Origin of the sequence: Pseudomonas sp. SCA2728.1_7, from assembly GCF_018138145.1 — a bacterium.
GTDB classification, from domain to species: Bacteria; Pseudomonadota; Gammaproteobacteria; order Pseudomonadales; family Pseudomonadaceae; genus Aquipseudomonas; species Aquipseudomonas koreensis_A.
The window spans coordinates 171,861-228,041 of record NZ_CP073104.1 but is presented as its reverse complement, the minus strand read 5'-3'; the positions used below and the strand labels follow the sequence as shown (position 1 = coordinate 228,041).

The following is a 56,181-nucleotide window of genomic DNA, read 5'->3' as shown; positions in this document are numbered from 1 at the left end:
TGCTTTCAGTCACAGGCCAACTTTCATTAGAATCGGGCCATGCGAGAAATCTCCAGTCATCCCTATCAGAACACCCCGCGCGACGCCGTCGTGACCGCCATTGATTACGCGGACGGCACGCTGTTCCCGCTGCACGATCACCAGCGCGGCCAATTCGCCTACGCGGCCAGCGGTGTCATCACCGTGTTTACCGATGACGGTAACTGGGTCGTGCCGCCGCAGCGCGGCATCTGGGTACCCGCGCAACTGCGCCACTCCATGCAAATGCGCGGGACTGTCACGCTGCACAACACCTATATCCGCAAACAAGCGGCGCAGCGCCTCGGACTGCCGGGGCAATGTCAGGTGCTGGAGGTGTCGCCGTTGTTGCGCCATTTGCTGTTGAAAGCCATCGATGTCCCCGCGCGCTATTCCACTCAAGGGCATGACGGCCATTTGATGGGCTTGCTGCTGCATGAAATCGCCAGCATGCCCGTGCTTTCGCTCAATGCGCCGTTACCGGCAGAACCTAGACTGGCAATGGTGTGCCGCGCGTTTCTGCAGCAGCCTTCGCTGGAGGTCGGTATCGACGACATGGCGCAACGGGCGGGCATGAGCCGACGCACCTTCACCCGACACTTTCGGCTGCACACCGGGATCAGCTATATCGAATGGCGGCAGCAAGCCTGTCTGCTGGCGGCGATTGTCATGCTGGGCAAAGGTCAGTCGGTCACACAGGTCGCCATGGACTTGGGCTACAGCAGCTCCAGTGCGTTTGCGACGGTGTTCAAGCAAGTGTTGGGGGAAGTGCCGAGTCGCTACTTTTAGCGGCGTCCGTTTTACACGTCAGCCACGCGCCCCAGAACAGACTGCTGAAAAACCGCGTCGCCTCGCCAAATCCGGCCTCGCGCAACAGCGCCTGAACTGCCGCCTCGGAATGCGGCGGATCGGCGCCTTGCAGAATCTTGCCCAGCTTGGCCTTCACCTCCTCCGCACTGGCACCCTGCTGGCGCCAACGCTGCCCCCACGCCTGCAGCAATAATGGTTGGCTGGCGTAGGCGTAATGATTGCCCGCGACAATCAGCGGCGCGCCCGGCTTGAGACGTGCCTGAATCGTTTGCAGGATCTGGCGTTTGGCATCGTCACCGTGCAGATGGTGGAGCACGCCGATCAACGTCGCCGCATCGAATGACGCATCGGCGGGCAAGTCCTCGACATGCCCGAGATGAACCTGCGTCCGATGCAGCAAGTCGTTGGCCTCCAAATGCTGCACGGCGGCTTCAAGCATCGGCGCGGAAGGATCGACCGCGATGAAACGCCACTGCGGTTCCAGCGCCGCCATCGCAATGATTTCCTGCGCCGTACCGCCGGCGCCGACCACCAGTATGTTGGCCGGGCGCGAACCGAGACTGGCGGCCAACATGCAGGCCGCCAGATCGTGACAGGCGTCGTAGCCGGCCAGGGCGATGCGGCTTTGCCGGGCGTATTCGCTGGCGCGCAAGGTGTCGAATTTTTCTGCTGATGTTGGGTTCACGACGAGACTCCTTTCTGTTTCAGAAGAAACTACGCCGAGACTTCATATAAGAAAAATTCATTAATTTTATGCCCTGCATTCCTTACGGGAATGCGGGGGTGTAAACGGTGTGATGTCAATGCTGAGCGATCAATGCCTGCAGCCCATTGTGACCCTCAACGATCAGGCTTTGGATCAGTGCCTGATAGTGCTCAGCGGTATTCAGCTCTTGAGGATCGAAACTTGCCGACCAACTGATGAGCGTTTTGTTCTGCCCCTTCAAAGCGAACAACTTCACGCTGGCCACGTAGTTATCCAGCGGTAAAGGTGCCTCTTCAAAGCGGTAGGACAGCGATAATGCTGAGTCATCAAGCGCCAACAAGCGTTCTCTGACAACCGCGCCATCGGTCAGCGTGAGGGTGCGAATACAACCCACCCTCTGCGCTGCGCCGCGTTCGATCTGGCTGCTCACGATCGAAGGATGCCAGTTCTGAATCTGGCCAAACTGCTTCAACACGTTCCAGACCTGTTGTGCATCGCCGTCCAGGACAGCGTCAAACTCAACCATCGGCATGGCATAAATCCTCTTGTGTTGATCCCCGGCAGCGAACTGCCGGGAGCGGTCGGTATTCAGACCTCGAACTGGTGATACACCTTGGCGATGACCTTCCAGGCACCGTCGATTTTGATCAGGGTCAGGTAGTCGTTGTAGTCGGCGCCAATTGCATCCGTTTCCATGTCCACACGCACCACTGCAGTGGTCGGGGTGATCGCCAGCACGTCGAGTCGCGTGCTGATTTCGGGGGCTGCGCCGTTCTTCTCGACAAAGTCGAACAGGTTCTTGATCGGGCCGCCGAGCAGTTCGCCGTTGGTGAAACCGTACATCACTGCCTCTTTATGGAAGGCTTGAGCGACGCCTTGCGCGCTGCCAATGCGCAGGCCTTCGACGTATTGATTGGCGGTCGCGATGACAGCGTTGTATTCAGCCGTCGGCACGGCTTTGATGTTCTTGGACATGGTTGTTTCCTATCGTTGGGGGTGAGTGACAAGGGCTGCCGGGAGCCGGGGTTGGCACTCGGCTGCGGGAGTAGCCGACGTTCACCAATCCTGGCGCGTCGGCGAAATGATCAGGTCGTTGACGGTGACGTTTTCCGGCTGGTTGAGCGCGTAGATCACGGCACGGGCGATATCGTCAGGCGCAATGGCGATGCGGTTCAGTTCCTGGGCGGCCTTGCGCCCTTCTGGATCACTGACCTTGTCCGCCCAGCCGGTATTGATAACGCCGGGGCTGACCGTGTTGACGCGGATGCCGTGCTGCACGCCCAGCTCCTTGCGCATGGACTCGGTCATGGCCTGCACGAAGAATTTGGTGGCGCTGTAAACACCCGCCGCCGGCCCGACCTGATGACCGGCCACCGAGTCCATGTTGAGGATCTGCCCGGACTTCTGCTCGAGCATCATTGGCAGCACGGCTGCTGTGGCATTGAGATAGCCCTTGATGTTGACGTCGATCATCTTGTCCCAATCCGCCACGGCCAGATCGACCCAGTTGGAGAACAGCATCAGCCCGGCGTTGTTCACCAGAATGTCGACAGCGCCATAGGTGTCCTGCGCGAATCTGGCGAGCGCCCGGGTTTGATCCGGCCGGGTCACATCAGTGGTAAATGCACACACGTCATGACCGGCATCACGCAACTCGGCGACGAACGTATTCAGACCGTGTTCATCCAGCGCGGCGGCAACGACGCGAACGCCGTGTGCTGCCAGCGCACGAGTGGTTGCCGCTCCGATGCCGGAAGATGCGCCGGTGACGATGGCGACTTTGTTGTGCAGATAGTTCATGTTCCATTCCTCATTGCAGTGAATGCGATTGCGTCCGGGCAGTCATTCAGGCGTTAGCGGTGGGCCAATCGATGTAGCCTTTGGCGCCTCCGCCGTAGTAACTCTCACGCGGCGCAATGGTCAGTTCGAGACCGTGCCGCAGACGTTCCACCAGATCGGGGTTGGCAATAAACAGGCGACCAAACGCCACCGCGTCGATGCGGCCCTGCGCCCGACGCTCGAGCGCCATCGCCAGGTCATAGTTGTTGTTGCCAATGAACGGGCCTTCGAACTGCGCACTCAGTGCGTCCAGGTCCACGCCCGCGGGCACGGTTCGAGATGTGGCGGTGGCGCCTTCGACGAAATGCAGGTAGGCCAGATTGAATCGATTGAGTTGCTGGATCAGGTAGCCGTAAGTCGCCATGACGTTGCTGTCGGGCGGCGTATTGCCGGCATCGGGGGTTACGGGCGACAGTCGGATACCGACGCGGTCGCTGCCCCAGATGGACACCACCGCTTCGGTGACCTCCAGCGTCAGCCGCGCACGGTTTTCGATGGAGCCGCCGTACTGATCGGTGCGCTGATTGGTCGAATCGCGCAGAAACTGGTCGAGCAGATAACTGTTGGCAGAATGCACTTCCACACCGTCGAAACCGGCGCGCCTGGCGTTCTCGGCAGCCAGTTTGTACTGCTCGATGATTCCCGGAATTTCCGAGGTCTCAAGCGCACGCGGCATCGACACTTCGACGAAACCTTTCTCGGTGTACGTGCTGCCCTCAGCCTTGATCGCCGAAGGCGCGACCGGTGCCTGGCCATTGGGCTGCAACTCGACACTGGAAAAACGCCCGACATGCCACAACTGGCTGACGATTTTTCCGCCCGCGGCGTGTACGGCATCGGTGACTTTCTTCCACCCGGCGACCTGCTCTTGCGACCAGATTCCCGGGGTCATCGCATAGCCGCGTCCCTGAGCGGAAATGTTCGTCGCTTCGGCGATGATCAAGCCTGCACTGGCGCGCTGGGCGTAATAGGTCGCATGCATTTCATTCGGCACGCCATCTTCGGCCATCCGGCTGCGGGTCACCGGTGCCATGACAATCCGATTGGCTAACTGCAGCGCGCCCATGGCCATGGGCGAAAAAAGGTCGGTATCAACAGCGTTATCAATCATAAGAACTCCAAATCAATAGACCGGTCGTCTAGTAAAAAGACCCAAAAAAACGCCCCTGTGCCAGCGGGCGTGCACTCGTCAAAAGTGCGATTGCAAAAGCGAATGTCCGCAAAAAACTCACACTTCGGCTGCGGTACGAGCACGTGAGGGTTCAAGCGCAGCCCTTTCCCACTTGGCAATCACCAGCGGTGCGATGGCATTGCCCAATACATTCAGCGTGGTCGTGCCGCTGTCGATGATCCTGAAAATACCCGCGATCAATGCCACACCCTCTAAAGGAAGACCGGCTGAAGCCAACGTTGCGGAGAGGATGATGATGGCAAACCCGGGCACACCCGCCGCGCCTTTCGAGGTCAGCACCATCGTCACTACCAGCAGGATCTGCTGCGACAGGGACAGGTCGATGCCATAGAGTTGCGCCACGAAAATCGTCGCCACGCCGAGGAAAATCGAGGCACCGTCCAGATTGAATGCATAACCCACCGGCACCACGAAACTGACGATCCGACGCGGTACGCCGTAGCTCTCCAATCGGCTCATCAACTGCGGCATGACGGCGGCCGATGCGGCACTCGAGAACGCCAGAATCAATTCACCGCGGAAGTAGCGGATCAATTTGAAAATGTTCTCGCCAATCAAGTAGCAAATGCCACCGAGTATCACCAAGGCAAAAACAATCAGCGCCAGGTAAACCACACCAATCAACTTGAGCAGCGGCAACAGCGAGGCAAACCCAAACGTCGCGACCGTTGCGCCAATCATGCCGAAGACCCCAATCGGCGCGTAGGCCATGACCATTGAGACAACCTTGAACATCGCGTCGGAAATGCTCTGGACCAGCGCAATGGCCGGTGCACTTTTCTCTCTCGGCAGCGCATTCAGGGCGAGGCCGAACAGCACGGCAAAGAACAGCACCGAGAGCAATTTCGCTTCCGACATCGCCAGCAGAACATTGTCCGGCACGATGTTCTGCAGGATCACCAGTGCGCCTTTTGACGGCTCCATGTTGATTGACGCCGTGCCGTGGGACAGGCCGGAAATATCGGTGCCGGTACCCGGCTCGAAGATATTTGCGAAACACAGGCCGACCACAATCGCCAGCGCGGTAATCGCAAAGAAATACCCCAGCGACTTGATGCCCATGCGGCCAAACGACTTGTTATCGCCACCGCCGGCAATGCCCAGAATCATGCAACAGAACACAATGGGTACAACGACCATCTTCATCATCTTGATAAAGATGTCACCGAGGGGTTTGAGGATCTCCGCACTCACCCACGTTTGATACTGCGGATGGGTATTGAAATACCAACCGACGAGCACGCCAAGCAACAGCCCGGCAACGATTTGCCACACCAAGGGAATACGTTTCATGTCTAGCCTTTTTGTTGGAATGAAAGGTCTGCGTTATGGGCAGTTGCTAGAGTCATGAGCTTCCAGCTCACTTGAGACCGAATGGCACAACCGGGTTGTGCCATGACGTTTGTCACTTGGCGAAGAGCTGGCTCATATCCTTGAAAGCCTTGAATTCCAGAGCGTTGCCGCATGGATCAAAGAGAAACATGGTGGCTTGCTCGCCAACCTGCCCCTGAAAGCGAATGTACGGTTCGATCACAAACTCGGTGCCAAAGGACTTCAGGCGTTCGGCCAAGGCTTCCCACTGCTGCCATCCCAAAATGATGCCGAAGTGCGGAACCGGAACGTCGTGACCGTCGACCGGGTTGCTGTGAACACTTTCCTGGGACGCAGTTTTCGGGTGTTCGTGAATGACCAGTTGGTGGCCATAAAAATCGAAGTCGACCCACTGAGTACTGGAGCGCCCTTCTTCAAGACCGAAGACTTCACCGTAAAAGGTGCGCGCTGCAGCCAGATCGTAAACGGGGATAGCGAGGTGGAAAGGCGAGAGGCTCATCAGAACTCCGATCATATTGTTGTGGGTTGGCGAACATTCCTGCCGTCATCGGCGCCTTGGGTTCAGCCGCTGCCGGGGGATGGGAAACATCCTAGGACGGAAAACCAAACATAAAAATCAATATATATTTCTTAGAAACACAATTAATATTTGTGAATGATCAAAGAACTGAAGACACTTATCGCCGTCGCGCGCGAAGGTACTTTCGCTGCAGCAGGCAACAAAATCGGCCTCACGCAGGCCGCCGTCAGCGCACAGATCCAGCGCCTGGAAGCTGAACTCGGCTTCGAGCTTTTCGACAGAAAAGGGCGCTCGGCACACCTCAACAAAATGGGCCAGCAGATCCTCCTGCAGGCGCAAGAACTGCTCAGGCTCTACGACAGCCTCGGCTCGACGACGGTGGGATTGCCGCCCAGCGTGCTGGTCAACATTGGCGCAATTGCCTCGGTGCAGCGCTCTTACTTGCCTGACGCGCTGGCAAAGTTTCACCAGCACTGCCCGCAGTGCCGATCCCGGGTAGTGCCGGGTTTGTCGATGGAACTGGTCAACCTGGTGGATGCTGGCGAGATCGACATGGCCGTGATCATCCGCCCGCCCTTCTCACTGCAAAGTGATCTGCGCTGGACAACCTTGGCGCTGGAGCCTTACCGATTGATCGTGCCCCGAGACGTGCCCGGAGATGACTGGACCCGGTTGCTTTCCAGCCAGCCATTCATTCGATATGACCGGTCCTCTTTCGGCGGCAGGCAGGTCGACCGCTTTTTGCGGCAGATGCATTTCAACCTGCACGAAGTCTGCGAACTGGATGAACTGGAGGCGATCATCAAGCTGGTCGAGAACGGCGTGGGCGTGGCGTTGGTGCCGCAGACGGCGCCCGATTTTGCATGGCCCGACGGTGTAAGGGTACTCGACCTCGGCCAGCACACCTTCCATCGAGATATAGGGTTGGTGCACCGATCTCGCCAGACCTTCACCGAACCTGTGCGGATGTTGGCCGAGCTGATCAGTGCTCAGGTGAGTCCCGGCGCTATCCCCGATGCGTTCAAAAAGAACAACCATTAACCGCATCAATAACAACCATTGATTCAATGAAGTTCTCTTATCAGGCTCGCGGCGTAAGATCGGCTCCAGACCTAACCACTACCCCACGGAGCACACACTCATGAAACGCCAAGCCCTTTTCAGCATCGCTTTCTCACTGTTCGCCCTGAATGCTTTTGCCGCTGAACCTGCCACCCAGACTGATCCGCTGTTCAGCGACGCAGTAGCCGCCGCGACCCAGACTGATCCGCTGTTCAGTGATGCCGTAGCCGCCGCAACCGAGACCGATCCGCTGTTCAGTGATGCCGTAGCCGCCGCAACCGAGACCGATCCGCTGTTCAGTGATGCCGTAGCCGCCGCAACCGAGACCGATCCGCTGTTCAGCGATGCCGTAGCCGAAGGTGGTTCGGACCGCTTGATTGAACGCCGCGACGTCTGAATGCAGCGCTTCAGCGCAGTCACCGAAGAAAGGCCCGACCTCATCCGTCGGGCTTTTTTCGTTTGGCAGCGCTGCGCACCTGCCCTGCTCTGCCGGAAAGTTTTCCTCCTCGATCGGCTCGATCACCTAACCTCATAGACTGTGTGATCCATTCGAGCCGCCTCACCCATGTGCAACACATTGAAGTCGTTGTTTTTTGTCGTGTTCATGCTGCTTGTTGGCGGTAGCCCGACGCTATTGGCTGCCGACTTGCCGGCGCCGGTAACCACCGCCGCCGCGCCGTTGCCGGTGATTTCGCAAAGCGATCTGCAGGCGCTGCAACAACGCCTCGACGGGCTCAAGCAACAGATTTCCGCCGCGAACAACTACAACCAGCTCGAAGGCCCGCAGGATCGGGTGCAGGCATTCATTCTGGATGTCGATCGGTTGTCGGCGGCGTTGTTGCCGCAGCAGGCGCAACTGGCCGTGCAGCTAGGGGTGCTGGGGGCCGCGCCGGACGCTGATCTGGCGGCGGAGCAGGCAGACATCGTCGCGCAACGGGCATCGCTGGCCGAGCAGAAGAGCAAGGTCGACGGCACGCTGAAGAGCCTGGCGGCGTTGAAGCAGAGCGCGGCGGATCTGATTACGCAGATCGCCGGCATCCGTCGCACACTGCTGGAAAGTGAGCTGACGCTGGGCACTGACAGCGTGCTGAGCCCGAGTTTCTGGTCGCCGCTGGTGAGTCCGACCGAGGATGATCGTCAGCGTCTGCGCTTTTTCGTCGCCCAGGTGCGCGACACCTGGGCCACCGTGTGGGCGCCGGGAGAGCGGTTCTACACCAGTGTGTTGGTGTTAGTGGCGCTGATCATCTGGACATTTGGACGCCGGTTGGCCGAACGCGGTCTGACCTGGGTGTGCATTCACCGCGTGCCCGAGGGACGTCTGCGCCGCAGTGCGCTGGCGTTCGCCTCGGCGCTGGCGACCATCGCCACCACCGGCATTGCCTTGCAGTTGCTCTTCTACGCCTGCACCCGCCATCAACCCTTGCCACCCGTGCTGGAAACCTTCTCCGAAGAGTTCGAGAAGGTGGTGTATGCCTGCGTGCTGCTCACCGGGTTGAGCCGCGCGCTGCTGTCGACCGAACATCCCTCGTGGCGCCTGCCGGCAATTGCCGATCAGGTGGCGCTGGCGCTCAGGCCCTACCCGCGCATCTTGTCCTGCACGTTATTGGTGCTGGTGACGCTGGTGCAGGTCAGCAATGCCACCGGCATGAGCAGCCAGATCGTGATCGCCGGGCGCGGGGTCATTTCCATCGTTGTGCTGGCGATCGTGACGGTCCTGCTGTTGCGCGTCGGCAAGGTGCGCAAGGCCTTGGTCGCAGCCAATGATGCGGCGGCGGCGAACAGCACGTTCGCCGGGGTGATCTACACCCTGGCCAGCGTCTCGATGTTCGTCTCGGCGATTGCCCTGCTCGCCGGCTATGTATCGCTGGCGCGGTTCATCAGTTATGAGCTGGTGTGGGCGTACATTGTCCTGTCAGGTTTTTACCTGCTGATCCAGTTGATCAAGGACGTCTGCGAGCACGTTTTTTCACCCAGACATGCGAGCGGCAAGGCGCTCAAACAGCTACTGGGTATCGGTGACCGGCGACTCGATCAGATCTCGATTCTGCTGTCCGGTTTCAGCCGTGCCGCGTTGTTGCTGCTGGCGGTCATCGCCCTGTTTGTCGGCGGCATCGGCACCACGCTCGGGCAACTGGCGAGCAACATCATGGCGATCCTCGGCGGCGCCGGACTGCGCAAGCTGAACATCGTCCCCGGCCATCTGCTCAATGCCGTACTGGCGCTGATGATCGGCATCTGGCTGATCCGCGCCCTGCGTCGTTGGCTCGACAACGAGTTCCTGCCCAAGACCGACATGGACCCGGGCATGTGTGCGTCGCTGAGCACACTGTTTTCCAACATCGGTTACGCCTTCGTGATTCTGCTGACGCTGTCGTCGCTGGGCGTGCAGTGGACCAATCTGGCGTGGATCGTCAGTGCGTTGTCGGTGGGCATCGGTTTCGGTCTGCAGGAGATCGTGAAGAACTTCGTCTCCGGCCTGATTCTGCTGACTGAACGCCCGGTGAAGGTCGGCGATTTGATCAGCATCAGTGGCGTAGAAGGCGATATCCGTCGCATCAACGTGCGCGCCACGGAAATCCAGCTCAGTGACCGCTCGATCGTCATCGTCCCGAACTCGCAATTGATTTCGCAGAACCTGCGCAACGTGACGCTGGGCGGTACCGCGCAAGGCGTGGCGTCGCTGGAGTTGGTGTTCCCGCTGGACATTGATCCTGAAGAGGTCAAAGACCTGTTGCTCAACACTTACCGGGAGAACGAAACCATCCTCGATAAACCGGCACCGTTCGTGCGCTTCAGCAACTTGTCGCCGGACGGCATTACCTTGACGGTGACCGGTTACGTGGGCAGCCCGCGGATTGTCGGGGTCACCAAAAGTGATTTGCTGTTTGAAATTCTCAAGCGGCTGGGTGCGGCAGAGATTGCGTTGGCGAAACCACCGGAGAGTGGGTAATGAATCGGTGAGGCTCTGGCATGGAATATTTTCGCTGTCTGAAAAATCGCTTTCGCGAGCAGGCTCGCTCCCACATTTTTTGCGCGGTGAAGGGTTATTCCCGAAGCGCCTAAATGCCTGCTTTTTAGGTCTTTATTGGTGGTCAGACAGCAACCTTATACTCGAGCGGTTTACTCATCGTTCAATAAGGATGTTCCATGCCTCAACGTCTTTTACTGGCGGCCTTGTTCTTGGCCGTCGCCGGTTGTGCCAATCCTCCTCCTGCGTCCGTTCACACCCATGATCCTGCCAGTTCGACCTTGCAAGGCGATGCCTCGCGGCCGGCGCAGGCGCAGTGGATTCGCACCGAGTTGTACTTCTCCGTGGGGTCGATTGATGGCAAGGAAGGCGCGGTCAGCCCCACGCGCTGGCGTGAGTTTCTTGATCAGGAGGTTACGTCGCGGTTTCCTGATGGCTTCAGTGTGCTTGATGCTTATGGGCAATGGCGGGATAAAGGCGCAAAAGAGCCTGAACGCTTGAGCACCAAGGTGATTGTGATCCTGCATGAGAACAGTGCGAAGAATGCGGGCAACATCGAAGCGATTCGTTTGGCTTACAAGCGTATTACGGGGGATTTGTCGGTGCTGCGGTTGTCGCAGCCGGCGGAGGTGTCCTTCTAGAATCAGAAGCCCCTCACCCTAACCCTCTCCCAGAGGGAGAGGGGACTGATTGGGGGATATTGGAGAAGTACGCCGACCTGAACGTACCTCACTGAATCCACAACCGACCTCGATCAGTATTTGCTTCAAGCCATAATCGATTCGGTCTTTCAGGTCGATGTATCCCCCAAGACACCTCGGTCGGCCCCCTCTCCCTCCGGGAGAGGGCTGGGGTGAGGGTTCGCTTTTAAACGGCTCAACCCGGCCAAAAGCACAGCCCCCACCAACAACACCGCAATCCCCAAAAACGCCCCAAACCCCACCATCGTCACGCTGGAATACAGCATGTACAGGCACAACCCGAAAAACAGCAGCGGCAACAGCGGATACAACGGCACCTTCACCGGCCGCGACACCTCGGGAAAACGCCACCGCAGAATAATCAGCGCCACGCTGCTCAAACTCAGAAACAGCCAGTACACCGGGGTCAGGTACTCGACCATTGTGTTGAAACCGCTCTGGGTAAAACTGCCGAACAGCACCAGCAACAACGCCACCGCACCTTCCGCCAGCAACGCTTTGCGCGGCACACCATGCCGGTCATCCCATTCGCCGAATCTGCGCAGCTGAGGTATATCGCGCGCGGCGGCGTAGGTGGTGCGCGCGCCGACCAGAAGGGTCGAGTTGATGGTCGCAATCGCGGCGATGCCGACCATCAGCAAAATCAGCATCACACCCGGCGCACCGAATGCACGGTTCAACAACTCAACCGCCGGCGCATTGCTGGCCGCTAATCCAGCGAACCCCAGACCCTGAACGAACGCCCAATTGAGCGCCAGATAGATCGCCATCAACACGCTCAGCGCACCGAGCATGGCGATGAAGATCCCGCGCCGGCCATCACGCACTTCCGCCGATAACGTCGCCGCATCGCTCCAGCCGCCGAACGCCAGAAAGACGAAAATCATCGCCGCCGAAAATCCGGCCATACCGGTGTTTTCCGCGACGGGCGAGAGATTCGGCGCAGGCGCTTCGATACCTTGCCAGGCCAAAAAAACGCCGGCACTGGCGATGCTCAAAAAACCCAGCGCCAGCAACCCCACCAACAAGGTCTGGGTGAGAAAACCAATGTGCTTGCCGGTGAGATTAAGCAACACCAACGCGGCAATCACCGCCCCGGCAAACAACCCCGAGCCGTACTGCCCCAACGGCACCACCGCATTGAGGTAATCGGCAAACATGAACGCCGACAACGCTATCCAGCCGGTGTGCATCACCGAAAACCGCGACCAGGCGAACAGGAATCCCATGCGCTCGCCATACGCCGTGCGCAGAAAGTGATAGTCGCCGCCCGGGTGCGGAAACGCCGTGGCCATCTCGGCAAAACACAGCGCGCCGATCATTGATGCGACGCCACCCAGCACCCACACCAGGTAGAAATATTCCGGCCCGACGTTGAGGGCGACGGTCGGCGCGGTTTTCAGGATGTCGGTGGTGATCACCATGCCCAGCGTGATCAGCAACGCCTGAAACACCGGCAGATGCCGCCCCGGTCCCGCGTCAGAAACCATAGGTGGCGCGGGCGTAGTAGTAGGCGCCGTTGGTGCCGATTGGCGAGAGCACGTCGTACGGCAGGTTGCCGCCGTAGTTGATCGCCGAGCCAGAACGTTCCGGGTAGTTGTCGGTGAGGTTGTTGCCGCCCACGGCAATGTTGAATTTCGGAGTGAATTTGTAGGCCACCTCGGCGTCCAGCTGCCACACGGCGCCGTAGGTTTGCTCCGGTTGCGAATCGCCGAAGTCGAACACCCGGGTGGTCTCGCCCTGGCGCGTCAATCTTCCAAGCAGGCCCCAGTGTTCGCTGGCCCAGTTAGCGGAAAAGATGAAGCGATCCTTCGGCGCCGCGTCGGTCAGGGTGTTGGTTTCCTCGACACCAACGAGGGCGTCATTACCAATGCCCAGCGCCGTCAGTTGCGACGGTGTGCCTTTGGTGCTGGTGACTTTGGTGTGGTTGTAGGTGTACGCGGTGGTCAGGCCCAGTTGCCCTTCGTAGAACGGCTGGTGGTAGTTGAGCACCAGTTCGGCGCCGTCGGTGCTGGTGTCGGCGGCGTTGGTGAAGAAGTTGACGTCGTGCACGCCAGCAACGCCGAAGTTGTCATTGATGTAGGTTTCCAGAGCATCGCTGCCAATGCGTTGCGACAGGGTGATGCGGTCTTTGACGTCGATGCGGAACACGTCCAGGGAGGCATCGAAGCGTTCGTTCAACTGAAAGGTCAGGCCGAGGCTGAAGTTTTTCGAGGTTTCCGGATCGAGCTTCTCGGCGCCGAGTGCACGGGCGATCGGATCGTTGACCGAGAGCACGCGGATGTCAGTCAGCGTACCGCCATCGCCGAAGTTGCTGGTGGTGTTCTGGAAGCCGCTTTGGGCCAGAGACGGCGCGCGGAAGTTGTTCGAGACCGCACCGCGCAAGGCCCATTGCTCAGTGAGTTTGTAGCGACCGCTGAGTTTGCCGGTGAGTTTGCTGCCGGCATCGTCGTAATGCTCCCAGCGGGTGGCGGCGTCGACGAAGAAGCGGTCGGTGAGATCACCGGACAACTCGGCGTAAGTACCGAACACGTTGCGATCCAGATCCGACTCTTCGCTCGGGCGCAGGCCATTGGCGCCGTCCGCCCCGGAGCCGATATACGAAGCCTCGTCACCGGCATAGGTCAGGTAGTTTTCATAGCGGTATTCGCCGCCCACCGCGAGTACGAACGAGCGCTCGCCGAGACGCAGTTCGCGGCTGAAGTCGAGGTTGCTGGTGGTCTGGCGCAGCTCGTAATCGCCAGTGTCGAACTTCGTCGGTGAGTCTTCGCCGAGGCTGACGTTCAGCGTGCGCCGGGTCGAGCCCTCGAAGCGGTTGCGACCGTGGGTGACGCTGCTGTCAAAGTCCCACTCGTCACCGATCAGGCCTTTGAAACCGGCGGTGGCGGAGATGTCTTTATTGTCGCCGAGCGATTGCGGCAAGTAGCCGTTGGGGTAGAACTGCGGCTGTTCGTACGGGTAACGATAGAACTCGGCGCCGGTGGTGTGACGCTGGTTATAGGTGCCGAAGCTGTAGGCCTTGCCGCCGGCCAGCGGCAGTTCACTGTTGAACCAGAGGTTGACGTCGCGCGCGACGCCGTCGCCCATCACATAGTTGCGCTGACCGGGGCTGTCGGCAAAACCGTCGAAACCGGCGCGGTTGGTCGGGTTGCGATCCTTGTATTCGGTGCCGCCACGGATAAACCCGCCCTCCTCACCCAGGCGCGTGCCGATCTTCGCCGTGGTCACGCTGTTCTGGCCGTCGGTGGTGGTCTTGCCGATGGCGTCCTGATGGGTGTGATAAGCGCCATAACTGGTCGACACTTCGCCGCCCTCGGGCGCGTCGTCGAGGATGATGTTGATCACCCCGGCAATCGCGTCTGAACCGTACTGCGCACCGGCGCCGTCACGCAGCACTTCAATACGTTTGATCGCGCTGAGCGGGATCGAGTTGAAGTCGACCGGCGCGGTACCGCGGCCAATCTTCGAGGAATCGTTGACCACCGCCGAAGTGTGGCGACGCTTGCCGTTGACCAGCACCAGCACCTGATCCGGACTCATGCCGCGCAATTGCGCCGCGCGCACATGGTCGGCGCCACCGGAGTTGGATTGGCGCGGCAGGCTGAAGGACGGCAACAGCGTCTGCAACGCCGCGCCCAATTCACCATCAGCGGCGCCGGCGGATTTCAGGTCTTCGGCGGTGAGCACGTCGACCGGCACCGGCGAATCCAGCACGGTGCGCGAAGTACCCCGGGTGCCGGTGACCAGCACGGTACCGAGGCGGGAGTCGCTGTCGGCGCTGGCGGAAGTTTCTTCGGCGTTGGCCGGAAGTTGCCAGATGGCGCACGCGACAGCGGCCGCCAGTAATGAACGGGAACGGTAATGCATGTAACAGCTCCTTGAATCGCAGTTAATACCCGGCCGTTACCGACAATAAAGTTCGGCAAGCAATGCGCGGCAATGTCTGCTGTAGTTTTGGATTTCCGGAAGAGAGTGAAGGCTTTTTTACGGTGAGTTGCAGTTTCCCCAGCGTGAGACGTTTCCCCTTGAAGGCCGATGCTAGACGAGCTGCCACGGGTCGTAAAAGAACCAATAACGCTTAGGTTAGATCGCTCTAAAAAGTTGTTCTTAGTTCAACAGAAGTGTTGCTGAGCCAACACTTAAACCAACTAAAAACAATTTTTAGACTGAAATACGGTTCCCTGTAGGAGTGAGCCTGCTCGCGATAGCGGTATATCAGTAAGAAAGTTGTCAACTGACACACCGCTATCGCGAGCAGGCTCACTCCTACAGTTTTGATCTGCGTCGGGCACTACTTAGTCGAACTCTTTTTCCAGCCAGGCATCCTCGGCAATATCCAGCTCATCACCACTGAATCGCTGTTCGGCAAACGGATCGGCGTGCAGATGAAAGCCGTTCTGCTCCCAGAACCCCGGTTGTTCCTGATCGACAAATTCCAGCCCGCGCAACCATTTGGCGCTCTTCCAGAAATACCGCCCCGCCACCACCAGCCGCAGTGGCCAGCCATGTTGCGCGCTCAGCGGCTGGCCGGCGTAGTGGGTGGCCAACAGACTGTCGGGGTGCAACAGATCATCGAGTCGCAAGTTGGTCTGGTAATCGTAATCGGCATGGGCCATGACGAACGCCGATGTCGGTTGGATATCGAACGCCTGCAACAAATCCCGCAGATGCACCCCGCTCCACTCGGTGTCGAATTTCGACCAGCGTGTCACGCAATGGATGTCGCAGCGCAATTGCCGTTGTGGCAATGCCTGCAGATCGGCGTAACGTAATTCGATGGGCTGTGCGAGCGTGCCGAACAGGCGCAGCGACCAGTTGGCGAGGTCGTAATCCGGGATTTCGCCTTCGTGCAGGATCGGAAATCGCTCCGTCAGTACCTGGCCTGGGGGGAGTCGTTTACCGAACAACGGATCCGCTGCCGGGGAACGGCTTTTGCGTAAGCGCGAGGCTTTGTTGTGCATAGTCACTCCATTTTCAAGGGTGCCCCCAATTCCCTGTAGGAGTGAGCCTGCTCGCGATAGCGCTGGGTCAGGCGCCAAAGATGTCGACAGACCTGACGCCATCGCGAGCAGGCTCACTCCTACAGGGGATCGTGGTCGGTAGCAGGATCTAGTTGGCCACTGGAATCCACGGCGCCCGTGCGACATTCGCGGTATCACCGAAGTTGGGGAGCTTCTGCGCCAGATCTCGAACATTCTTCACATCCAGATCCAGCAACTGTTGACGGGTAATCAGCGTCGGCGGCACCAGCACCTGATGCCCCGGATTTTCCCCGGCAATCAACATCGCCAGGCTGCGCACACTGATCGCCCCGGCCACTTGCGGATTGACCGCTGCCGTCGCCGCCCAGGCGCTGTCCGGCTCCTTCATGATCTGAATATCGGCGGTGGAAATATCGGCGCTGTAGATCTTCACCTTGCTCGCCAGCCCCGCTTCGTCGACGGCGATTTTTGCGCCTTTGGCGAACTCATCGAACGGCGCAAAAATCACGCTGATGCCTGGATTCGCGCGAAGTACGGCGCTGGCCTGATCCGCCACTGAGTTGGCAATCGGCGGATTCAGCGTGCCAAAGCGGGCCTTCTCGACGATCCCCGGATTGGCTTTCTTGACCTGACTCCAGATCTCGTCGCGGCGCTCCATCGGCGTAAAACCGCTGATGTACACGTAGCCGGCATCGAACTTCGTGCCGTTGTCCTTGACGGCCTGATCCAGCGCCAGACGTGCCAGCGCATGGTGATCCTGCTCGACCTGGGTCACTTGCGGGGTGTTCAGATCGACATCGAAAGCGACGACCTTGATGCCTTTGGCGATCGCCCGATCGATCGGTGCTTTCAGGGTTTCGGCCAAACCGAGCTGGACGATGATGCCGTCGACGCCGAGATCGACCACTTGATCGATCATCTCGCCCTGACTCGCCGCTTGCTGCCGGGCATCGAAAACCCGCAGGTTGGCACCCAGCGCTTCGGTCTGCTTTTCGACGCCACGCAAATAAGCCTCGGGAAAGTCCCCGGAGAACAAGTAACCCACCAGCGCGATCTGCACCTGACCTTTGTCGAACGGTGCGGGTGCGCCGGGCAAGGCTTTGGCCTGCGCGCTCAGAGCCACCGCCGAAAGCAGCGCACCGGCGAGGCAGTGACGGGCGAATTGTGTGATTGAACCGTGCATACAACTTCCTTGCATAAAGCGGCTCAACGCGCCCGATGCGCGAGGCCGAACGTGAACATCAGGGCCAGCACCAGCACCAGTCCCTTGACGAAATCCTGCGCGTAATACGGCGCGTTGAGCATGGTCAGGCCGTTGAGCAGCGCTGCCACCAGCAGCGCACCGACCAGCGTGCCAAAGGCGTTGGGCTTCTTCGCGCCGAGTACGGCAAAACCGATCAGCGCCGCGCCGAGAGCATCCAGCACCAGACCGTTGCCCGAACTGACGTCGCCGCGGCCCAAGCGCGCCGCGAGCAACAATCCACCCAGCGATGCAAGCAACGCCGAGAGCACGTAAGCCAATAACTTGAAGCGCTGCACCGGTGCACCGGCCAAGCGCGCCGCTTGCTCGTTGCCGCCGATGGCATAGAACAGCCGACCAATGCGCGTGCGTTCGAGAAACAGCCACACCGCCACCGCTACCACCGCCGTGATCAACACCGGAATCGGTACCACCTCCCACAACCGCCCACGCCCCAGCGCCAGAAACGCAGCACTGAAGGTACCTTCGGTTTCCTCACCGCTGGGCAAGGTCATGCCCACTGCAATCGAACGTCCGCCCGTGGGAATCAGTTGCACACCGATCACCAGAAACATGCTGCCCAGCGTCGCAAGAATGTCCGGCACCCGCAGTTTGACGATCAGCCAACCGTTGAGCAGGCCGACCAGCGCACCGCCCGCCAGACTGATCAACACCGCCGGCACCGCGCCCCAGCCGAGCACGACCATCACGTAACTGGCGATCATCAGGCTCATCGCCGCCACCGCGCCAATCGACAGATCGAGACCGCCGACCGCCATGGTCAGCGTCACGCCCAACGCCAGCAGCGCAACAATCGACACCGATTGCAGGATGCTGAACAGGTTGCCGACACGCAGGAATGCCGGCTCGGCCACACTGAAAAACACCACGATCAGCGCCAGCAGCCATAACAGGCCATAGCGGATCAACCCGTGCAGCAGACGTTCGGCGCGTGCCGGCTCGGTCGATAACAGTGAACTTGAATCAGGCACTCGCTCTGCTCCTTGGCGTGGCTTGAGGGGAATGTTCGGTCACGTCGCTGCCGGCCAGTGCAGCGACCAGATCAGCACGATTGAGGCCGGCGCGCGGGTACTCGGCGACCACCGCGTGATCGCGCACCAGCAGAATGCGGTCGGCAATTTCCAGGACTTCATCGACGTCTGCGCAAATCACCAGCGTCGCTCGGCCCTTGGCGCTGTCGCGCAGCAGTTGGCCGATGTCGCGGCGGGCGCGCACGTCGACGCCTTGAAAGGGTTCATCGAGGATCAACACCCGCCCTTCGCCGAGCAGCCAGCGGCCGAGCACGACTTTCTGTTGATTGCCGCCTGACAGTGCGCTCATCGGCACATCGATACCGGCAGTCTTGATCCCCAGCGCCGCCACTTGTGCCTCGACCGCTGCCGCTTCGGCGCGGTTGCGGATGAAACCGCCGCGGGTGAAGCGCTCGAGAAACGGCAAAGTCAGGGTGCGACGCAAAGAGAAATCCGGTACCAACGATTGACTGGCGCGATCTTCGGCCGCGAAGAAAACCCCGCTTTGAATGGCCTGGCGCGGTGAGTTCGCGTGCCACTCAGCGCCATCCAGTTGCACGCTGCCCGACAACGCTTTACGCAAGCCGAACAGCACCTCGGCGATTTCACTTTTGCCAGCACCCAACAGCCCGGTCAGCACCACCACTTCGTTCTCGTGCAGGCTCAGATCGAACGCGGCGGAGCGCGGCAGAATTTGCATGGCGTTGAGTTTCAACACCTCGCGCCCGGCCACGCGCGGCTGATAAACATGCTCGGCCAGCGCCTGCCCGAGCATGGCGCTCACCGCTTCGGGTAATTGCCGCGCCGTGAACTCGCCCGCGAACTGGCCATCACGCAGGACAATGGCGCGATCCGCCACGCGTTGCAGGTCGGAGAGTCGATGGGAGATGTACAGAATCGCCACGCCGCGACTGCGCAAGGTGTCGATCAAACCAAACAAGCGCTGCGCTTCGGCATCGGAAAGTGCTGCTGTCGGCTCATCCAGAATCAGCAGGCGCGGCTGCAACGCCAAGGCTCGAGCGAGCACCACCAGTTGCCGTTCGGCCTGACCGAGATGCTCGATCGGCTGCTCCAGCGGCAAGGTCAAACCCAGCCCGGCGGCGATGCTCGCGGCGCGCTCCAGCAGGCGTTGGCGATTGAGCCAGAAGTCCGCGTCCGGCTTGCACAGCTCATCGAGCAGCAGGTTCTCCGCAACGCTCAAACCGGGTGCGATGCCTTCGTTGATCTGCTGATGTACCGCGACAATGCCAAAGCGCCGCGCCGACAGCGGCGAACTGAAATGCCGTGGCGCACCCTCCAGCCAGATCTCGCCAGCGTCGGCGCTCTGGCTGCCCGCGAGGATCTTCACCAGAGTCGACTTGCCCGCGCCATTGGCACCGAGCAGCGCCACCACTTCGGCGGGATAGATGTCCAGGCTGACCTGATCCAGCGCCCGGCTCGCGCCAAACAATTTGCTCACTTCACGTACACGAATCAGCGGTTCGCGGACTACGGCGACCGGCACACTCATACAAATCCTTAGCGGCGATGCGCCAGCGAACGAACCAACCGATCGCCCAGGCTTTGCACGCCCTGAACGAGGATCACCAACACCACCACCGTGGCAACCATCACTTCATTGTTGAAACGCTGATAGCCGTAACGGATCGCCAGATCACCGAGCCCGCCACCGCCGATGACCCCGGCCATCGAGGAAAAACCGATCAGCATCACCAGCGTCAAGGTGACCCCGGCCAGCAACGCCGGCAGCGCTTCGGGCAACAGCACTTTGAAGATCACGTGACCGATGTCGCCGCCCATGGCGAGGATCGCTTCGATGCGACCCTTGTCGACTTCGTCCAGAGCGTTTTCGACGATGCGCGCGAAGAATGGAAACGCACCGATGGTGATCGGCACCACGGCGGCGGTGCTGCCCAGCGTTGTGCCGACCACCAGCCGTGTCAGCGGGATCAGGGCAATCAGCATCACCACGAATGGCAGTGAACGGCCGAGGTTGACCACGCCACCCAGCACGGCATTCAAGCGCGGCATCGGCAGCAGTCCATCGCGGCGACTGATGAACAGCAACACGCCCAACGGCAAGCCGATCAGCAGCGTGAACAGCCCTGCGAGCAGGACCATGTACAGGGTTTCACCGGTGGCGTTGAACAGCAGTTGCAGGATTTCATCCCAATTGACCGTGCGGTTCATGAGTGCGCCGCCCGTACGCCGTATTGTTTTAGAAAACTCAGGCCCGGCTCAGCGTGGCCCAGCGGCAAGCCGCAGGTCGGTCGCAGCGAAGCACCCAGTTGCGATTGCGCATCGGCCAACAGCCTTGGTACCGGCCCGGCTTCGACCAGACGTCCGTTGGCCATGAACGCAGCGTGATCGCAGATCGACTTGACCACCTCCAGTTCATGGGTGATCAGCACGATGGTGACGCCCAGTTGCCGATTGATGTCACGCAGCAGTTCAAGGATCGACGCGGTGGTTTCCGGGTCGAGTGCGCTGGTGGCCTCGTCCGACAGCAGATAGGCGGGTTCCGCAGCCAGGGCGCGGGCAATGCCGACACGCTGTTTCTGGCCGCCGGACAATTGCGAGGGAAAGGCCTGCGCCTTGTCACTCAAACCGACCAGTTCCAACAGCTCGCGAACCCGCACATGGCGCCACGGCTTGCCCACCTTGGCGATCTCCAGCGGCACCGCGATATTGTCGAAAACGGTGCGCGAATGCAGCAGGTTGAAGCCCTGGAAGATCATGCCGATGCGCTGACGCTGCTGGCGCAGTTCGCTGACCGACAGCGTTGTCAGGTCGACGCCATCGAGCAGAATGCGTCCACTGTCCGGTCGTTCGAGCAGGTTGAGGCAGCGCAGCAGCGTCGATTTGCCCGCCCCGCTACGCCCGAGAATCCCGTAGACCGCGCCGTCGGGAATGCTCAACGAGACCTGATCGAGTGCCGGTTGCGCGGCCGAAGGATAGGTCTTGCTCAACTGCTCGACGGCGATCATGGCTTGCCGCCCGCCACCGGAATCACCGAACCGGCGAAGTTGTCGGTGATGTATTTGGCGACCTCTGGCGAGGTCAGGTCCTTGGCCAGTTGCGCGATACGCGGGTCGTGTTCCAGCTTGGGCGTGGTCACCAGAATATTGGCGTAAGGATTGTGCTCGGCTTTCTCCAGACCCAAGGCATCCTTGGCCGGCACCAGGCCTGCGTCGAGCGCGTAGTTGCCGTTGATCACGGCCAGATCGACGTCGTCCAGCGAGCGCGGAATCTGCGGCGATTCGATCTCGAGAATCTTCAGCTGTTTCGGGTTCTCGGCGATGTCCTTGGGCGTTGCCTGATCGGCCGCCGGATCGTTGAAGCCGGGTTTGAGCTTGATCAGACCGTTGTCCTGCAACAGGTACAGCGCGCGGCTCAGGTTGGTGACGTTGTTGGGCACGGCGACGCTGCCTTTTACCGGCACGTCGGCGAAGCTTTTGTGCCGGTGCGAGTAGATGCCCAAGGGTTCGATATGCACCGTGGCCGCCACCGCCAGTTTCTCGCCGAGGGCCTTTTCCTGGGATTTCAGGTACGGCAGGTGCTGGAAGTAATTGGCGTCGACATCACCGTGCACCAACAGCTCGTTGGAGTTCACGCCGTTGGGGATCTCGATGACTTTGAGATTGAGTTGCGGATCGATTTTCTGGATGTACGCCAGAATCTGCGCGTGGGGCACCGGGTCGGCAGCCACGCGCAGCGGCTCCAGCGCCTGCGCACCGAACGACGTCACCAGCGCGCCGAGCACGGCCAGGGTCAAACCTGCTTTGTTGATCATGTGCGGAGTCCTTGAGCGGTGGTTGAGTCAGGCGGATTTACGAACGGGCGGTGGCGGCAGCAACGCATCGGCGTAGAAGCGCTGCGCGACATCCGGATGCGAGCGCAAACGACCCTTGAGGTAGTTCCAGCCGACATCGCGAAACAGCGGATTGAGCGGATCACTCGCCGGCCCGCGCGCCTCGCGCAACAGTGCGGTGGGCAGCGGATACAGCGGCACCACGGCATCCAGTTGCGCACCGAGGAAGAACGCGACAGACAGGCGTTCACTGCCCGCCGGAGGCGAAACCACCCGGTGCACCGTGGCCCGCAGGTAACCGTTGCTGGCCAGTTCGAGCAGTTCACCGATGTTCACCACCAGGGTGTTTTCACGCGGCAACGCATCGATCCAGCGCCCCTCTTCGATCTCGACCTGCAGCCCGGCCTGCTGGTCTTGCAGGAGGAAGCTGAGGAAACCGGAATCCTTGTGCGCGCCGACACCTTGATGGCTCGACTCGCTGGACTGGCCGGGATAGCGCATCAACTTGATGTGTTCGTTGGGCTTGTCGCCGTAGAGCTGATCAAACGCATCGGCGCGCAGCGACAACGCCTGCGCGAACGCACGCAGCAGGCGCAACGACATGCGCGTCATCGCCTCTTGCCATTCGAGCAGCAACGGTTTCAGTTCCGGCAGTGCCGCCGGCCATTGGTTGGGGCCTTGCAGCCGCGCCCAGAACGGGCTGTCCGCGTCTAATGGCAGTGCCTCGCGCTCGGCGCCCAGATCAAACTGCTCGCGCAGATCGGGCTGACCACGGGTGATCTCCGAGGCGGCACGGTTGTAACCGCGAAAGTGCGGTGAATTGATCATGCCGACGGCGGTTTTTTCGCTGTCGGGCAAGGCGAAGAATTGCCGGGCGTGGGCCTGCACCTGCTTGAGCAAGTCGCTGTCGATACCGTGGCCGGTCAGGTAAAAGAAGCCGACGTCGCGCGCGGCGTGGCGCAGGTCTTCAAGAAATTCGTAACGCTGCTGCGCCGTGCCTTCGAACAGCGAAAGATCCAGCGTCGGTAATGCGGTGATGTCGAGGGTATGCGGCATGATTCACTCCCGTGTGAATCAAACCTGAAAAACCTGTGATCGATTCAGCGTGTGCCGTCATGGCAATCGGGGGTCTATCGGTTTGATGCGTTTTGATTCGTCGTTGTGACAAAACTAAACGATCTTAAAAATGCAGAGCCAATATCTTTTTCGCATTACCTTAGGCCTGATTTCCCCTCACCCCAGCCCTCTCCCGGAGGTAGAGGGAGCCGACCGAGGTGTATATCGCGATACATCGACCTGAACGACCGAGTCGATTATGGATTCGGCACAAACTGTTCAGGTCGGCGTAGCACTAAATATCGCCTCGGTCAGTACCCTCCCAACCCTCTCCCGGAGGGAGCCGACCGAGTTGTCTAGCGTTATGCATCGACCTGAACGACCGGGTTGGATTCGGTACAAAACGTTCAGGTCGGTGTAGCACTCAAGATCCCCCCGGTCGGTCCCCTCTCCCTCTGGGAGAGGGTTAGGGTGAGGGAACCAGACGACTCGGTATCACGCGTCCTGCAACGCACGCGGCCGTTGGCTGCGTTGTTCGGCACTGGCGTCCGGCGCCTGCTGCAACTGGAAGTCGAACTTCAGCTCGGCATAACGCCCCGACACCGCGTCCTCACGGAACACCACCTCCCCGACCAAGCCTTCACGGGTCGCATAGGCGAAGTCATCCCACAAATACTGATCGCCCGACAGATTGATCTGCGTGGTCAGATGCCGATGCCCCGGTGCGTTGATGAAGAAATGCACATGCGCCGGGCGCTGGCCATGGCGGCCGAGCTGGTTCAGGCATTCCTGGGTCGGCCCTTGCGGGTCGCAGCCGTAGCCGGACGGCACGATACTGCGAGCGCGGTAACGGCCCTCGGCGTCGGTAATGATGCGTCGACGCAAGTTGTATTCGGACTGGCTCGAGTCGAAAAACGAATAGGTACCCTTGGTGTTGGCGTGCCACAGATCAACCGTGGCACCGGCCAATGGCTGGCCATGCAGATCGAACACCTGGCCTTCGAGGAGCATCACCGTGGCGATGCCCTCCTCGCTGCCGTCATCCATCCGGCACTCGCCTTCGCACAGGGGCGCGCCGGCCACGTACAGCGGGCCTTCGATGGTGCGTGGCGTGCCGCCGGTCAAGCCGATCTGTGCATCCTTGGCATCCTGTAGCAGGTCGAGAAAATGTTCCAGACCGAGGCCGGCAACCAGCAGTCCTGCCTCCGAGCGCGCACCGAGTCGGTTGAGATAGTCGACCGCTTTCCAGAACTCGTCCTCGCTGATGTCGAGGTCTTCGATGATTTTCGCGCTGTCCTGCAAGATGCGCAGGACGATGGTTTTCAGCCGGGAGTTGCCGTCGTCGTTGGCAAAACCGGCGGCTTCTCTGAAGAATTCCTGCAGTTCGGCAGTGTGGGCAATTTTCACGGTCATGGTGGTTACCTCATCTTGTTGTTTTGTCGACGCAGTTCTTGAGTTCCAGCACCGTCCCTTGTAGGAGTGAGCCTGCTCGCGATAGCGGTCTGCCAGTTGCCATCGATGCTGAATGAAACACCGCTATCGCGAGCAGGCTCACTCCTACAGGGACCGGGTTGGGTCAGCGGTCGTCGCTGTGGATCGACGACGGATGCCGGCAGAGGCCATCGACCTCAATGTCCATGTAGGGAAACAGCGGCAAAAGCATCAGCGTGTCGTGCAGGGCCTCGACGCTCGGCACATCAAACACGCTGTAATTGGCGTAATGCCCGGCGATGCGCCACAGGTGCCGCCAGACGCCTTCGCGTTGCAGCCGTTGGGCCAGTTCCTTTTCGTCCGTCTTGAGCCGGGAGGCCAGTGACGGGTCCATGTCGACGGGCAATTTCACGGTCATTTTTACGTGGAACAGCATGGTGACTCTCCTGATTCAGTGGCGACGAAAACGCGCCAGACGCTCTTCGTCCAGCGTCAGGCCAAGGCCCGGAGTTCGCGGGATGTGCAGGTGGAAATCGCGGTACTGCGGCGTTTCAGTGACGATGTCTTCGGTCAGCAACAACGGGCCAAACAGTTCGGTGTCCCAGGTCAGCTGCTTGAGCGTGAGGAAGGCGTGCGCCGAGGCCAGCGTGCCGACGGAGCCTTCGAGCATCGTGCCGCCGTACAGCGCGATGCCGGCGGCCTCGGCGATCTGCGCGGTTCTGAGCACGGCACGCGGGCCGCCGTTCTTGGCGATTTTCAGGGCGAACACACTGGCAGCGCCGTCGGCGGCAAGGCTGAAAGCATCCTCGACGCTTTCGATCGATTCATCGGCCATGATCGGTGCCGGGCTGCGCTGGTTGAGGCGAATCTGCCCTGAGCGGTTGACCCGCGAGATCGGCTGTTCAATCAGGTCGATGCCGTTGTCACCCAGTACCTGACAGCCGCGAATCGCCTGGGATTCGTCCCAATACTGGTTAACGTCAACCCGCACACTGGCGCGCTCGCCCAAGGCTTTTTTGATTGCCAGCACATGCTTGAGATCCTGCTCCAGCGGGTTGGCGCCGATCTTCAATTTGAAGATGCGATGGCGACGCGCTTCCAGCATCTGCTCGGCTTCAGCGATGTCGCGGGCGGTGTCGCCGCTGGCCAAGGTCCATGCCACTTCGAGGCTGTCCCGTACGCGGCCGCCGAGCAGTTCGCTGACCGGCAGACCGAGGCGTTTGCCTTGCGCATCGAGCAGTGCGCTTTCGATGCCGGACTTGGCGAAAGTATTGCCCTTGGCAATTTTGTCGAGCCGCTGCATCGCCGCGTTGATGTTGTTGGCGTCCATACCCACCAGCGCCGGGGCCAGATGTGCGTCGATATTGGCTTTGATGCTTTCCGGGCTTTCATAACCGTAAGCGAGACCGCCGATGGTGGTGGCTTCGCCGATGCCTTCAATACCATCGCTGCAACGTAGGCGCAGGATTACCAGGGTCTGCCTCTGCATCGTGTGCATCGCCAGTTTGTGCGGGCGAATGGTCGGCAGGTCGACGATGATCGCCGTCAGGTTTTCAATCAGAATTCGCTGCATTTCAATGTCCCTTGAAAAGTAATCAACCGAGGTCGCCGCCACCGACCGGCAAAGTCACGCCGGTGATGTAAGAGGCATCGTCAGAAGCCAGAAAGAGGATCGCGCCGACCTGTTCGTCGAGGCTGCCGTAGCGCTTCATCAGGCTGCTGTCGAGGGTTTGCGCGACGATTTCCTGATACCAGGCCTGCTCCTGCGCCGACGGTTCGACGGCATTGCGCGGGATCCTCCGGGGCGGTGCTTCGGTACCGCCCGGTGCGGTGGCATTGACGCGAATACCGCGCTCGGCGTTTTCGAATGCCAAGCAAGCCGTGAGTGCGTTGATGCCGCCCTTCGCCGCGCCGTACGGCACGCGATTGACGCTGCGGGTAGCAATCGATGAAACGTTGACGATAGCGCCACGACCTTGCTTGAGCATGTACGGCAGCGCGGCGTGGCAACACCACAGCGTCGGGAACAGCGAGCGGCGCACTTCAGCCTCGATCTGTTCGACTTCGTAATGCTCGAAGGGCTTGGCCCAGATCGTGCCGCCGACGTTATTGATCAGGATGTCGAGTCGGCCGAAAGTGTTGATCGCCTCGACCATGACCCGCGCACAATGGGCGTATTGCTCAAGGTCGGCGGTCAGCGCGAGAACGCCCTCGCCTTGCAGCTCGTGAACCAGCTCGGAGCGGTCGACGGCGACGACTTGCGCGCCTTCGCGCAACAGGCGTTCGCACACACGGCGGCCGATACCCTGCGCCGCGCCGGTGACCAGCGCGACCTTGTTGGAGAATCTGTTGTTCATGACAACCTCGAAAAAGGATTTCAGGCAGCCGCAGCGGCAAATTTTTCGTAGTAGAAATTCGCCGGGGTGATGCCCTGCTCGCGGATGTATTGGCTGACCGCATCAACCATCGGCGGCGGCCCGCACAGGTACACGTCGACGTCGCCTTCATTGAGGTGGCGCGGCTCGATGTGCTGGGTGACGTAGCCCTTGAGCGGATGCGCGCTCTGAGGATTGGCCACGCACGCGCCGAAGCTGAAATTGGCGATACGTGCGGCAAAGGACTCGAGACGATCGAGTTCGACCAGATCGAAATCGTTGGTCACGCCGTAGATCAGATGCACGGGATGATCACTGCCCTGCTCGGCGATCTTTTCCAGCATCGCGGTGAACGGTGCCAGGCCGGTGCCGCCCGCCAACAACAGCAGCGGCCGCTTGATCTCGCGCAGATAGAAGCTGCCCAACGGTCCGGCCAGGTTCACACTGTCGCCGGCCTTGGCCAGCCCGGTGAGGAAGCTGCTCATCAGGCCACCGGGCACGTTGCGGATCAGGAAACTGACTTCGCCGTCCTTCTGCAATGAGCTGAAGGAATAAGCGCGGGTCTGTTCGCTGCCGGGCACTTGCAGATTGACGTACTGGCCCGGCAGAAACGCCAATTTGCTCAGCGCCTCGCCCTTGACCGACAAGGCAATGGTGCTCTCGGACAACTGCCGGACAGCGCTGATCGATGCCTGGAAGCTCGCTTGTTCGGTCTTGCACACCTGCGAGCCTGCTGGCACTCGCACCACACAATCGCTTTCAGCGCGCATCTGGCAGGTCAGCACATAACCTTGTGCGAGTTCGTCGACGCTCAAGGCGTCTTCGATGAAGTTGTCGCCCATGTCGTAACGCCCGGCCTCGGCGAAACATTTGCAGGTGCCGCAGGCGCCATCGCGGCAGTCCAGCGGGATGTTGATACCTTGGCGATACGCCGCATCGGCGACGGTTTCATGGCCACCAGCCTCGATGAAACGGGTGACGCCGTCTTCAAAATTAAGCGCGATCTGGAAATTCATGGTGCACCTCGCCGTGTCGACTAGATGTGGTAGATGTCGATGACCTGACGGACGTAATCGTTTTTCAGCACGACTTTCTTGGCCTTGATCTGCGGCTGTTCGCCACGCAGATCGAGGGTGTAGAAACTGCTGCCGAAGTAGCTGTCGGTGACCTGATAGCGAAAGCTCAGGGTGTGCCAGTTGAAGCGCACCAGACACTGGTCTGCGCTCTGCTCGACGATTTCGATGTTGCTCAGGTTGTGCGAGGTGCGGGTGTCGGGGATGGTCGCGCTGGAGCGCTCGGTCTTGATCCGGAAGATGCGGTCTTCGAGGCCGCCACGGTTGCCGTACCAGATCAGCGAGATTTCGCTTTGCGGGTCTTCGGTGAGCGTGTCGTTGTCGTCCCAGGCCGGCATCCAGAAAGTGGCGTCGGCGGCGTACAGTTCCAGCCATTGATCCCACTGGCCGTCATCGAGATAACGCGCCTCGCGGTAGAGAAAATCGCGCACGCTGTCGTAGAGGTTGCTCATCACACGGCCTCCACGGGGATCAGTTTTGGTTCGGTGGCAGCGGCTTTGAGCATGGTTTCCTGCCAGTACTTGTGTTGCAGCACGAACAAGCCTTCGTCCTCGGTGCGCATGCCGGAGAGCAGCGGTTTGAGGTCGATTTCTTCGGCCGCGGCATCGGCGCCTTCAACCCAGTGGGTCGCGCCCCGGGACATATCATTCCAGCCGCGCCCGGAGCCATAACCGGTCTGGCATGAGCGGAACTCTTCCAGATCATCCGGCGTGGCCATACCGCTGACGTTGAAGAAGTCTTCGTACTGCCGAATGCGTTTGGCGCGGGCCTCGGCGCTCTCGCCTTTGGGGGCGATGCAGTAAATGGTGATTTCGGTCTTGTCGACCGAGATCGGCCGGGCGATGCGGATCTGTGAGCTGAACTGATCCATCAAGTACACGTTGGGGTACAGGCACAGGTTGCGCGAGTTTTCGATCATCCAGTCGGCGCGGGCCTGGCCGAAATCACGGGCCAGTTCATCGCGGCGCTCGTAGGCCGGGCGGTCTTCAGGGTTGGCCCAGCGGGTCCAGAGCAGCAGATGGCCGTGATCGAACGAGTAGAAACCGCCGCCTTTCTTCGCCCAACTGCCGGCGCTCATGGTCTTGATCGCCTCACCTGCTTCGCGCTGTTGACGCTGGTTCTGGGTGGCAGCGTAGTTCCAGTGCACCGAACTGACGTGGTAGCCATCGGCGCCATTTTCAGCGGTGAGTTTCCAGTTGCCTTCGTAGATATACGAGCTGGAGCCGCGCAACACTTCCAGGCCTTCTGGCGACTGGTCGACGATCATGTCGATGATTTTTGCCGACTCGCCCAGATGTTCAGCAAGTGATTTCACATCGGCATTCAGGCTGCCGAACAGAAAGCCGCGATAGGACTCGAAACGCGCGACTTTGCTCAGGTCATGGGAGCCTTCGCAGTTGAAACCTTGCGGGTAGCCGGCTTCGCTCGGGTCTTTGACCTTGAGCAGTTTGCCGCTGTTGTTGAACGTCCAGCCGTGAAACGGGCAGGTGTAGCTGGAACGGTTGCCGGACTTGTGCCGGCACAACATGGCGCCGCGATGGCTGCAGGCATTGAGGAACGCGTTGAGCACACCGTCCTTGTTGCGCGCGATGAAGATCGGCTGGCGCCCCATAGTGGTGGTGAGAAAATCGTTGTTGTTGGGCAGCTGGCTTTCGTGGGCAAGGTAAATCCAGTTGCCTTCGAAGATGTGCGCCATTTCCAGTTCGAACAGCCGCGGATCAGTGAACATCTCCCGCTTGCAGCGGTAGGCGCCCTTCTCCTTGTCTTCTTCAAGCATGGCATTGAGGTAGTCGATTCCCAGGGACATGGCCGGGGCCTCCATTGTTATTGTTCAGGCCAGGTCAGATTAGGGAGGCGAAGCACAGGGCAATAGCCGAATCCTGCAGATCGCTATCCGTTTTGTGCAGGACGCCGCGGTAGATGATTCGGCGTGTTTCGAAGGGGGGATCAGGGGCGGCGTTTGAAGGTCTGTGACGGCAGTTGGCCGAACTGTTGGCGATAGCTTTCGGAGAAACGGCCGAGGTGCAGAAAGCCGTAGTCCAGGGCCAGTTCGGTGAGATTGCGTACCGGGCAGCTCGGATCGCTGAGGCAGGCGTGGATGCGCGCAAGCTTGCGTTGGCGGATGTATTGCATCGGCGTAACGCCCAGTTGGCGTTCAAACAAGGTGTACAGCGAGCGCGGGCTCATGCTCGCCTGTGCGGCCAGATGTTCGGCGGGCAAATCCAGTTTAAGGTTGCGTTCGATGTAATCGAGAATGCGCTCGAAGCTGACGCTCGGCGCATTCAGGCACTCACGGCTGACGTTGGTGCTCATCAGCGAGATCAGTTTGCTGCCGATGATCTGCGCGTAATGCTCCTGCACCCGCAGCAACGGGTCGCTGGCCTCGGCTTCCTGACAGATCATCGCAAGCAGGTTGGTGAAACCTTCCAGCTCATCGAGCCGATAGTGATTGCGCAGGAAACGGATACCGCTGGAGGGGTGCTGCCAGCGCTGCTCGTCGCACACCGATTCGAGCACGCTGACCGGCACCTTGAGGATGAATTTCTCGCAGTCTTCCGAGTACGTCAGATCGACCGGATCATCCGGGTTGATCAACAGCAACTCGCCAGGCACCAGATGCTGTTCGCGCTCGTGCCCGCGCCACAGGCAATTGCCTTGCAGCAGAACCTGCAAGTGATAAACGGTCTCCAGCGCAACGGAGGTTACGCGCACGCTGCCGCCATAACTGATGCGGGCCAGGTCGAGATCGGCGAGTTTGCGGTGGTTGAGGCTGGCTTGTGGGTGGGTGGTCCTGGACAGGCCGATGAAGTGCTGGCCGACGTGCTGATTGACGTAGTCGGAGACGGCATAAGGGTCAGCGTGACGGAACACGCTGCTGCGATCGCTCAGCAGATGGCTGTCCATGGGGCGTTGCTCGTTGTTGTCGTTATTTTTGGGATCACGGGGATTCAGGCATCACGAGCCACAGTACGCCGGAGTGTCAGAGTGGGCAATTGGACGAAGGTTTGGGTGCTCGATAATCGAACGCTTTTTGCGGACTACAGAGTGGTTTGAACAACGCCTACACTTGCCGAAGAAATGCCCTACACGTCAAAAAAACCCGACACAGAAAAATCCTACTTATGACAGTTTTATAAAACAAAAAAAACCCGTTTCAGTCGAAACTGAAACGGGCTTCTCCCACCTCAACGGCCGTTACTTCAGGTCGTCAAAGTGGTCTCGCAGGAACTCGTAAAAGCGAAAGGCTTTAAACAATCTCCATACAAGGCTCAGCGTACGCAGCAAAAGCTTCATACGTTTTGGCCTCCAGGGCTGGGGGCCAAACCTCCGGCAAACTTACCGGATCATGCTTGCCTTCAGCCTGCACGTTAAAGCAGCTAGTGAGGCGGCCGGTTGAAATCCCTCCGAAACATCATTCCGGCACGGGTGCAAAACCGTGTCAAAGGGCATGAAACCGTTTAGTCACCAGCCTGGCCTCACCGCTACTCGAACAAGTGAGCGCCCGCATCATAACCTTCATTCAAAGGTTTTCAGGAAAAGTAATTTTCTGTTTTGTTAATCATTATTTCTGCCAGCTTTTTCTGCAAATGAAATAGCGCAAACAACCAGCTTCATACAAACTTTAACCTTGCAAGGGGGCACAAAGACTCCTACCATGAGCGAACGTTAAAGCAGCTAGTGAAGCAACAAACCTCGGTCGCAAACCAAGGTTTACAAAAGAACCGCCCCGCAAAGGCGGTTTTTTTTCGTCTGCCCTTTCACTGCATCCGCCGATGAAAATCAGATCACAACACCCGTGCCCACGTCTGACTCAGCAGATCCTTGCCAAAGCTGTGAACCGCTTCTTCCTCCACCAGTTCAAACCCGGCCTGCTGATAAATCTTGCGTGCAGCCGTCAGGTTGCTGGTCGTCCACAGGGTCATTTTCTGGTAGCCAATCTGCCGGGCAAAGCGCAGGCACTCTTCGACCAGACGACTGCCAATGCCCAAGCCCCGCGCGCTGGCATCGACGTAGAGCATGCGCAGTTTGGCGGTCGTTTCATCCTGGCGGACGATGAACACGGAGCCGATGACCTTGCCGTCCTTTTCCGCAATCCAGCAGCGCTCGCTCGTCGGGTCGTAATCACGCAGGTACTTGGCGACCACCTCGGCCACCAGCGTTTCGAACTCCGAATTCCAGCCGTATTCGCGGCTATACAGCGCGGCTTGTTGTTGCATCACCGTACCCATGTCGCCGGGCTGCGGATCGCGTAATACGTAGGTTGAGTCTTTGTTGCCTTGCAGCAGTGTCTGGATCAGCGTCATGGCGCCGATCAGTTGTTTCTGCTGCGGTTCAGACAATCGCTCGAGCATGGCGACGATCTGTTCGCGGGAGGCCTTTTCCAGCGGAATCAGGATTTCACGGCCCAAATCGGTTAAGTGCAATTGTGCAGCGCGGGCATCCGTGGGCGACGGCACTTTCTGGATCAAGCCGCGCTTTTCGAAACCGCTGATGATGCGGCTCATGTAGCCGGCGTCCAGGCCGAGCATCTGGCGCAGGTCGGCACTGGTCAGGTCACCGCGCGAGGCCAATTCATACAAGATGCGCAGCTCAGTCAGCGAGTAGTCGCTTTGCAGCAGATGCTCCTGCAATACGCCGATCTGATGGGTGTAGAAGCGGTTGAAGCCGCGTACAACGTCGGCTTGCTGGAGGAGATGGCTGCTGGACATGGCAAATGCTCAGTTAATTGCTTAAAGCAACTATATATTTGCCTCAAGCAACCATGTCAACAGAAAGCTATTTGCACTTGGCCAAGACCACCTGACAGGTGTTCGGCGTGCCCCCGGAGCGCCCGGCATAACGGATGCAGTTGTTCATCGATTTCTGCCGGGCCATGTTCAAACTGGAGCCCCAGGCCAGACCGCCCTCGCCGACCGACGGCAAGGCTTTGGCGTAGCAGGCATCGCCAACACCGGATGGTGGATAGTGTTTTCGGCTGGAGCAGCCTGCGCCAAGCGTCAGGCTAAGACCGATCAGGGTGAGCATGCCCCAGAACGAGCATCGGTTAATCATCGCATTCCACCTGCCGGCAAAGGGGTCGAGACCTACAGAGTCTAGCCCCCTCACATGCACAAATCTTCTAAACGCCCTTCACCATTGCGCGGTATTTTATGGAGCCGCACCTTTCAATGGCGAACACTGGAGCCTTCGTGGATAAACGCAACTGGATCGAACTGTCCCAGGATGTCGACACCGGGATTGAATCGATTCGCGCTCACTTTGAGGGCCATGCCTACGATCCGCACTGGCATGACAGTTTCCTCGTCGGCGTCACCGAGCAAGGTGTGCAGCAGTTCAATTGTCGCCGTGTGCGCCATCGCAGTACGCCGGGCAACGTGTTCTTGCTGGAGCCGGGGGAAATCCACGATGGGCAAGCGCCGACCGAGGAAGGTTTTACCTATTCGATGCTCTACCTCGATCCACATTGGCTGGAGCGTGAACTGCACGCGCTGTTCGAAGACGCACCGTCCGACAGCCAGCCCGGTTTTGCCGACACGCTGAGCCAGGACCCGCGTCTGGCCACAGCGATTAGTCAAGCCTTCCATGCGTTGCATGACGGTGATCTGCGTATCGTCCGGCAAACCGCCATCGACGGATTGCTGAGCTCGCTCACGCGCCATCTCGACTGGCGCAAGCGCCAGGCTTTCGATCCGCGTCTGCCATTGGTGGCGCAACTGGCGCGGGATTATCTGCACGCGCATACCTATGAAGATATCGGTCTCGATGATCTCGCGCGGGTCTGCGCAGTGGACCGCTTTCGCCTCAGCCGCGCCTTCAAGTCTGCTTTTGGCCTGGCGCCGCACGCGTACCTGATCCAGTTGCGTCTGGCCAAGGCGCGGCAGTTGCTGGCCCGGGGTGAAACGCCGGCGCAGGTCGCCAGCGTGCTCGGTTTTGCTGACCAGAGTCACCTCGGGCGCTGGTTCCGCCGCGCCTACCAACTCACTCCCGCCGACTACCGCAAGCGCTGCTCAAACCTTCCAGACTGACGCACGTCAACTGGCGATCATGGATGCCTGTTTTCATTTTCAGGGAATCCGGATCATGGCGTCATTACTGCCCTTTCTGCTGTTTGCTTTCGTTGCCTCGATCACGCCGGGGCCGACCAATATTCTGGTGTTGAGCCACAGTTCGCGCCAAGGCCTGCTCGCCACGTTGCCGATCATTTTTGGCGCCTGCGCGGCGGCGGCGCTGATTGTGTTGGTGGTCGGCCTCGGTGCCGGCGAAACCTTGCTGCGCTACCCGCGTGTGCAGCAAGCCATGGCCTGGGTCGGTGTGCTCTGGTTGAGCTGGCTGGCGTGGCAGATCTTCCGCAGCACGCCGCCATCGCTGGACCCTACGGATACGCAGGAAGAAGGTTTCAGCGTGCTGGGCGCCGCCATGCTGCAACTGGTCAATCCCAAGGTATGGATGATGGCTGTAGCGGTGGTCAGCGTGTTTGTCGGCGGTGGCGACCAGACCTTGCGGCTGCTGGTGTTGTCGCTGGCGTTTCTGTTGGTGTCGCTGCCGTGCATGACGTTCTGGGCGTTACTGGGTGTGGGCAGCGCGCGGTTGATGGGATCGCCGAAAGCGTTCAAGCGGATGAACGCGACGCTGGCGTTGTTGCTGCTGCTCTCGACATGGCTGAGCGTATTGGCCTGACAACGCTGTCCTTGCAGGAGCAGCCTGCGGCAGCTCCTGCATTGATGTCGCGATATTGTCGTGCAGCATTACTCATCGTTCTGGCTGGTGTCCCAACCGCGATCCCGATAGCTGGTTTTATCGTGCTCTGGAAAATCGGTCGTCCATACTCCCCAATCCATGTATGCGAAGTACTTGGTCATCGCTTCAAAATAGCTGTCGGCAGTGACTTCCCAGACTAGTTTCGACCCCGGAGCAAGAAGCGCTCGCGCCTCATCGCCATGAGGCCCGGACACCACAAATAACTCTAAGCCATCAGGCTCCAGCCACAGTTCATGATTCAACATTCATTCTCGCCTTTCCAGATCAGGCCAACAGTACCCGAAAAACTGTTTGCGCCTCAGTCAGTCTCTATCCCGTTGCCTGCCGATACTCGCGCGGCGTAAACCCGGTCGAGGCCTTGAACTGCCGAGTGAAGGCGCTGTGATCGGTATAGCCGCATTGCAGCGCCACATCAGTAATCGGCAGGTCAGTGTGTAGCAAGCGGTGCGCGTGTTCGAGGCGCACTTTCTGGATCATCTGCCGTGGCGTCAGGTGGAACACCCGTTTGCAGTAACGCTCCAGTTGCGCGACTGAAATACCGGCGATGCGGGTCAGTTCACCGAGGGTCACGCGTCGATTGAAATTCGCGCGGATGTGCTCATCGACTGCCGCAAGCCGCTCGAATGCCGGGTGCGTTTCACTGGCCGATTGCAGGTCCACGGAAATCCCCGCCAGGCCAATGATCACCCCGTCACGGTTGTACAGCGGCTGCTTGTGCGTCAGGCACCAACCCGGTTCGCGACTGCCGTACAGATGCAGTTCGAGCTGGTCCTCCAGCACAAAGCCCTCTTCCAGCACTTTGCGATCCTGCTCGGTATAGCCCGGCCCGAGTTGCGCCGGGAACACCTGCGCGCTGGTCTTGCCCAGTAACGGACGCAAATCCTTCAAGCCACAGCGCTGCACCAGCGTGCGATTCGCGAGCACATAACGGGCCTGCACATCCTTGATGAAAATCGCCGCGTTAGGGATCACATCGAGCATCGGCAACAACAGCGCCGCACCGGCCAACAACTCCTCCAGTGTCTGCGGACGATGCCCATCAATGCCTTGAGACAGGATCGAGAACGCCTGTTGCATCAAAGATTCCCCTCGTTACGTGGATGGACGAAGCGCCCGCCATGCGGCCTTCGCGTGCAGATTGCAGCATCGCTCAAGACCTGTCGAGGGCCACGTTTCGCCAGTGCGATTGTGCTGATTTCGTCATCGAAGCCACCGCAAAACATCAATCGCCACACCATCGATGAGTTCAAAGTCTGGCCGTCCCAGTGACACAACTGCCTATCCAATAACTCACAAGAAGGCGATGCCATGTCAGGCCAAGGCAAGTTCAAAAAACAGCTTTCACTGATCGACCTCACATTTATCGGGCTCGGTGCGATTTTCGGTTCGGGCTGGTTGTTCGCGGCCAGTCATGTGTCCGCCATTGCCGGGCCGGCGGGGATTTTTTCCTGGCTGCTGGGCGGTTTTGCCGTGTTGTTGCTGGGCATCGTCTATTGCGAGCTGGGCGCTGCATTGCCGCGAGCCGGCGGCGTGGTGCGTTATCCGGTTTACTCCCACGGGCCGCTGCTTGGCTACCTGATGGGCTTCATCACCCTGATCGCCTTTTCCAGCCTGGTAGCGATCGAAGTGGTTGCCTCGCGCCAATACGCGGCGGCATGGTTTCCCGAGCTGACCAAGGCTGGCAGCGGCGATCCGACGATCCTCGGCTGGATGGTGCAGTTCGGCCTTCTGTGCGTGTTTTTCCTGCTCAACTACCGCAGCGTGAAAACCTTCGCCAAGGCCAACAATCTGGTCAGCGTGTTCAAGTTCATCGTGCCGCTGCTGGTGATCGGCGTGCTGTTCAGCTTCTTCAAACCGGCGAATTTCCAAGTACAAGGTTTCGCCCCGTTCGGCTTGTCCGGTATCGAAATGGCGGTGTCGGCGGGTGGTGTGATTTTCGCTTACCTGGGGCTGACGCCGATCATCTCGGTGGCCAGTGAAGTGAAGAATCCACAGCGCACCATTCCCATCGCACTGATCCTCTCGGTGCTGCTGTCGACGCTGATTTACGTGCTGCTGCAAATGGCCTTTCTCGGCAGCATCCCGACGGAAATGCTCGCCAACGGTTGGGCCGGTATCAGCAAGGAATTTTCCCTGCCGTACCGCGACATCGCACTGGCACTGGGTGTGGGCTGGCTGGCGTATCTGGTGGTGGCCGACGCGGTGATCTCGCCGAGCGGCTGCGGCAACATCTACATGAACGCCACCCCGCGCGTGATCTATGGCTGGGCGCAGACCGGGACCTTCTTCAAAGTCTTCACCCACATCGATGAGAAGTCCGGCATCCCGCGCCCGGCGCTGTGGCTGACCTTCGCCCTGTCGGTGTTCTGGACCCTGCCGTTTCCGTCCTGGGAAGCGCTGATCAATGTGGTTTCCGCTGCGCTGGTGCTGAGCTACGCCGTGGCGCCGGTGACCGTGGCCGCGCTGCGCCGTAATGCGCCAGACATGCCACGACCGTTCCGGGTCAAGTGCATGGGCGTGCTCGGGCCGGTGTCATTCATCATCGCCGCGCTGATTGTCTACTGGTCGGGCTGGAACACTGTGTCGTGGCTGCTCGGCCTGCAAATCCTGATGTTCGTTGTGTATCTGCTGTGCGGTCGTTTTGTGCCGACCGCTCACCTCAATCTGGCCAGCCAAGTGCGTTCCTCGGCATGGTTGATCGCCTTCTATGCGGTGACCATCGTGCTGTCGAAACTCGGCACCTTCGGCGGCCTCGGCATCCTCGCCCATCCATTCGACACCCTTGTCGTCGCGGCGTGTGCCACCGGCATTTACTACTGGGGCGCGGCGACCGGTGTACCGGCGCATCTGCTGCGTCTGGAAGAGGACGATGAGGAAAGCGAAGTCAACGCCCCTGCCTCGACCGTTTCTGCACGCCCTGCCGGCGCCTACTGAAATCACCTAAAGGAATCTATCCATGAAAGAACTACACGTCATTGATTCCCACACCGGCGGTGAACCCACGCGTCTGGTGATGACAGGCTTCCCCGATCTGCCCGGCAACAGCATGGTCGAGAAACGCGATGCGCTGCGCACTCAGCATGATCAATGGCGCCGCGCCTGCCTGCTGGAACCGCGCGGCAACGATGTGCTGGTCGGCGCGTTGTATTGCGCGCCGGTCTCGCCGGACGCCACGTGCGGGGTGATTTTCTTCAACAATGCCGGTTATCTGGGCATGTGCGGCCACGGAACGATTGGCCTGATCAACTCGTTGCAGTACTTGGGGAAAATCGAACCGGGCGTGCACAAGATCGACACGCCCGTCGGCCCAGTCAGCGCCACGTTGCATGAGGACGGAACCGTCACCTTGGGCAACGTCCCCGCTTATCGCCACGGCAAACAGGTGCCGGTGGATGTGCCGGGTTACGGCCGCGTATTCGGCGATATCGCTTACGGCGGCAACTGGTTTTTCCTCGTCTCCGAGCACGGCCAGACGCTGACCATGGACAACGTCGAACACCTCACCGCTTACACCTGGGCAATGCTCAAGGCCCTTGAAGACCAAGGCATTTTCGGCGAGGACGGTGCCGTCATCGATCACATCGAACTGTTCGCCGATGACGATCGGGCCGACAGCCGCAACTTCGTCATGTGCCCCGGCAAAGCCTACGACCGCTCACCGTGCGGCACCGGCACCAGCGCCAAACTCGCCTGCCTCGCCGCCGACGACAAGCTGCAACCCGGCGCAACCTGGGTGCAGGCGAGTATCACCGGCAGCCAGTTCGAAGGCCGCTTCGAATGGCAAGGCGAACGCATTCGTCCGTACATCACCGGCCGCGCTTACATGACCGCCGACAGCACCCTGCTGATTGACGAAACAGACCCGTTCGCGTGGGGCATCTGAGCCACCGCGCAGACTTTTCACCTTACTTTGAATGATGTGCCAAGGAGTTAAAACAATGAGCGACAACATCTTCACCGGTTGCATGCCGGCCCTGATGACCCCGTGCACCGCCCAGCGCAAACCCGACTTCGACGCGTTGGTGGCCAAGGGTCGCGAACTGATCGATATCGGCATGAGCGCCGTGGTTTATTGCGGTTCGATGGGCGACTGGCCGTTGCTCACCGAGGCTGAACGGCAGGAAGGCGTGGCGCGTCTGGTGGCTGCCGGCATTCCAACGATTGTCGGCACCGGCGCAGTGAACTCACGCGAAGCGGTTTCCCATGCAGCGCACGCGGCGAAAGTCGGCGCGCAGGGTTTGATGGTGATTCCGCGCGTACTGTCCCGTGGTGCTTCGCCGACCGCGCAAAAAGCCCACTTCGCCGCGATTCTGCAAGCCGCGCCGAACCTGCCAGCAGTGATCTACAACAGCCCTTACTACGGCTTCGCCACCCGCGCCGACCTGTTCTTCGAACTGCGTCGCGAGTACCCGAACCTGATCGGCTTCAAGGAATTCGGCGGTGGCGCCGACCTGCGTTACGCCGCCGAAAACATCACCTCCAAAGATGAAGACGTGACCCTGATGGTCGGCGTCGACACCCAAGTGGTGCATGGTTTCGTCAACTGCAACGCCACCGGCGCGATCACCGGTATCGGCAACGCCCTGCCCCGCGAGGTGCTGCAATTGGTCGCGCTGAGCAAGCAAGCGGCCAAGGGTGATGCCAAGGCCCGTCGTCAGGCGCGGGAGCTGGAATCGGCGCTGGCAGTGCTGTCGTCGTTCGATGAAGGCTGCGATCTGGTGCTGTATTACAAGCACCTGATGGTGCTCAACGGCGACAAGGAATACACCCTGCATTTCAACGAAACCGATGCATTGAGCGACTCGCAACGGCGTTATGCCGAGAAGCAGTATTCGCTGTTCCGTCACTGGTACGAGAACTGGTCGGCGGAACAGAATTTCGCCTGATCAACACCTCCTCACCTGCCGTTATGCGTTGCGCTACGCGGCAGGCATTTCCCTTTTTCTCAGGAAGACACCATGACTCTGACGGGCCACATGCTGATCGGGCTGCACTCGGTTGCGGGCAATCGCGCCGCCATTCACGGGATCAATCCGGCCACCGATGAAGCGCTGGAACCGGCGTATGCCGGAGGATCGACGGAGCATGTCGAACAGGCCTGTGCTCTGGCTTGGGCAGCGTTCGATGTTTATCGCGAAACTACCCTGAATGTCCGCGCCGAATTTCTGGAAAGCATTGCCGAGAAAATCGAAGCCCTCGGCGATGAACTGATTGACCGTGCCCATGCCGAAAGCGGTCTGCCGCGTGCACGGTTACTGGGTGAACGCGGGCGTACTTGTCAGCAATTAAGAATGTTCGCCCGCACGGTTCGCGCCGGTGAATGGCTGGATGTGCGCGTCGATAGCGCGCAGCCGCAGCGCCAACCGCTGCCGCGCACAGATCTGCGTCAACGGCAGATTGCACTGGGGCCGGTCGCGGTGTTCGGCGCGAGCAACTTCCCGCTAGCGTTCTCAGTGGCCGGCGGTGACACCGCATCGGCACTGGCCGCCGGTTGCCCGGTGATCGTCAAGGCGCACAGTGCCCATCCCGGCACCAGCGAACTGGTCGGTCGCGCAGTGGCGCGGGCAGTGAAAGCCTGTGGTTTGCCGGAAGGCGTGTTCTCGTTGCTGTACGGTTCCGGCCGCGAAGTGGGCATTGCGCTGGTCACTGATCCACGGATCAAAGCAGTGGGTTTCACCGGCTCGCGCAGCGGCGGTCTGGCGTTGATTCAAGCGGCGCAAGCGCGGCCCGAACCGATTCCGGTGTACGCGGAAATGAGTTCGATCAATCCGGTGCTGTTGTTTCCGGCGGCGCTGGAGAATCGCACGCAGGCGTTGGCTGAAGGGTTTGTGGCGTCGCTGATGCTGGGCGCGGGCCAGTTCTGCACCAATCCGGGCTTGGTGATTGCCTTGAAAGGACCGGCACTGGACAAGTTTATCGCCGCCACCGCCGAGATCATTCAACGCAGCCCGGCGCAGACCATGCTGACACCGGGCATTTCCAGCGCTTACGAATCTGCCGTGAATGCACTGGCCGAGAATGCCAGTGCGAACATCGCCGGTGTTGGTCAGACCGGCAACGGCCCGAACCAATGTCAGGCCCATGTATTCGTGACCGAAGCCGCCGACTTTCTCGCCGATCACCGCCTGCAAGCCGAAGCCTTCGGTGCAGCTGCGTTGATTGTGCAATGCGAAAGTGAAGCTGAAATCCGTCAGGTCAGCGAACACCTGGAAGGCCAGTTGACCGCCACGTTGCACCTTGATGACCAAGACCTGGAACAGGCACGCGCCCTGCTGCCAACACTGGAACGCAAGGCCGGTCGCTTGCTGATCAATGGCTGGCCCACCGGGGTCGAGGTGTGTGACGCAATGGTGCATGGCGGGCCGTTCCCGGCCACCTCCGACTCGCGTACGACATCCGTCGGTACAGCGGCGATCCAGCGTTTTCTGCGCCCGGTCTGCTATCAGGACTTCCCCGACAGCCTGTTGCCGACCGCACTGAAGCAGGCCAATCCGCTGCAATTGCGGCGTCTGCTCGATGGGCAAAGGGAAGCGCAGCACTATGGCGAATAACGTCTCCCACGACATCGCCGTGGTCGGCGCCGGCATCATCGGCGTCGCCTGCGCACTACGTCTGGCTCGCAAAGGGTTGCGCGTGGTGGTGATCGATCAGCAGCCACCCGGCCACGGCGCCTCGTTCGGCAACGCCGGGCATCTGGCGACCGAGCAGGTGTTTCCGATTGCCGACGCGTCCATCCTCAAGCGCCTGCCGGCCATGCTGATGGATCCGATGGGACCGTTGCGACTGGACTGGAAATACCTGCCGCGCGCCTTGCCATGGTTCACCCGCCTGCTGCTGAACCTGCGCCCGGCGCCGTTTCAGAACACTGTGGCAGGCTTGCGCGCCCTGAATGAAAGCAGTCTGGAGGCCTGGCAGCGCTTGCTCGCCGACATCCAGCGGCCGGACCTGCTGAAGATCGATGGTTCGTTACTGGTGTTCGAACGTCCCGAATCGCGTCAGGCAATCCAGGCATTACAGGCTCGACTGCATCAGCAGCAGGTGCCGGTCGATTACTGGCAGGCCGGCGCCATCCGCGAAACCGCGCCGCAACTCAGCGAACAGATTCAGGGCGGCTTGTTTTTCCCCCGCACCGGGCACTTCATCGATCCATATCGCGTGGTCTGTGAACTGGTCGAAGCAGCCAAGGCCAGCGGTGTGAGTTTTGTCCAGCAACAGGTTCAGGGCGGCTACGTGCAGGAGCACGGGGTGACGCTCACCACCGGCAATGGCTGTCTGACTGCCAGCCGCGTGCTGATTGCCTGCGGTGCGCACTCAGCGAAACTCACCGCCGCCCTCACCGGCAAAAAAGTACCGCTGGACACCGAGCGCGGGTATCACCTGATGCTGCCTCAGGAACACGACCGACTGCCCTTCCCCGTCACCTCGCTGGAGCGCAAGTTCATCATGACGCCGATGTCCGAAGGCTTGCGCCTGGCCGGCACCGTCGAGTTCGCCGGTCTGGAAAAACCGCCGAGCATGGAACGCGCGTGGCAGTTGCATCGGTTGAGTCAGGGCTTGTTTCGCAAGGATCTGAGCGCTGAAGCGGCGACGCCGTGGATGGGTTTTCGACCGTCGTTGCCGGATTCGTTGCCGGTGATTGATCAGGTGTGTGAGGGCAAGGTGTTGCTTGCGTTCGGGCATCAGCATCTGGGGCTGACACAGGCGGCGGTGACGGCGGAGATGGTGGTGCGGATGGCTCGGCCAGCAACGACGCATCAGGTGACTGATCTGACGGCAGATGAACGCTTCAGACTCGATCGTTTCTGAACGGCGGGTGCCGATGCGATTGAGCGTCTGCCCTCAAGTGATCGGTTGTAACGCTTCTATCAGCGCTCCTGACAACATTGCAACTAGCCGTTCCGCCGGGAGCATCAGCTCCCCTTTTCATACAGCGCCAATATCATCAACCAGACATTGTTCCCACGGCGGACAAGGAGACCACGCGTCTAAAAGCTTATCGATGAACAGGCGGATCTTGGGCGAAAGATGTCGTTTGCTGGGATAGATGATCCGGATGGGTTCTGCGGCCTCAGCGTATTCTTCGAGCAGTTGAACAAGCTTGCCGCTGCGTAGTTGGTGGCTCACTACGTACGACGGCAGTGTCGCAATACCCAAGCCCGCCATCGCGCACTCATGCAGCGCTTCCGCGCTGTCCATCTGTAGCCGCCCACCTTGAGTAAAGGCAACCGCTTGGCCGTCTACTCGAAAATTCCATGGAAGTAATCGTCCCCCGCTGACGAAATGCAGACATTCGTGCGTGGACAGTTCTTCGGGCGTTTGCGGCCGTGGATGCTCAGCCAGATAGTGGGGTGAAGCACAGGTGATCATCTGCTGGTACGCCACGGTGCGTGTCAGCAATCGAGAATCCTCTTTGGGCGGGCCAATTCGCATGGCCAGATCAAACCCCTCATCAATGAGGTCTACCAGTCGGTCGGAAAACGTAACGTCGACACTTAGCGAAGGCCAGTCCTTCAGACAGCATTCGATATGCGGGAGAACGTGAAGCCTACCCAGTGCGACCGGCAGACTCATACGCAATCGCCCACTGGGTGTCGAGCGACGAAACGCCAGTGCATCTTCGACATCGTCAAGATCTTGAAGGATGCCAACGCAGCGCTCGTAGAGAACCTGACCGTCGTCCGTCAGGCTCAGACTGCGGGTTGTGCGGTTGAGTAACCGCACTTGCAATCGAGCTTCCAGCCTGACAATCGATTTACCCACTGCCGAACGAGTGAGACCTAATTGCTTGGCAGCTGCGGTAAAGCTTCCGGCATTTACAGAACTCACAAAAGCCGCGATGTCGTTCAGGTTATGAATTTCCATACTTCCTCACTCGATCAACGTTCGGGCGCCCCGGCACTCGCTATGGGGAACCCTATTCCCCAATCAAGAGAATAGTATCTCAATTAGCCAATCCAACGCCCTCCTTCAATCGAGATCACTATGAATACGAAAGTAAAAGCAGCCGTTCAAACCTGGGCCAACAGCCTGAGCGATTTGATACCTGTCCTCAAAGGCATTGATACCACCACGAAAATGAGCGATATCCGCGACGCCTACGCAGGAATGCTCGCGCAAAATCCAGCGCCCACCGGCGTCAGGTTCGAAGCAGTCGACATGGGCGGTGTTCCAGGGACCCTGGTGACACCCGATGAAGTCAAGACCGACGCAGTTGTGATGTACATCCATGGCGGGGCGTATATTGTCGGCCGTCCAGATGGCTACCACGGCATTGGTGGCAACTACGCGAAAATGCTGGGTGCTCGTGTATACATGCCTGACTACCGCCTGGCCCCGGAGCACAAATTCCCCGCATCCATCGACGACACACTGCGCGCCTACGAATGGTTGCTTGAGCAGAAAATCCCGGCTGAAAAAATCGCGTTTTCCGGCGAGTCGGCTGGCGGCGCAATGGTAGTAAGCGTGATGGTGGCGGCCAAATCCAAAGGGCTTGCGTTACCTGCGGTGGGTTCTTCGATCTCGCCTTGGGCAAATCTCGAACACACCGGCGCCTCTATGAGCAACCGTGAGGGCCTGGATCCGCTGAATTCCAAGCCTGTTCTGGATATTCTTGCCAGAACATTCCTTGGCGAGACACTGGCCAACCATCCTCTGGCATCGCCGGTTTTCGCGGACGTCACTGGACTCCCACCCATTCTGATTCAGATTGGCGAGAACGAGCTGATGCTGAGTGACGCGATACGGCTTGCCAGCCATCTGGCGGACAACCGTGTCCGAGTCAATCTCGAGGTATGGCCTGCCATGTTCCACGCCTGGCACTTCTACTCGGCCATGCTGCCAGAAGGTCAACAGGCAATGGAGAGCTCAGTACGTTTCATTGAGGCGGGTCTGGCCGAAGCCAATCGCTGAGTAGAAATTCAGACTGCGGGAGCTTTTCAGTTCCCGCAGTTCTGCCTTCAATAGAGCGTCGGCAAGGCAAAACAAGTAAAGAGCGATTGACCGGTTCGTTGCCCGTCGCACTAATCGTAAAACGCCTCAACCAACACCCGACTGCCGACAAAGAAACTGTCCGCCACCAAGCGCAACGGCTGCACATCCAGGTCACTGGCCTTGTCGCCAATCAACTGCTGAAAATGTCGGTACACCGCCGCGTACTCACCCTCCTCCGACACGGCCTGACGCACGCCATCGATGCTCAACAACGCGCCGCCGTTATCCAGACGCAGAACACCCTCGGCGCAACGAACTTCGATACTCCACAGCTCATCATGGCCATGGTCGAAGTCGAACTCCGCACGCACATCGAGTTGATGTGCATCAGCCATTTTGATCGACGCAGCGATTGGCGACTGGCAGTTGTTCGGTACGCGCAGCTCAGCCGATTCGACAAACAGCGGCAGCTTCAGCAAATGGGTGACGATCGACAAAGCATTGATGCCCGGATCGAATACGCCGAGGCCGCCGGGTTGCCAGATCCATGTCTGGCCGGGGTGCCATTTGCGCACGTCTTCTTTCCAGTCGATCTGCACGCTTTGCAAAGTGCGCGAGGCGAGCCATTCGCGCGCAGCTTCGATACCGGGCGCGTAGCGTGAATGCCAGGCAAACAACGCGCTGACACCCTGCTCCGCTGCCTGATCAACCAAGGCCAGCGCCTCGCCCAACGTGGCGCACGGGGGCTTCTCGACCAACACGTGTTTACCGGCGGCCAGCGCTTTCTGCACCAACGCAAAACGACCTTGCGGCGGCGTACAAAAGGCAATCGCGTCCACCGACGGGCCGTTTTCCAGCAACTCACTCAACGATTGGAAATTTTCCACGCCAGCACAAGGCTTGCCTTGGGTGGCGATGGAGACCAACTGGAAAGCGGGATTGGCGAGGATTGCCGGGACGTGTTGATCCTGGGCGATCTTGCCGTAGCCCACCAGACCGAGACGGATTGGTTGCATCAATGACTCCTGTTTTGATTTTGTTGTCGTCAGTGAATCGGGAGATTACCTGCAAACAGCGCAAGCGTCTGTCCGCGCAATGTCACAACAACGCACAGGATCAGGCAAGGATTGCACAGGAATGCACTAGTGCCCGCAGCGCTGAAGCAGAAACAATGCCTTACGACAAACCGATCGAGGATGTTCCCATGCTTGTACAAGCCTACGGCGCCCACGCGGGCGATAAACCCCTTGAACCGATGCAGATCAACCGCCGCGCGCCGGCCGCCCATGATGTGCAGATCGACATTGCGTTCTGTGGCATCTGCCATTCCGACCTGCATCAGGTACGGGCGGAATGGGCCGGCACGCAATTTCCTTGCGTCCCGGGCCACGAAATCGTCGGCCGCGTGTCGGCCGTTGGCGCGCATGTCGCGGACTACAAGGTCGGTGATCTGGTCGGCGTCGGTTGCATCGTCGACAGCTGCAAACATTGCGATGACTGCGAAAGCGGTCTGGAAAACTACTGCGACGGCATGATCGGCACCTACAACTTCCCGACTCCGGATGCACCGGGCTGGACGCTGGGCGGCTACTCGCAAAACATCGTTGTGCATGAACGCTACGTGCTGCGCATCCGTCATCCCGAGGCACAACTGGCCGCTGTCGCACCGCTGCTGTGCGCGGGCATCACCACCTACTCGCCGCTGCGTCACTGGAATGCGGGACCGGGCAAGAAAGTCGGCGTGGTTGGCATCGGTGGCCTTGGCCACATGGGCATCAAACTGGCTCACGCTCTGGGTGCCCACGTTGTCGCGTTCACTACCTCTGAATCGAAACGCGAAGCGGCGAAAGCGCTGGGCGCCGATGAAGTGGTGGTGTCGCGCAATGCCGAAGAAATGGCCGCCCACGCCAAGAGTTTCGACTTGATCCTCAACACCGTCGCGGCGCCGCACGATCTCGACGCATTTCTGGTGCTGCTCAAGCGTGACGGTGCGTTGACGCTGGTCGGTGCGCCGGCCACTTCGCACCCGTCGCCGAACGTGTTCAACCTGATCATGAAGCGCCGCACGATTGCCGGTTCGATGATTGGCGGCATTGCCGAAACTCAGGAGATGCTCGATTTCTGCGCCGAGCACGGCATCGTTTCCGACATCGAACTGATCCGTGCCGACCAGATCAACGACGCCTACGAGCGCATGCTCCAGGGCGATGTGAAATATCGTTTCGTGATCGACAACGCAACGTTGGCGGGCTAAGCCTCAGCGCCCATTGGCCATTAAGCGCGGCCAATGGGCCATTGAATTCCGTCGCCGGGATTTGACAGGTCCGGCGTTGCTCGCCAGAGTCGCACCCCTTTGCCTGCCATCAAGGGGTTGCCGTTGAACGAACAGACATTGTCCATGCGCCTTGAGCGCGTGGCTGCCCACGTACCGGCCGGTGCCCGGCTGGCCGATATCGGCTCGGACCACGGCTATCTGCCGGTGGCGCTGATGCGTCGTGGTTTGATCACTGCGGCCGTGGCTGGCGAAGTCGCGGCAACGCCGTTCCACGCGGCTGAACGCACTGTGCGCGAGAACGATCTGCAGCAGCACATCAGTGTGCGCCGGGCCAATGGTCTGGCAGCAATCAAACCTGACGACGGCATCACCGCCATCACGATCTGCGGCATGGGCGGCGAAACCATCCGCGACATCCTCGACAGCGGCAAGGCCCACCTCAACGGCCAGGAACGTCTGATCCTGCAACCCAACGGCGGCGAACAACCCTTGCGCCAGTGGCTGATGGAAAACGGCTACCGCATCCTCAGCGAAGAGCTGCTGCGGGAAAACCGCTTCGACTACGAAATCATCGTCGCCGAACGCGCTGAACCGGTGACCTATACCGACCAGGAACTGTACTTCGGCCCCTTGCAGATGCAGACCCGCAGCCCCGAGTTTCTGCGCAAATGGCAGCACAAACTTCACCATAAGCAGAAGACGCTGAGCGAACTCGCCCATGCGCAGCAGGGTTTACCGGATGGAAAGGTGCAAGACCTGACGCAACAGACACGCTGGATTAGCGAACTGCTGGCCTGAGCGCCGGCGTTTTCGCACTGAGACAGCGCGTGCACAGGATGACTGCTCGCGCGCCCTCATTTGATACACGACATCACAAATGATGTACCTCAAGCCCCATTTATCAATTCTCCCCTGCCTTTTAAAGTCCTCTCCAACAGCCGCCCATCACTCCGACGGGCCAGCGACTGGAGATACCCCAAATGCCTTTCATCAGCGTACGTATCACCCGTGACGGCGTGACCCGGGAACAGAAATCCCAGGTCATCAAGGAAATCACCGAAACGATGCAGCGGGTGCTGCACAAGGATCCGAAACTCACCCACATCGTGATCGAGGAAGTCGACACCGATAACTGGGGTTATGCCGGCATCACCACCACCGAATATCGCCAACAGTTGGCGGACTCGCAGTCATGAGCCGGGCAGTGAAAATCGATTTCGTCTCGGATGTCGTTTGCCCCTGGTGCGCGTTGGGCGTCACCGCTCTGGAGCAAGCGATCAAGAATCTGGCGGGCGAAGTCGATGTGGAGTTGACCTACAAACCGTTCGAACTGAATCCCGACATGCCCGCCGAAGGTGAACACGCCATCGAGCACATGATGCGCAAATACGGGCGCAGCGCTGAGCAAGTGGCGGATCGCAACGCGATGATCATCGAGCGCGGTGAGCAGATCGGCTTTCACTTCGACCTGGAAAAACGCAGCCATTTCCACAACACCTTCGATGCCCATCGATTGCTGTTCTGGGCCGCCACACAAGGACGTCAGCGTGAGTTGAAGCAAGCCTTGCTCAAGGCCTACTTCACTGACGGCATGAACCCGAATGACCACGCCACGCTGGTGATGCTGGCAGGCGCAGTCGGGCTCGATAGCGAGCGCGCACAAGAGGTGCTGGCCAACGCTGAGTTCAGCCAGGCCGTGCGCGAACTTGAACGGTTTTATCAGCAGCGCGGCATCGATTCGGTTCCGGCCATGGTGATCGACGACAAACAGGTCATCCCCGGTTCCCAGTCCGTCGCTTATTACCAGCAAGCGTTACGTCAAGCTGCGCAGATTGCGGCTCACGCCTGACACCCGAACTTCGTTTTTTCAAACCATTCAGATTGCATGAGGAAACATCATGAACAGGTCCAACAAAGTTGTAGTGATTACCGGCGCTTCGCAAGGCATTGGCGCAGGTCTGGTCAAGGGTTTCCGTGAACGCGGCTATCAGGTTGTCGCGACCTCGCGCTCGATCAAACCGTCCACCGACCCGGATATTCTCGCCGTCGCCGGTGACATCGCCGACCCGCAGACCGCCGAGCGCGTGATCCGCGAAGCCGTTGCACGTTTCGGGCGCATCGACACGCTGGTCAATAACGCCGGGATATTCGTCGCCAAGCCTTTCACCGAGTACAGCCAGGCAGACTACGCACAAGTGGTGGCGACCAACATGAGCGGCTTCTTCCACATCTCGCAATTGGCGATTGCCGAAATGGAGAAAAACGCCAGCGGCCATATCGTCAGCGTCACCACCAGCCTGGTCGACCACGCGATTGACGGCGTACCGTCGGTGCTCGCTTCGCTGACCAAGGGTGGCATTAATGCAGCGACCAAATCCTTGGCCATCGAGTACGCCAAGCGTGGTATTCGGGTCAACGCGGTATCGCCCGGCATCATCAAAACGCCGATGCACGGCGAAGAGACGCACGCCGCCCTCGGCAGCCTGCACCCGGTCGGACATATGGGCGAGATCGACGACATCGTGCAAGCGATCCTCTATCTGGACGGCGCTAACTTCGTGACCGGCGAAATCCTCCATGTCGACGGTGGTCAAAGCGCTGGCCATTGATTCCTCCCCGCAGCACTGCCGGTGTGTACCGGCGGTGCCGCTTCATGAGATAAGCCTGAAGATGAACCCTCCGTTGATCCTCAGGCTTATCCCATGAAGCGCCACTTTGAAGACTTGCAGTTGGGCAGCATCGAACTCTTTTGCCTCGCCGCTGAAGCCGGCAGTTTCACCGCCGCCGCCCAGCTTGCAGGCGTGACGCCGGCCGCCGTGAGCCGGTCGATTCTGCGTCTGGAACAACGCTTGGGTTCACGCTTGTTCGCGCGAACCACGCGCAGCATTCGCTTGACCGAGGCCGGCAGAAACTTTTTCGTCCAGTGCAGCCAGGCCCTGACCCAACTGGTCGAAGCGCAACAAGAAGTCATGGGCGCACAGTCGTCACCGTCAGGGCTGTTGCGCATCAGCCTGCCCACCACTTACGGGCATCACCGTATCCTGCCGCTGTTGCCGAAATTCCGCGCGCTCTATCCCGACGTCACCGTCGACATCCACTTGGGCAACCGCAATATCGACTTCGTCGGCGAAGGTTATGATCTGGCGATCCGCGTGCGCGCCCAACCGGATTCGACCATGGTCGCGCGGCTGCTGGAGGATGCAAAACTGGTGGTAGTCGCCTCGCCCGATTATTTGAAAAAGGCTGGCACACCGCAGACGCTGGAGGATCTGGTGCAACACGAATGCATTCAGTTCGAACTGCCGAGCAGCGGGCGGCGAATATCTTGGCTGTTTCAGGAAGACGGGCAGGATCGTGAAGTGTTTTCCGACGGTGGTTACTCGTGCTCCGACGATGTACTGGGCGGAGTCACCTTGGCCAAACATGGTGCCGGGGTCTTTCAGACTTACAAGTTCATCGTCGAAAAGGAGCTGGCCGACGGCAGTCTCGTCGAGGTTCTCCAGCCGTATGCCGGGCGCTCGCGTCCCTATACATTGTTGTACCCGCACGGCCGCTATGTGCCGCAACGGGTCAGGGCGTTTGTTGATTTTCTGCTGCAGTTTCGTGATGAGTGGGCCGGGAATTAGCGCTGAAGCCCACGTGGTGGCAGTCACTGCCGTTCAGTGCCGCAGCAACTTGCGTAGCGGCACGCCATCCTTGAGTACGGGCGACTTGATGACGATGTAACTGAAGTACTTGGAAATGCCGATATTCTTGTCCAGCAAGCTTTCGATCACTTCCTGATAATGCTGGATGCTGCGGGTCATGAAGCGCACCAGATAATCGTAGCCACCGCTGATCAAATGACATTCAAGCACTTCGTCGACCAAACGAATATTCGATTCGAATTTGGCGAAATCCTCGCGTTTGTGATCGCTCAAGGTGATTTCGGTAAACACCGTGACCGAGTCGGTGATCTTCGCCAGATTCAGGTGCGCTTTGTAGCTGGAAATATAACCCGCTGATTCCAGTCGCTTGACCCGTTGCAGACACGGACTGGCCGACAGCCCGACGGCATCGGCCAGGCTGACGTTGGTCATGCGGCCATCCTTCTGCAACTCGACAAGAATGCTGATGTCGATCCGGTCCAGTTTTACTATCCCTTCCATTGCATACCTCTGACTGCCATTTGTAGGACAATCTTCTAGCAAAATCAGCGCCGTAATGACAGCTGATGCTGAGTCACCAGGTCTGCCATGCTGTTGATGCAGTATTGCGCCGAGCAGGGCGTGGGTTGCCTGCCCCGATCACGACTGATCAGGCACACGTCATTCTCCAACCCTCGGCGCGCACCTGCGCGCGTGATATGGAGAATGTCGCCCGGTGCCAGTGCGTTGGCGATCAGCCAATTGGCGTCCTGCAACGGTGCGTCGGCCAATGAAATGAAGTCGTCGGCATTGATCCCCAAACGCTCGCACAGCGGGCCACGATCTTCGGCATCGCGGTCACCCTGGACCAGCAGGCGGTAGAACTTGCGCAGGTACAACATCGCACCTGGCGCGTCTTCGAACAATGACCATGCCGCCACCGACCGGGCGAAGCTCATGCCCTCCTCCCAACTGGCATTCAAGCCCCAGCGTTCGGCGAGTTGACGATGGGCGAAACACAACATGCCACTGAAGCCTAGCTCAGCGAAACGCGGATACAGCGCATGCAGCACTTCGCGGTATTCAGCCAGCACCTGATCCTTGTCCGGATGACCACCCCGACTGACCAGCAGCGGTAGCAATGCCGTCCAGACCCCCGAGTCGCGGTCGACCAGCGCTTCATCGCAATCAATGAGCAACGCTCGATAATCAATCAGTCCCATGGCGTGCGAAGCCTCCAATGATGCATTCCATCCGTCCATGCTCCACAAATGCTCACAAGCGATGCGCTGGCGCACCGCCGCGAGCGCACAGGCACTCAGTTCAAGACGCGTGCCAAGGCGCTGTCGAGAATCTGCAAGGCTTCGTCGATCTGCGCCGGCGTGGCCACCAGTGGCGCGAGAAAACGCAGAACATTGCGGTGCACACCGCACTTGATCACCAGCAAGCCGCCCTTGCGCGCCTCATCGATCAAGCGTTGATTCAGATCCGCGTCGGGTGTACGTGCGTCGTCAGGCTTGATCAACTCGATCGCCAGCATGAACCCCGTACCGCGCACGTCGCCGATTTGCGCGTAACGGCTCTGCAACTGCAACAAGCCTTGACGCAAGTGCTCGCCCAGCGCCTCGCCGCGTGCCAGCAACTGCTCCTCCTCAAAGGCCTCGATCACCGCCAGCGCCGCTGCGCATGACAACGCGTTGCCGCCGTAAGTGCCGCCCAGACCTCCGGGCAACGGCGCGTCCATGATGGCCGCTTTACCGACCACCCCCGACAGCGGCAAACCACCGGCCAGACTTTTCGCCACGGTTACCAGATCAGGCTGGATGCCCGCGTGCTGGAAACCGAACCATTTGCCCGTGCGGCCGAACCCCGTCTGGATTTCATCAAGAATCAGCACGATGCCGTGTTTTTCGGTCAGCGCGCGCAGGGCCTGCAGAAACTCGGCCGGTGCCGCAAGAAAGCCGCCGTCGCCTTGCACGGGTTCGATGATGATGGCAGCCACCCGCTCAGGCGCCACTTGCGTTGCGAACAGTTCCTCAAGGGCCTTGAGCGCCATGTCACTGGTCAGGCCGCGATAGGCATTCGGGTAAGGCGTGTGAAAAACCTCCGGTGCAAACGGGCCGAAGTTCTGTTTGTAAGGCTGGCTCATGCCGGTCAGCGTGGTGCCCAGCAAGGTACGACCATGGAAGCCGCCACGAAAAGCAATCACCGCCGAACGGCCGGTGTGAGCCCTGGCGATTTTCACTGCGTTCTCGACCGCTTCGGCGCCGGAGGTGAAGAACGCGGCCTTATAGGCTTGCTGGCCACCGATCATTTCACACAGACGCTGGGCCAGATCCAGATAAGGTTGATAGGCGACCACCTGGAAGCAGGCGTGCGAAATCTTGTGTAATTGCTGCTGCACCGCCGCCACCACTTTGGGATGGTTGTGACCGATGTTCAACACGCCGATGCCGCCGACAAAATCCAGGTAGCGCTTGCCGTCCACGTCCCACAACTCGGCGCCCTGGCCGCGATCAATCACCAATGGGTGAGCGGTAACCAGGCCACGCGGCACGAATTGATCGCGCTGACGGAGCAAATGAGGGGTGTCGTCGACTTTGCTATTCATGGCATTTCCCATCGTGAGTCCGGCAACCTGGAGGTGGTTGCGATGGTGTTCAGATTAAGGCTTGTGCGAAACGAACTACGCCGAACTTCCCCCCTGAGAAATTCGGATCGACTGTTTTGACCCTGCCAAACGGCAGATTCCTTCAGCCCGCCGAATCTGCCGCCGTTGCGTTCATCGAGCGTGACGCAGACCGTTTGCACCGACGCTTTCGACAGATCCTGCGCCGGCATTGCGCGATCATGAAAGCACCTACCCCTTTCAGGAATTGCTCATGGCCCTGCTTTATAAAGCTGACCCTGTACGCGGCGAACAGTGGCAAGCGTTGTTCGCCGAATACGCCCCGGACATCGAATGGCGCGCCTGGCCAAATATCGGCGATCCGGCCGACATTGATTACCTGGCTGCGTGGCAAGCGCCGGACGATCTGGCTGCGGTGTTGCCAAACCTGAAAGTGTTGTTCGCGCTGTCGGCCGGTGTCGATCAACTCGATCTGAGCCGCCTTCCACCCAGCCTGCCAGTGGTGCGCCTGCTTGATCCCGGCATCACCCGTGGCATGTGCGAATACGCCAGTTTCGCCGTGCTCAGCCTGCACCGCGACATGCTGCGATACCGTCAGCAACAAAACGCGCGTTGCTGGCAGGCGCACATGCTGCAACCGGCGCACACGCGGCGGGTCGGGGTAATGGGGCTCGGTGCGCAGGCGCAACAGATTCTGGCGACGTTGCAGCCGCTGGGCTTCGCGTTGAAAGGCTGGGCGCGCAGCCGCCATCAAATTGCCGGTGTGGATTGCTTCGCGGGTGACGCGCAACTGTCGGCGTTTCTCAGCCAGTGCGACATTCTCCTGTGCGTGTTACCGCTGACCGAACAGACCCAAGGGATTCTTGATCGTGACGTGTTCCGGCAACTGCCCCACGGTGCGGCGCTGATCAATATGGGCCGTGGTGGGCATCTGGTGGAAAGCGATCTGTTGCAAGCACTGGACAGCGGACAGCTCAGTGGCGCGGTGCTTGATGTATTACAGGAAGAACCAGCTCCGGCGGATCATCCGTTCTGGGCGCATCCAAAGATTCTGCTGACGCCGCACATTGCGGCGATGACGCAACCGCAAACCGCATTTGCAGTGTTGCTGGAAAACATTCGCCGGTTTCAGCGCGGGCAGCCGATGGCGGGCCAGATCGACCGCCAGCAGGGTTACTGAAAACATCAATAACCCAAGTGTGCGAGCCTGCTCACGAATGCGCATCGTCAGTTGATCGTCTCCGGGCTGACACCGCTTTCGCGAGCAGGCTCGCTCCCCCAAGCGGAATTGATGTGGGCTCAAAGGATGTCGGCGATGGCTTTACCGACGTCTTGCGTCGCGCCTTTTCCGCCGAGATCCGGGGTAATCGGCCCGTCGGCAATCACCTGCTCGATTGCCCGCAATATCCCGTCATGCGCGGCCCGATAACGCTCATCACCGTTGCCGAGAAAATCGAGCATCAACGCACCGGACCAGATCATCGCAATCGGGTTGGCAATGTTCTGCCCGTAGATATCCGGCGCCGAACCATGCACCGGTTCGAACAACGAGGGAAAACGGCGCTCAGGATCAAGGTTGGCCGAAGGCGCAATGCCAATGGTTCCGGCACACGCCGGCCCCAGGTCGGACAGGATGTCACCAAACAGATTCGAGGCCACGACCACATCAAATCGATCCGGTTGCAAGACGAACCGTGCGCAGAGGATATCGATGTGTTGCTTGTCCCAGGTAACTTGCGGGTAGTTCGCCGCCATCAACGCGGTGCGCTCGTCCCAGTAGGGCATGCTGATGGAAATGCCGTTGGACTTGGTCGCCGCCGTCAGACGCTGGCGCGGACGGGTCTGGGCCAGATCGAAAGCGAATTTCAGAATTCGGTCGACACCGCGACGAGTGAACACTGACTCTTGCAGCACGAACTCATGCTCGGTGCCTTCGAACATTTTTCCGCCTACCGAGGAATACTCGCCCTCCGTGTTCTCGCGGATCACCACGAAGTCGATGTCGCCCGGTTCGCGCCCGGCCAGCGGGCACGGAACACCAGGAAACAGGCGCACCGGACGGATATTCACGTATTGGTCGAAATCGCGGCGAAACTTCAGCAGTGATCCCCACAGCGAAATGTGATCGGGCACCTTGTCTGGCCAGCCGACGGCGCCGAAATAAATCGCGTCGAAGCCCTTGAGCTGCTCAAACCAGTCATCGGGCATCATCTGCCCATGCTCCAGGTAGTAATCGCAGTTGGCCCATTCAAGAACTTCAATGTTCAAGTCCAACTGCCATTTGTTCGCAGCCTTCTCCAGCACACGCAAACCTTCGGGCAACACTTCCTTGCCAATGCCGTCGCCGGCAATCGCGGCGATCTTGAATGCCTTGCTCATTGAACCTGCCTCCCCGTGCATGTGAATTACAGCCCGCCGATGTGGAAGGCTTTGACTTCAAGGTATTCATCCAGGCCGTACTTGCTGCCCTCGCGGCCCAGCCCCGATTGCTTGATACCGCCGAACGGCGCGACGTCCATGGAGATGATTCCGGTATTGAGGCCGACCATGCCGAACTCCAGCGCTTCGCCGAACCGCCAGGAGCGGCGCAGATCCTGGGTGAAATAGTAGGCACCCAAGCCATACGGCGTGGCATTGGCCAGGGCGAGCGCTTGCGCCTCATTGTCAAACCGCATCAACGGCGCCACCGGGCCGAAGGTTTCTTCGTTGGCCAGCAGCATGCCGGCATGGGCATCGCCCAGAACGGTGGGTTGCACGAACTGACTGCTGGCATCAGGCATGCCGCCACAGAGCAAGCGCGCGCCCTGGGTCAGCG

At 59.7% G+C, this 56,181-nt stretch carries 56 protein-coding genes (1 of these 56 cut by a window edge); 20 read left to right on the top strand and 36 right to left on the bottom strand.

What is annotated here, in order from left to right:
- Nucleotides 1–39 precede the first annotated feature (39 nt).
- Entirely contained in the window at nucleotides 40–807 is a 768-nt protein-coding gene (locus KBP52_RS00880; protein WP_116029709.1) for a helix-turn-helix transcriptional regulator, read from the top strand.
- On the opposite strand, the gene KBP52_RS00875 is transcribed toward KBP52_RS00880, so the two are convergent.
- The 7 genes from KBP52_RS00875 to KBP52_RS00845 form a co-directional block, all read right to left on the bottom strand.
- On the bottom strand, nucleotides 767–1,513 hold the full coding sequence (locus tag KBP52_RS00875; RefSeq protein WP_212621769.1) for a class I SAM-dependent methyltransferase: 747 nt from the start codon (nucleotides 1,511–1,513) through the stop codon (nucleotides 767–769). The genes KBP52_RS00880 and KBP52_RS00875 overlap by 41 nt on opposite strands.
- Nucleotides 1,514–1,628: 115 nt before the next feature.
- On the bottom strand, nucleotides 1,629–2,066 hold the full coding sequence (locus KBP52_RS00870; protein WP_212621768.1) for an SRPBCC family protein: 438 nt from the start codon (nucleotides 2,064–2,066) through the stop codon (nucleotides 1,629–1,631).
- Nucleotides 2,067–2,122: 56 nt separating this feature from the next.
- Nucleotides 2,123–2,509, bottom strand: a complete 387-nt coding sequence (locus KBP52_RS00865) for a nuclear transport factor 2 family protein (RefSeq protein ID WP_160057561.1) — start codon at nucleotides 2,507–2,509, stop codon at nucleotides 2,123–2,125.
- A gap of 81 nt (nucleotides 2,510–2,590) precedes the next feature.
- Entirely contained in the window at nucleotides 2,591–3,334 is a 744-nt protein-coding gene (locus KBP52_RS00860; protein ID WP_116029706.1) for an SDR family oxidoreductase, read from the bottom strand.
- Between the two features lie 46 nt (nucleotides 3,335–3,380).
- Nucleotides 3,381–4,484 (bottom strand): alkene reductase, encoded by a 1,104-nt coding sequence (locus KBP52_RS00855; protein ID WP_212621767.1) that lies wholly within the window; start codon nucleotides 4,482–4,484, stop codon nucleotides 3,381–3,383.
- Nucleotides 4,485–4,601: 117 nt separating this feature from the next.
- Nucleotides 4,602–5,858, bottom strand: coding sequence for a cation:dicarboxylase symporter family transporter (locus tag KBP52_RS00850; protein ID WP_212621766.1), 1,257 nt, complete (start codon nucleotides 5,856–5,858; stop codon nucleotides 4,602–4,604).
- A 112-nt stretch (nucleotides 5,859–5,970) separates the two neighbouring features.
- The gene (locus KBP52_RS00845) at nucleotides 5,971–6,396 is read right to left on the bottom strand and encodes a VOC family protein (protein WP_026000724.1); all 426 of its coding nucleotides are present in this window, start codon (nucleotides 6,394–6,396) and stop codon (nucleotides 5,971–5,973) included.
- Between the two features lie 156 nt (nucleotides 6,397–6,552).
- Between KBP52_RS00845 and KBP52_RS00840 the strand changes: the two genes are divergently transcribed.
- The 4 genes from KBP52_RS00840 to KBP52_RS00825 all read left to right on the top strand — a co-directional run bounded on the left by KBP52_RS00840 (nucleotide 6,553) and on the right by KBP52_RS00825 (nucleotide 11,088).
- Entirely contained in the window at nucleotides 6,553–7,458 is a 906-nt protein-coding gene (locus KBP52_RS00840) for a LysR family transcriptional regulator (protein WP_123593292.1), read from the top strand.
- Between the two features lie 100 nt (nucleotides 7,459–7,558).
- Nucleotides 7,559–7,876 (top strand): hypothetical protein, encoded by a 318-nt coding sequence (locus tag KBP52_RS00835; protein WP_212621765.1) that lies wholly within the window; start codon nucleotides 7,559–7,561, stop codon nucleotides 7,874–7,876.
- A gap of 168 nt (nucleotides 7,877–8,044) precedes the next feature.
- A complete protein-coding gene (locus KBP52_RS00830; RefSeq protein WP_212621764.1) occupies nucleotides 8,045–10,429 on the top strand; it encodes a DUF3772 domain-containing protein in 2,385 nt (794 codons plus the stop codon).
- A 197-nt stretch (nucleotides 10,430–10,626) separates the two neighbouring features.
- Nucleotides 10,627–11,088 (top strand): DUF3574 domain-containing protein, encoded by a 462-nt coding sequence (locus tag KBP52_RS00825; protein ID WP_077572506.1) that lies wholly within the window; start codon nucleotides 10,627–10,629, stop codon nucleotides 11,086–11,088.
- Nucleotides 11,089–11,237: 149 nt separating this feature from the next.
- Here the strand turns inward: KBP52_RS00825 and KBP52_RS00820 are convergent, their stop codons facing one another.
- The 20 genes from KBP52_RS00820 to KBP52_RS00725 form a co-directional block, all read right to left on the bottom strand.
- On the bottom strand, nucleotides 11,238–12,638 hold the full coding sequence (locus KBP52_RS00820) for an APC family permease (protein WP_212621763.1): 1,401 nt from the start codon (nucleotides 12,636–12,638) through the stop codon (nucleotides 11,238–11,240).
- Nucleotides 12,628–15,015, bottom strand: a complete 2,388-nt coding sequence (locus tag KBP52_RS00815; RefSeq protein ID WP_212621762.1) for a TonB-dependent receptor — start codon at nucleotides 15,013–15,015, stop codon at nucleotides 12,628–12,630. Before KBP52_RS00815 ends, KBP52_RS00820 begins: the two co-directional genes overlap by 11 nt.
- 428 nt (nucleotides 15,016–15,443) lie before the next feature.
- Nucleotides 15,444–16,109: a sulfite oxidase-like oxidoreductase gene (locus tag KBP52_RS00810; RefSeq protein ID WP_212621761.1), complete on the bottom strand. Its 666-nt coding sequence runs from the start codon at nucleotides 16,107–16,109 to the stop codon at nucleotides 15,444–15,446.
- Between the two features lie 148 nt (nucleotides 16,110–16,257).
- Nucleotides 16,258–17,313, bottom strand: coding sequence for a substrate-binding domain-containing protein (locus KBP52_RS00805; protein ID WP_212621760.1), 1,056 nt, complete (start codon nucleotides 17,311–17,313; stop codon nucleotides 16,258–16,260).
- A gap of 23 nt (nucleotides 17,314–17,336) precedes the next feature.
- Nucleotides 17,337–18,362, bottom strand: coding sequence for an ABC transporter permease (locus KBP52_RS00800; protein ID WP_016987731.1), 1,026 nt, complete (start codon nucleotides 18,360–18,362; stop codon nucleotides 17,337–17,339).
- Complete coding sequence (locus KBP52_RS00795) at nucleotides 18,355–19,911, bottom strand: sugar ABC transporter ATP-binding protein (protein WP_212621759.1); 1,557 nt, start codon at nucleotides 19,909–19,911, stop codon at nucleotides 18,355–18,357. Before KBP52_RS00795 ends, KBP52_RS00800 begins: the two co-directional genes overlap by 8 nt.
- An 8-nt stretch (nucleotides 19,912–19,919) precedes the next feature.
- Nucleotides 19,920–20,591 carry a methionine ABC transporter permease gene (locus KBP52_RS00790; protein ID WP_123593301.1) on the bottom strand — a complete coding sequence of 224 codons (672 nt, stop codon included), beginning with the start codon at nucleotides 20,589–20,591 and terminating at the stop codon, nucleotides 19,920–19,922.
- The gene (locus KBP52_RS00785) at nucleotides 20,588–21,388 is read right to left on the bottom strand and encodes a methionine ABC transporter ATP-binding protein (RefSeq protein ID WP_116029694.1); all 801 of its coding nucleotides are present in this window, start codon (nucleotides 21,386–21,388) and stop codon (nucleotides 20,588–20,590) included. Before KBP52_RS00785 ends, KBP52_RS00790 begins: the two co-directional genes overlap by 4 nt.
- Nucleotides 21,385–22,194 (bottom strand): MetQ/NlpA family ABC transporter substrate-binding protein, encoded by an 810-nt coding sequence (locus KBP52_RS00780; RefSeq protein WP_212621758.1) that lies wholly within the window; start codon nucleotides 22,192–22,194, stop codon nucleotides 21,385–21,387. Before KBP52_RS00780 ends, KBP52_RS00785 begins: the two co-directional genes overlap by 4 nt.
- Nucleotides 22,195–22,221: 27 nt before the next feature.
- Nucleotides 22,222–23,268: an isopenicillin N synthase family oxygenase gene (locus KBP52_RS00775; protein ID WP_212621757.1), complete on the bottom strand. Its 1,047-nt coding sequence runs from the start codon at nucleotides 23,266–23,268 to the stop codon at nucleotides 22,222–22,224.
- 495 nt (nucleotides 23,269–23,763) lie between these two features.
- Nucleotides 23,764–24,681, bottom strand: coding sequence for a catechol 1,2-dioxygenase (gene catA, locus KBP52_RS00770; protein WP_212621756.1), 918 nt, complete (start codon nucleotides 24,679–24,681; stop codon nucleotides 23,764–23,766).
- Between the two features lie 163 nt (nucleotides 24,682–24,844).
- Entirely contained in the window at nucleotides 24,845–25,135 is a 291-nt protein-coding gene (gene catC, locus KBP52_RS00765) for a muconolactone Delta-isomerase (protein ID WP_212621755.1), read from the bottom strand.
- Between the two features lie 15 nt (nucleotides 25,136–25,150).
- Nucleotides 25,151–26,272, bottom strand: coding sequence for a muconate cycloisomerase family protein (locus KBP52_RS00760; protein WP_212621754.1), 1,122 nt, complete (start codon nucleotides 26,270–26,272; stop codon nucleotides 25,151–25,153).
- Between the two features lie 22 nt (nucleotides 26,273–26,294).
- The gene (locus KBP52_RS00755; RefSeq protein WP_212621753.1) at nucleotides 26,295–27,056 is read right to left on the bottom strand and encodes a 1,6-dihydroxycyclohexa-2,4-diene-1-carboxylate dehydrogenase; all 762 of its coding nucleotides are present in this window, start codon (nucleotides 27,054–27,056) and stop codon (nucleotides 26,295–26,297) included.
- 20 nt (nucleotides 27,057–27,076) lie between these two features.
- On the bottom strand, nucleotides 27,077–28,090 hold the full coding sequence (gene benC, locus KBP52_RS00750) for a benzoate 1,2-dioxygenase electron transfer component BenC (RefSeq protein WP_212621752.1): 1,014 nt from the start codon (nucleotides 28,088–28,090) through the stop codon (nucleotides 27,077–27,079).
- Nucleotides 28,091–28,110: 20 nt separating this feature from the next.
- A complete protein-coding gene (gene benB, locus KBP52_RS00745) occupies nucleotides 28,111–28,599 on the bottom strand; it encodes a benzoate 1,2-dioxygenase small subunit (protein ID WP_077572491.1) in 489 nt (162 codons plus the stop codon).
- Nucleotides 28,599–29,954 (bottom strand): benzoate 1,2-dioxygenase large subunit, encoded by a 1,356-nt coding sequence (benA, locus tag KBP52_RS00740; protein ID WP_077572490.1) that lies wholly within the window; start codon nucleotides 29,952–29,954, stop codon nucleotides 28,599–28,601. Before benA ends, benB begins: the two co-directional genes overlap by 1 nt.
- Nucleotides 29,955–30,094: 140 nt before the next feature.
- A complete protein-coding gene (locus KBP52_RS00735) occupies nucleotides 30,095–31,051 on the bottom strand; it encodes an AraC family transcriptional regulator (protein ID WP_212621751.1) in 957 nt (318 codons plus the stop codon).
- 881 nt (nucleotides 31,052–31,932) lie between these two features.
- Nucleotides 31,933–32,856 (bottom strand): bifunctional helix-turn-helix transcriptional regulator/GNAT family N-acetyltransferase, encoded by a 924-nt coding sequence (locus tag KBP52_RS00730; RefSeq protein ID WP_077572488.1) that lies wholly within the window; start codon nucleotides 32,854–32,856, stop codon nucleotides 31,933–31,935.
- Between the two features lie 67 nt (nucleotides 32,857–32,923).
- Entirely contained in the window at nucleotides 32,924–33,199 is a 276-nt protein-coding gene (locus KBP52_RS00725) for a hypothetical protein (protein ID WP_212621750.1), read from the bottom strand.
- A 137-nt stretch (nucleotides 33,200–33,336) separates the two neighbouring features.
- On the opposite strand from KBP52_RS00725, the gene KBP52_RS00720 reads away from it, so the two are divergent.
- On the top strand, nucleotides 33,337–34,173 hold the full coding sequence (locus KBP52_RS00720) for an AraC family transcriptional regulator (RefSeq protein WP_212621749.1): 837 nt from the start codon (nucleotides 33,337–33,339) through the stop codon (nucleotides 34,171–34,173).
- 55 nt (nucleotides 34,174–34,228) lie between these two features.
- Nucleotides 34,229–34,825 (top strand): LysE family translocator, encoded by a 597-nt coding sequence (locus tag KBP52_RS00715; protein ID WP_212621748.1) that lies wholly within the window; start codon nucleotides 34,229–34,231, stop codon nucleotides 34,823–34,825.
- Nucleotides 34,826–34,893: 68 nt separating this feature from the next.
- On the opposite strand, the gene KBP52_RS00710 is transcribed toward KBP52_RS00715, so the two are convergent.
- Nucleotides 34,894–35,151 (bottom strand): hypothetical protein, encoded by a 258-nt coding sequence (locus KBP52_RS00710; protein WP_249122227.1) that lies wholly within the window; start codon nucleotides 35,149–35,151, stop codon nucleotides 34,894–34,896.
- A gap of 64 nt (nucleotides 35,152–35,215) precedes the next feature.
- On the bottom strand, nucleotides 35,216–35,983 hold the full coding sequence (locus tag KBP52_RS00705; protein WP_116029681.1) for an AraC family transcriptional regulator: 768 nt from the start codon (nucleotides 35,981–35,983) through the stop codon (nucleotides 35,216–35,218).
- Nucleotides 35,984–36,214: 231 nt separating this feature from the next.
- Here KBP52_RS00705 and KBP52_RS00700 point away from each other — a divergent pair, with 231 nt between their 5' ends.
- From KBP52_RS00700 to KBP52_RS00680, 5 genes are all read left to right on the top strand, one after another.
- A complete protein-coding gene (locus KBP52_RS00700) occupies nucleotides 36,215–37,840 on the top strand; it encodes an APC family permease (protein WP_212621747.1) in 1,626 nt (541 codons plus the stop codon).
- A gap of 22 nt (nucleotides 37,841–37,862) precedes the next feature.
- Complete coding sequence (locus KBP52_RS00695; protein ID WP_212621746.1) at nucleotides 37,863–38,789, top strand: 4-hydroxyproline epimerase; 927 nt, start codon at nucleotides 37,863–37,865, stop codon at nucleotides 38,787–38,789.
- A gap of 55 nt (nucleotides 38,790–38,844) precedes the next feature.
- On the top strand, nucleotides 38,845–39,792 hold the full coding sequence (locus tag KBP52_RS00690) for a dihydrodipicolinate synthase family protein (protein WP_212621745.1): 948 nt from the start codon (nucleotides 38,845–38,847) through the stop codon (nucleotides 39,790–39,792).
- 72 nt (nucleotides 39,793–39,864) lie between these two features.
- Entirely contained in the window at nucleotides 39,865–41,457 is a 1,593-nt protein-coding gene (locus KBP52_RS00685; protein ID WP_212621744.1) for an aldehyde dehydrogenase (NADP(+)), read from the top strand.
- A complete protein-coding gene (locus KBP52_RS00680) occupies nucleotides 41,447–42,712 on the top strand; it encodes an FAD-dependent oxidoreductase (RefSeq protein WP_212621743.1) in 1,266 nt (421 codons plus the stop codon). Before KBP52_RS00685 ends, KBP52_RS00680 begins: the two co-directional genes overlap by 11 nt.
- 117 nt (nucleotides 42,713–42,829) lie before the next feature.
- Here KBP52_RS00680 and KBP52_RS00675 read toward each other — a convergent pair whose 3' ends face one another.
- The gene (locus KBP52_RS00675) at nucleotides 42,830–43,768 is read right to left on the bottom strand and encodes a LysR family transcriptional regulator (RefSeq protein ID WP_077572477.1); all 939 of its coding nucleotides are present in this window, start codon (nucleotides 43,766–43,768) and stop codon (nucleotides 42,830–42,832) included.
- Between the two features lie 120 nt (nucleotides 43,769–43,888).
- On the opposite strand from KBP52_RS00675, the gene KBP52_RS00670 reads away from it, so the two are divergent.
- Nucleotides 43,889–44,815, top strand: a complete 927-nt coding sequence (locus KBP52_RS00670; protein ID WP_212621742.1) for an alpha/beta hydrolase — start codon at nucleotides 43,889–43,891, stop codon at nucleotides 44,813–44,815.
- 110 nt (nucleotides 44,816–44,925) lie between these two features.
- On the opposite strand, the gene KBP52_RS00665 is transcribed toward KBP52_RS00670, so the two are convergent.
- Nucleotides 44,926–45,852, bottom strand: a complete 927-nt coding sequence (locus KBP52_RS00665) for a Gfo/Idh/MocA family oxidoreductase (protein ID WP_212621741.1) — start codon at nucleotides 45,850–45,852, stop codon at nucleotides 44,926–44,928.
- 188 nt (nucleotides 45,853–46,040) lie between these two features.
- Between KBP52_RS00665 and KBP52_RS00660 the strand changes: the two genes are divergently transcribed.
- The 6 genes from KBP52_RS00660 (at nucleotide 46,041) to KBP52_RS00635 (ending at nucleotide 50,737) form a co-directional block, all read left to right on the top strand.
- Nucleotides 46,041–47,090: an NAD(P)-dependent alcohol dehydrogenase gene (locus KBP52_RS00660; protein ID WP_150707849.1), complete on the top strand. Its 1,050-nt coding sequence runs from the start codon at nucleotides 46,041–46,043 to the stop codon at nucleotides 47,088–47,090.
- Nucleotides 47,091–47,213: 123 nt separating this feature from the next.
- Entirely contained in the window at nucleotides 47,214–47,909 is a 696-nt protein-coding gene (locus tag KBP52_RS00655; protein WP_282961183.1) for a tRNA (adenine(22)-N(1))-methyltransferase TrmK, read from the top strand.
- A 182-nt stretch (nucleotides 47,910–48,091) separates the two neighbouring features.
- Nucleotides 48,092–48,307 (top strand): 4-oxalocrotonate tautomerase family protein, encoded by a 216-nt coding sequence (locus KBP52_RS00650; RefSeq protein ID WP_212621739.1) that lies wholly within the window; start codon nucleotides 48,092–48,094, stop codon nucleotides 48,305–48,307.
- A complete protein-coding gene (locus KBP52_RS00645) occupies nucleotides 48,304–48,960 on the top strand; it encodes a DsbA family oxidoreductase (protein WP_212621738.1) in 657 nt (218 codons plus the stop codon). The genes KBP52_RS00650 and KBP52_RS00645 overlap by 4 nt, the downstream gene beginning before the upstream one ends.
- 49 nt (nucleotides 48,961–49,009) lie before the next feature.
- On the top strand, nucleotides 49,010–49,720 hold the full coding sequence (locus KBP52_RS00640; RefSeq protein WP_212621737.1) for an SDR family NAD(P)-dependent oxidoreductase: 711 nt from the start codon (nucleotides 49,010–49,012) through the stop codon (nucleotides 49,718–49,720).
- A 93-nt stretch (nucleotides 49,721–49,813) separates the two neighbouring features.
- Nucleotides 49,814–50,737: a LysR family transcriptional regulator gene (locus KBP52_RS00635; RefSeq protein ID WP_212621736.1), complete on the top strand. Its 924-nt coding sequence runs from the start codon at nucleotides 49,814–49,816 to the stop codon at nucleotides 50,735–50,737.
- Between the two features lie 33 nt (nucleotides 50,738–50,770).
- Here KBP52_RS00635 and KBP52_RS00630 read toward each other — a convergent pair whose 3' ends face one another.
- The 3 genes from KBP52_RS00630 to gabT form a co-directional block, all read right to left on the bottom strand.
- On the bottom strand, nucleotides 50,771–51,259 hold the full coding sequence (locus tag KBP52_RS00630) for an Lrp/AsnC family transcriptional regulator (protein ID WP_016987783.1): 489 nt from the start codon (nucleotides 51,257–51,259) through the stop codon (nucleotides 50,771–50,773).
- Nucleotides 51,260–51,303: 44 nt separating this feature from the next.
- Nucleotides 51,304–51,960, bottom strand: a complete 657-nt coding sequence (locus tag KBP52_RS00625) for a 2-haloalkanoic acid dehalogenase (RefSeq protein ID WP_180699161.1) — start codon at nucleotides 51,958–51,960, stop codon at nucleotides 51,304–51,306.
- Between the two features lie 95 nt (nucleotides 51,961–52,055).
- Nucleotides 52,056–53,348, bottom strand: a complete 1,293-nt coding sequence (gene gabT, locus KBP52_RS00620; protein ID WP_212621735.1) for a 4-aminobutyrate--2-oxoglutarate transaminase — start codon at nucleotides 53,346–53,348, stop codon at nucleotides 52,056–52,058.
- Between the two features lie 271 nt (nucleotides 53,349–53,619).
- On the opposite strand from gabT, the gene KBP52_RS00615 reads away from it, so the two are divergent.
- A complete protein-coding gene (locus KBP52_RS00615; protein ID WP_212621734.1) occupies nucleotides 53,620–54,546 on the top strand; it encodes a glyoxylate/hydroxypyruvate reductase A in 927 nt (308 codons plus the stop codon).
- A 119-nt stretch (nucleotides 54,547–54,665) separates the two neighbouring features.
- On the opposite strand, the gene KBP52_RS00610 is transcribed toward KBP52_RS00615, so the two are convergent.
- Together KBP52_RS00610 and KBP52_RS00605 are read right to left on the bottom strand one after the other, a co-directional pair.
- Nucleotides 54,666–55,745 carry a tartrate dehydrogenase gene (locus KBP52_RS00610; protein WP_150709123.1) on the bottom strand — a complete coding sequence of 360 codons (1,080 nt, stop codon included), beginning with the start codon at nucleotides 55,743–55,745 and terminating at the stop codon, nucleotides 54,666–54,668.
- Nucleotides 55,746–55,771: 26 nt separating this feature from the next.
- Nucleotides 55,772–56,181, bottom strand: partial view of an NAD-dependent succinate-semialdehyde dehydrogenase gene (locus tag KBP52_RS00605; protein WP_077572466.1) — the final stretch only. 1,048 nt of this gene lie beyond the right edge of the window; the window shows 410 of its 1,458 coding nt (coding positions 1,049–1,458); its start codon lies off the right edge, out of view; its stop codon occupies nucleotides 55,772–55,774.

Excerpts from the sequence above, each read along its gene's own strand:
- KBP52_RS00880 (WP_116029709.1), top strand. The coding sequence starts at position 40 with ATGCGAGAAATCTCCAGTCATCCCTATCAGAACACCCCGCGCGACGCC.
- KBP52_RS00870 (WP_212621768.1), bottom strand. The coding sequence starts at position 2,066 with ATGCCGATGGTTGAGTTTGACGCTGTCCTGGACGGCGATGCACAACAG.
- KBP52_RS00865 (WP_160057561.1), bottom strand. The coding sequence starts at position 2,509 with ATGTCCAAGAACATCAAAGCCGTGCCGACGGCTGAATACAACGCTGTC.
- KBP52_RS00860 (WP_116029706.1), bottom strand. The coding sequence starts at position 3,334 with ATGAACTATCTGCACAACAAAGTCGCCATCGTCACCGGCGCATCTTCC.
- KBP52_RS00855 (WP_212621767.1), bottom strand. The coding sequence starts at position 4,484 with ATGATTGATAACGCTGTTGATACCGACCTTTTTTCGCCCATGGCCATG.
- KBP52_RS00850 (WP_212621766.1), bottom strand. The coding sequence starts at position 5,858 with ATGAAACGTATTCCCTTGGTGTGGCAAATCGTTGCCGGGCTGTTGCTT.
- KBP52_RS00845 (WP_026000724.1), bottom strand. The coding sequence starts at position 6,396 with ATGAGCCTCTCGCCTTTCCACCTCGCTATCCCCGTTTACGATCTGGCT.
- KBP52_RS00840 (WP_123593292.1), top strand. The coding sequence starts at position 6,553 with ATGATCAAAGAACTGAAGACACTTATCGCCGTCGCGCGCGAAGGTACT.
- KBP52_RS00835 (WP_212621765.1), top strand. The coding sequence starts at position 7,559 with ATGAAACGCCAAGCCCTTTTCAGCATCGCTTTCTCACTGTTCGCCCTG.
- KBP52_RS00830 (WP_212621764.1), top strand. The coding sequence starts at position 8,045 with ATGTGCAACACATTGAAGTCGTTGTTTTTTGTCGTGTTCATGCTGCTT.
- KBP52_RS00825 (WP_077572506.1), top strand. The coding sequence starts at position 10,627 with ATGCCTCAACGTCTTTTACTGGCGGCCTTGTTCTTGGCCGTCGCCGGT.
- KBP52_RS00820 (WP_212621763.1), bottom strand. The coding sequence starts at position 12,638 with ATGGTTTCTGACGCGGGACCGGGGCGGCATCTGCCGGTGTTTCAGGCG.
- KBP52_RS00815 (WP_212621762.1), bottom strand. The coding sequence starts at position 15,015 with ATGCATTACCGTTCCCGTTCATTACTGGCGGCCGCTGTCGCGTGCGCC.
- KBP52_RS00810 (WP_212621761.1), bottom strand. The coding sequence starts at position 16,109 with ATGCACAACAAAGCCTCGCGCTTACGCAAAAGCCGTTCCCCGGCAGCG.
- KBP52_RS00805 (WP_212621760.1), bottom strand. The coding sequence starts at position 17,313 with ATGCACGGTTCAATCACACAATTCGCCCGTCACTGCCTCGCCGGTGCG.
- KBP52_RS00795 (WP_212621759.1), bottom strand. The coding sequence starts at position 19,911 with ATGAGTGTGCCGGTCGCCGTAGTCCGCGAACCGCTGATTCGTGTACGT.
- KBP52_RS00790 (WP_123593301.1), bottom strand. The coding sequence starts at position 20,591 with ATGAACCGCACGGTCAATTGGGATGAAATCCTGCAACTGCTGTTCAAC.
- KBP52_RS00785 (WP_116029694.1), bottom strand. The coding sequence starts at position 21,388 with ATGATCGCCGTCGAGCAGTTGAGCAAGACCTATCCTTCGGCCGCGCAA.
- KBP52_RS00780 (WP_212621758.1), bottom strand. The coding sequence starts at position 22,194 with ATGATCAACAAAGCAGGTTTGACCCTGGCCGTGCTCGGCGCGCTGGTG.
- KBP52_RS00775 (WP_212621757.1), bottom strand. The coding sequence starts at position 23,268 with ATGCCGCATACCCTCGACATCACCGCATTACCGACGCTGGATCTTTCG.
- catA (WP_212621756.1), bottom strand. The coding sequence starts at position 24,681 with ATGACCGTGAAAATTGCCCACACTGCCGAACTGCAGGAATTCTTCAGA.
- catC (WP_212621755.1), bottom strand. The coding sequence starts at position 25,135 with ATGCTGTTCCACGTAAAAATGACCGTGAAATTGCCCGTCGACATGGAC.
- KBP52_RS00760 (WP_212621754.1), bottom strand. The coding sequence starts at position 26,272 with ATGCAGCGAATTCTGATTGAAAACCTGACGGCGATCATCGTCGACCTG.
- KBP52_RS00755 (WP_212621753.1), bottom strand. The coding sequence starts at position 27,056 with ATGAACAACAGATTCTCCAACAAGGTCGCGCTGGTCACCGGCGCGGCG.
- benC (WP_212621752.1), bottom strand. The coding sequence starts at position 28,090 with ATGAATTTCCAGATCGCGCTTAATTTTGAAGACGGCGTCACCCGTTTC.
- benB (WP_077572491.1), bottom strand. The coding sequence starts at position 28,599 with ATGAGCAACCTCTACGACAGCGTGCGCGATTTTCTCTACCGCGAGGCG.
- benA (WP_077572490.1), bottom strand. The coding sequence starts at position 29,954 with ATGTCCCTGGGAATCGACTACCTCAATGCCATGCTTGAAGAAGACAAG.
- KBP52_RS00735 (WP_212621751.1), bottom strand. The coding sequence starts at position 31,051 with ATGGACAGCCATCTGCTGAGCGATCGCAGCAGCGTGTTCCGTCACGCT.
- KBP52_RS00730 (WP_077572488.1), bottom strand. The coding sequence starts at position 32,856 with ATGTCCAGCAGCCATCTCCTCCAGCAAGCCGACGTTGTACGCGGCTTC.
- KBP52_RS00725 (WP_212621750.1), bottom strand. The coding sequence starts at position 33,199 with ATGATTAACCGATGCTCGTTCTGGGGCATGCTCACCCTGATCGGTCTT.
- KBP52_RS00715 (WP_212621748.1), top strand. The coding sequence starts at position 34,229 with ATGGCGTCATTACTGCCCTTTCTGCTGTTTGCTTTCGTTGCCTCGATC.
- KBP52_RS00710 (WP_249122227.1), bottom strand. The coding sequence starts at position 35,151 with ATGTTGAATCATGAACTGTGGCTGGAGCCTGATGGCTTAGAGTTATTT.
- KBP52_RS00705 (WP_116029681.1), bottom strand. The coding sequence starts at position 35,983 with ATGCAACAGGCGTTCTCGATCCTGTCTCAAGGCATTGATGGGCATCGT.
- KBP52_RS00700 (WP_212621747.1), top strand. The coding sequence starts at position 36,215 with ATGTCAGGCCAAGGCAAGTTCAAAAAACAGCTTTCACTGATCGACCTC.
- KBP52_RS00695 (WP_212621746.1), top strand. The coding sequence starts at position 37,863 with ATGAAAGAACTACACGTCATTGATTCCCACACCGGCGGTGAACCCACG.
- KBP52_RS00690 (WP_212621745.1), top strand. The coding sequence starts at position 38,845 with ATGAGCGACAACATCTTCACCGGTTGCATGCCGGCCCTGATGACCCCG.
- KBP52_RS00685 (WP_212621744.1), top strand. The coding sequence starts at position 39,865 with ATGACTCTGACGGGCCACATGCTGATCGGGCTGCACTCGGTTGCGGGC.
- KBP52_RS00680 (WP_212621743.1), top strand. The coding sequence starts at position 41,447 with ATGGCGAATAACGTCTCCCACGACATCGCCGTGGTCGGCGCCGGCATC.
- KBP52_RS00675 (WP_077572477.1), bottom strand. The coding sequence starts at position 43,768 with ATGGAAATTCATAACCTGAACGACATCGCGGCTTTTGTGAGTTCTGTA.
- KBP52_RS00670 (WP_212621742.1), top strand. The coding sequence starts at position 43,889 with ATGAATACGAAAGTAAAAGCAGCCGTTCAAACCTGGGCCAACAGCCTG.
- KBP52_RS00665 (WP_212621741.1), bottom strand. The coding sequence starts at position 45,852 with ATGCAACCAATCCGTCTCGGTCTGGTGGGCTACGGCAAGATCGCCCAG.
- KBP52_RS00660 (WP_150707849.1), top strand. The coding sequence starts at position 46,041 with ATGCTTGTACAAGCCTACGGCGCCCACGCGGGCGATAAACCCCTTGAA.
- KBP52_RS00650 (WP_212621739.1), top strand. The coding sequence starts at position 48,092 with ATGCCTTTCATCAGCGTACGTATCACCCGTGACGGCGTGACCCGGGAA.
- KBP52_RS00645 (WP_212621738.1), top strand. The coding sequence starts at position 48,304 with ATGAGCCGGGCAGTGAAAATCGATTTCGTCTCGGATGTCGTTTGCCCC.
- KBP52_RS00640 (WP_212621737.1), top strand. The coding sequence starts at position 49,010 with ATGAACAGGTCCAACAAAGTTGTAGTGATTACCGGCGCTTCGCAAGGC.
- KBP52_RS00635 (WP_212621736.1), top strand. The coding sequence starts at position 49,814 with ATGAAGCGCCACTTTGAAGACTTGCAGTTGGGCAGCATCGAACTCTTT.
- KBP52_RS00630 (WP_016987783.1), bottom strand. The coding sequence starts at position 51,259 with ATGGAAGGGATAGTAAAACTGGACCGGATCGACATCAGCATTCTTGTC.
- KBP52_RS00625 (WP_180699161.1), bottom strand. The coding sequence starts at position 51,960 with ATGGGACTGATTGATTATCGAGCGTTGCTCATTGATTGCGATGAAGCG.
- gabT (WP_212621735.1), bottom strand. The coding sequence starts at position 53,348 with ATGAATAGCAAAGTCGACGACACCCCTCATTTGCTCCGTCAGCGCGAT.
- KBP52_RS00615 (WP_212621734.1), top strand. The coding sequence starts at position 53,620 with ATGGCCCTGCTTTATAAAGCTGACCCTGTACGCGGCGAACAGTGGCAA.
- KBP52_RS00610 (WP_150709123.1), bottom strand. The coding sequence starts at position 55,745 with ATGAGCAAGGCATTCAAGATCGCCGCGATTGCCGGCGACGGCATTGGC.